A 50,243-nucleotide genomic window follows, 5' to 3' on the forward strand; every position below is an offset into this window, starting at 1 on the left:
GGCCGGTGCCCGAGGCGGCACCGCCCCGGCCGTCTACAACGCGGCCAACGAGGTTGCCGTGGCCGCCTTCATCGCCGGCAGGATCAGGTTCGGGGCGATTGCCCGGCTGGTCGAGACCACGATGAATGACTGGGTGCGGTCTGGAAATCTGATGCCGCTGACCTGTGCCGACGATGCGATCGCCGTTGACCATAATGCGAGAAATAAAGCCGCCACCCTCTTGCCTCAAATTGCCGCAAAGGCATCCTAGAGGGTTGGGGACGGAGCCATCGGCTCCGGTTGAGGGGAATTGGATGTCCGAGTTTTTTCTGCACAGTTTCAACACGTTGAGCCATGGCCTCATCGGCTACATCATTCCTTTCCTGTTCGTGCTGACGATCGTCGTTTTCTTTCATGAGCTTGGACATTTCCTGGTTGCACGCTGGGCCGGCGTGAAGGTGTTAACATTCTCGCTCGGGTTCGGGCCGGAACTTGCGGGTTTCAACGACAGGCGCGGCACGCGATGGAAAATTTCCGCCATTCCGCTCGGCGGCTATGTCAAGTTCTTCGGCGACGAGAGCGAAGCCTCCACGCCGTCAAGCGCGGCCCTCGCCGGCATGACCGAGGAAGAACGCAAAGGCAGCTTCCATCACAAGAACGTCGGACCGCGCGCGGCGATCGTCGCTGCCGGTCCGATCGCGAATTTCCTTCTTGCGATCGTGATCTTCACCGGCCTGTTCACGTTTTTCGGCAAGCCCAGTACGACCGCGCGGGTCGACACCGTACAGGCCGGCAGCGCGGCCGCGGCAGCGGGTTTTCAGAGCGGCGACGTGGTGACGGCGATCGACGGCAATGCGATCGGAAGTTTTTCCGAGATGCAGCGGATCGTGAGTATTCGCGCCGGTGAGAAGCTGACCTTCGCGGTGAAGCGGGGAGAGGCCACGCTGGAACTGCGCGGCACGCCGGAACTCAAGGAAATCAAAGACAATTTCGGGAACGTGCACCGCCTCGGCGTGCTCGGCATTACGCGGGCCACCAATCCCGGCGACGTTCTGACCGAGCGGGTCAATCCCGCAACCGCGCTCTGGCTCGGAGTCAAGGAAACCTGGTTCGTGGTCGACCGGACGCTGGCCTATATCGGCGGCATCTTTACCGGCCGCGAGGCGGCGGACCAAGTCGGCGGTCCGCTGCGGATCGCCCAGATCTCCGGGCAGGTCGCCACCATCGGCCTGTCGGCCCTGGTCCATCTTGCGGCGGTGCTTTCGATTTCGATCGGACTGCTTAACCTGTTTCCGGTACCGTTGCTCGATGGTGGTCACCTTTTGTTCTATGCCGTCGAAGCGGTGCGGGGCCGGCCGCTGTCAGAACGGGCGCAGGAAATGGGATTTCGGATCGGACTGGGCCTCGTGCTGATGCTGATGGTGTTTGCGACCTACAACGACATCCTGCATCTGGCCGCGTCATGACCGGCTTTTTGAGTCGCGTGGCCGATGGGCAACGTCTTGGAATGAAAATGAAATTGCACTGCGAAAGGCCGTTTGCCGTCCCTGCGAAATTGGCTACAAGCGGGACGGCTGATGGGAATCTGCCGGTTCGTAGGGGTGCGGGCCGGCTCAAGACGAACAAGGGCGCGTTGCGCATGAATGTTGGAATGCGAGTGCGGGGAGGCCTGTTCGCCGCCCTGATGTTGGTCGCCCTGCCGGTCGCGTCGACGGTGACTGCAGCCTTGATCTCTTCGCCGGCCGCCGCCCAGACCGCATCCTCGATTGCCGTCGAAGGCAACCGGCGCGTGGAGGTCGAAACCATCCGTTCGTACTTCAAGCCGGGTCCCGGCGGGCGCCTCGACCAGGGCCGCATCGACGACGGCCTGAAAGCGTTGATCGAAACCGGACTGTTCCAGGACGTCAGGATCAACCAGGCCGGCGGCCGGCTGGTTGTGACCGTGATCGAGAATCCGGTGATCGGGCGCGTGGCCTTCGAGGGCAACAAGAAGGTCAAGGACGAGCAGCTTTTGGCGGAGATCCAGTCCAAGCCGCGGGGCACGCTGTCGCGCCCGATGGTGCAGTCCGACGCCCAGCGTATCGCCGAAATCTATCGCCGTTCCGGCCGCTACGACGTGCGCGTCAATCCGGAAATCATCGAACAGCCGAACAATCGCGTCGATCTCGTCTTCACCATTACCGAGGGTTCGAAGACCGGCGTCAAATCGATCGAATTTATCGGCAACAACTCTTTTTCGTCCTACCGGCTGAGGGACGTCATCAAGACCCGTGAAGCGAACCTGCTGAGCTTCCTCGGCGGCGGCGACGTCTACGATCCCGACCGGGTCGAGGCCGACCGCGATCTCATCCGCCGCTATTACCTGAAGCGCGGCTTCGCCGACGTCCAGGTGGTGGCTGCGCTCACCGAATACGACCCCCAGAAGGGCGGATTCCTCGTCACCTTCAAGATCGAGGAAGGCCAGCAATACCGCGTGGCATCGGTTGAATTCCAGTCCGCCATTGCGACCCTCGACGGCAATTCGTTGCGCGGCTTCTCGCGCGTCAATGTCGGCTCGCTGTACAACGCCGAAGCCCTGGAAAAATCCGTCGAGGAGATGCAGATCGAGGCCTCGCGGCGCGGCTACGCCTTTGCCTCGGTACGTCCGCGCGGCGATCGTAATTTCGAGACCCATACGGTGTCGATCGTGTTTGGGATCGAGGAGGGCGCGCGGACCTACATCGAACGCATCAATATCCGCGGCAACACCCGTACCCGCGATTATGTGATCCGCCGCGAATTCGACGTCTCGGAAGGCGATGCCTACAATCGCGCGCTGGTGGACCGCTCCGAACGCCGCCTGAAGAACCTCGATTTCTTCAAGAGCGTGAAAATCACCACCGAGCCCGGCTCGTCCAGCGATCGCGTGATTCTCGTGGTCGAGCTGGAAGAAAAATCCACCGGTGACTTCTCGGTGTCGGGCGGATATTCGACGTCGGACGGCGCGCTGGCCGAAGTCAGCATCTCCGAGCGCAATTTCCTCGGCCGCGGCCTGTTCGCGAAAGCGGCGGTGCAGTACGGACAATATGCGCGAGGCGGTTCGCTGTCGTTTGTCGAGCCGTATCTGTTCGATTATCGTGTCGCCGGCGGTCTTGACCTGTTCTACCGCGAGCAGCTCGCCAACAATTACGTGTCTTACAACACCAAGACGCTTGGCTTCAGTCCGCGGCTCGGCTTCGGCCTGCGCGAAGACCTGTCGCTGCAGCTTCGCTATTCGCTGTATCAGACGTCGGTATCGCTGCCGTCCACGCTCAACAATTGCAACAACATTCTCGGCCCGAACTTCTACCCGACGCCGGCCTATATCAGTCAGGTGCTGGGCGGCGTCGATCCGACAGGAAACGTTCTGCTCAACGGCATCCCCGGCTGTCTCGGCGACGGCGAATCGTCGCTTCCGGTTCGCAAGGAATTGGCGAGCGGATCGACCGTGACGTCGCTGGTCGGCTACACGCTGAACTACAACACGCTGGACAACAACAGGAGTCCGACCGACGGCCTCCTGGTCGACTTCCGGCAGGATTTCGCCGGCGTCGGCGGCGACGTGACCTACCTCAAGTCCGCGGTGGACGGCAAATACTACACGCCGCTGGTTGCCGATATCGTCGGGTTGATTCATGTTCAGGCCGGCGCGCTGACCAAGATCGGCAACAACGACATCCGGATGCTCGATCATTTCCAGATGGGGCCGAATCTCGTCCGCGGTTTTGCGCCCAATGGCATCGGTCCGCGTGATCTCACCTTCTTCCCCTTCACCGGAAGCGGGGATGCGCTTGGCGGCACCAAATATTGGGGTGCGTCGGCCGAATTGCAGATGCCGTTCTGGTTCCTGCCCAAGGAAGTGGGCTTGAAGGGGGCGGTCTATGCCGACGCCGGCTCGGTGTTCGACTATCAGGGCCCGACCTCGAACATCCTGACCGGCGAAATCAACGGCCTGGTCAATGGCAATCCCTGCAAATGCGCGATGGTGTACGACAACAGCAACCTCGTCCGCACCTCGGTAGGCGTCGGCCTGATCTGGGCGTCGCCGTTCGGACCGCTGCGCTTCGATTACGCGGTGCCGATCACAAAGGGCGCGTATGATCGCGTACAGCAATTCAAGTTTGGCGGCGGAACTTCGTTCTGAGTTCGACGGCGCGCCGGACCGCAGCGGATGGAATGGCCCAGCCCACGTTTTTCAAGCAACCGGCTTCGTCGACGCTGGCCGAAATTGCAGCGTTGACGAAGTCGCATCTGGTCGACCCCTCGCGGGCCGACCAGCGGATCAAGGGGCTGGCTGCGCTCGATGAGGCAGGGCCGTCGCACCTGACGTTTTTCGACAACCTGAAATATACCGACCAGCTTGCGCAGACCCGCGCCGGCGCCTGCCTGGTGAACGAGCGATTCGCCGCGACCGTACCGCCCCGGGTGGCGGTCTTGCGCGCCGCGGATCCGCTTCGCGCGTTCGTGGCATGCGCGCGCGCGTTTCAAGCCGATTCGCTGCGACCGCCGTCCTGGTTCGGCATCAGCGGCATCGCGGCGTCCGCGGTCATTCACCCAACGGCGCGCTTGGAGGACGACGTGATCGTCGATCCGCTGGCCGTGATCGGGCCTGGGGTCGAAATCGGCGCCGGCTCGGTGGTCGGCTCCGGCGCCGTGATCGGCGCGCAGGTCCGGATCGGCAGGGACTGCAATGTCGGCCCCGGCAGCACCATTCAGTTTGCGCTGATCGGCAACCATGTGCTGGTTCACCCCGGCTGCCACATCGGACAGGATGGTTATGGATTCATCCCTGAATCCGGCCGTCACGTGAAGGTACCGCAGACCAGCCGCGTCATCATTCAGAACGACGTCGAAATCGGCGCCGGAACCACCATTGACCGCGGCAGCTTGCGCGATACGGTTGTCGGGGAGGGCACTAAAATCGACAATCAGGTTCAGATCGGCCACAATGTAACGATCGGCCGGCATTGTCTGCTTGCGGCAAAGGTCGCACTCGGGGGCAGCCTGACGATCGGCGACTACGTGGCGCTGGGCGCCGGGGTGGGGATCAACAACCACGTGAATATCGGGGATGGCGCGCAGGTTACGGCAATGAGCGGCGTCAAGGATGACGTCCCCGCCAACGGGCGCTGGGGCGGATTCTTTGCAAAGCCGACCAAGCAGTGGTTTCGAGAGATCGTCACGATCGAGCGTCTGGTACGCGACGGCGCGCCACATCCGGGATCGGCTTCACCGAGGCCGAAAGGTGGGGGACAGGGGTGATGGAATCGCCGGTCAGAATCGAGATAGTGGACATCAACACCATTCTCAAAACGCTTCCGCATCGCTATCCGATGCTGCTGATCGACCGGGTCGTCAATATCCGGGCCGATTACAGCGGCATCGGCATCAAGAACGTCACTTTCAACGAAATGCCGTTCCTGGGCCATTTTCCGGAGCGTCCGGTATATCCCGGCGTGATGATGATCGAAGCCATGGCGCAGACCGCCGGCGTGATCGGCATCCTGTCGGTGGAAGGCACCCAGAAGCCGCGCGCGGTGTATTTCCTGACCATCGACAAGTGCAAGTTTCGCAAGCCGGTGATGCCCGGCGACACCATCGAATACCACATGCGCAGCATTGGCCGCCGCAAGACCATGTGGTGGTTTCATGGCGATGCCAAGGTGAATGGCGTCACCGCTGCGGAGGCCGACGTCGGCGCGATGCTGACGGACTGAGGAGATCGCCGGCGGGAGAAGATCGTTGCTGGAGGGTTTTTACAAGGTCAGGTTCCAGGTCAACGACGCTGTTGGCCGAAGCGTGATGTACGCGCATGCCGGCGAGATGCTCGGTGGTAATTCTGCCTTCGCGCATTACGGCACCTATCGCGAAACCGACGGCGTCGTCGTTTCCGAGATCACCAGCCATCGCCACAATAACGATCCAAATTACAAATCGCTGCTCGGCGCCGATATTGCCACGATCGACGTTCGAGGCAGCGCCGACGGCGATATTTATCGTTTCGAGGGCGGTTCGCCGCAGATGCCCGGCGCCGTCTTTCAATCGGTGATGACGCCGATCGATGACGAGATTGCCGCCCCTGTCGGTGCGGTCGGCGAAGGCGGCGTCATCAACGGCCTTTATTCCATTCACATCCGGATGCTCGACGGCATCGACGGCGGCCTTACCGGGGTGATGCTGCTCCATGACGGCCGCATTCTCGGCGGCGACGCGTTCTTCTATTATCTCGGTACCTACACCTCGGCCAGCGGCCGCTGGAAAGGCCAGATTCTCAATCAGGAACATACGCCGGCAAAAGGCGAGCATCCGATCTTCGGCGGCCATGAGGTGGGTATCGGTTTTTCCGGCACGTGCGACGGCCAAGGCGCCGAACTGGAAGCGACCGCGCTCGCGGGCAAGCGCAGCCTCCGGTTGACGGCGGTGCTGAAACTGATGCGCCCGGCGTAATCGAAAAAGCACGAAATGCGGCGGGCCCGACCGTCACTGGACAGGGTTGGCATCACCGGCTACGCAACGGAAAACCCGGACACATTCGCATATCGACAGGCTGATGCTGGACCATTCGATGATCAGGATCGATCCCACCGCGCGGATCGAAGAGGGCGCGGTGATCGGCGAGGGCACCTCGATCGGTCCATATTGCATGATCGGCCCCGATGTCGTGATCGGCCCTGATTGCCGGCTGGTCGGGCATGTGCACGTCACCGCGCGCACCACCATCGGCGCGGGCTGCACCGTCTATCCCTTCGCCTCGCTCGGCACCCCGCCGCAGTCGCTGAGCTATCGCGGCGAACTGACCGAACTTCAGATCGGTGATGGCTGCATCATCCGCGAATCGGTGACCATGAATGCGGGCACCGTCGCCGGCGGCGGCATCACCCGCGTCGGCGATCGCGGCTACTTCATGAATTGCAGCCATGTCGGCCACGACTGCCAGGTCGGCAATGACGTGATTTTCGCGACCTCCGCTACTCTCGGCGGCCACTGCGAGATCGGCGATTTTGTTTTTATCGGCGGGCTGTCCGCGGTGCACCAGCATACGCGGGTCGGACCGCAGGTAATGGTCGGCGGCGTATGCGGCGTGCGCGGCGACGTGATTCCGTTCGGCCTGGTGAACGGCCAGTATGCCACCCTCGAAGGCCTCAACATCATCGGCATGAAGCGCCGCAAGTTCACGCGGGAGCGCCTCGCCCTGCTGCGCGCTTTCTACCGGAAACTGTTCCACGGAACGGGCATGTTCGCCGACCGTCTGAACGACGTGCAGCACCTGGCGGCCGCGGACCCGGCGATTGCGGAGATCCTGGCGTTCATCCGCAACGGCAAGCACCGTGCGCTCTGCCTGCCGGCGAATGACGGCAATACCTCTTGATCGCGGGTCCGCCAGTGATGGTTCAGGCTCCGCAGATTTCATCGCCCATCGGCCTGATCGCGGCAGGCGGCGTGCTGCCGTTCGCCGTGGCGGATTCGTTGACCGCCCGCGGCATCCGTCCGGTTTTCTTCGCATTGCGGGGCGTCTGCGATCCGGTGCTGGTCGCGCGTTTCCGTCATCACTGGATTTCAATCGGTCAGCTAGGCAGGCTCGCGAAATTATTGCGGACCGAGAACTGTCGCGATCTGGTTTTCATCGGGGCGCTGGTGCGGCCTGCGTTGTCTGAAATCCGGCTCGACTGGAAAACGCTTCGTGCCATGCCGAGCGTGTTGAAAGCGTTCCGCGGCGGCGACGATCATCTGCTGTCCAGCGTCGGCCGCATTCTCGAAAAAGACGGGGTTCGGATGGTCGGCATCAAGGATGTCGCGCCGGATTTGCTGATGCCCGCGGGTTGCCTGACGCGCGCCGTCCCCAGTGATGACGCCGATGCCGACATCGCCAGGGGACGGGATGTGCTGCAAGCGCTCAGTCCGTTCGATATCGGGCAGGCTGCCATTGTGATCGACGGTCATGTCGTCGGCATTGAAGATATCGAGGGCACCGACGGGTTGCTGGCGCGCGTTTCGCGCCTTCGCGGGGACGGTCGTATTCGCGCCAAGGCGGGACGCGGCGTACTGGTGAAGGCGCCGAAAAGCGGACAGGATCTCCGCTTCGATCTGCCCACCTTGGGGGCGACGACCATTGACGGCGCGGCGGCGGCACAATTGGCTGGTATCGCGGTCATCGCGGGCAACACCCTCGTCGCCGAACCTCAATCCATGGTCGAAGCCGCGAATAAAGCGAACCTGTTCGTGGTGGGTCTACCGGCGTGACGGCAACCTCGCCAGTCCAGCGCAAAATATTCCTGGTCGCAACCGAGGAATCCGGCGACCGGCTTGGCGCCAGCCTGATGAAGGTATTGCGGCAGCGACTCGGCGATGCCGTGCGGTTCGAGGGCGTCGGCGGCCTGAGCATGGCGCGCGAGGGCCTGGTGTCGCTGTTTCCGATCGAGGAACTGTCGATCATGGGATTTACCGCGGTGGCGCGAAAGCTGCCGATGATTCTGGCGCGCGTCCGGCAGACCGCCGACGCCGCCGTCGCGGCGGCACCCGATATTCTGGTGATTATCGACAGTCCCGACTTTACCCACCGCGTCGCGCGGCAGGTCCGCTCCCGCGCGCCGGCGATTCCCATTGTCGACTATGTCGCGCCGACGGTGTGGGCCTGGCGATCCGGCCGCGCCCGCGCGATGCGCCGCTACGTCGATCACGTGCTGGCGCTGCTGCCGTTCGAGCCGGAAGCGTATCGCAGGCTGGGCGGGCCGCCTTGCACCTATATCGGCCATACCCTGATCGAGCAGATCGGCGCGCTGCGGCCGAACCCCGATGAGCAGCGGCGCCGCGACGCAAAGCCGCCGGTGCTGCTGGTGCTGCCGGGCAGCCGGCGCAGCGAGATCAGGCATCACATGGCGGTGTTCGGCGAGACGCTGCGGCTCGTGCGCGAGCAGGGTGCGGACTTCGAGCTGGTGCTGCCGACCATGCCGCATCTGCTCGATGAGGTGCGCGAAGGCGCTGCGGCCTGGCGGGTGCAGCCGCGCATCGCGCTCGGCGAGCAGGAAAAGAAAGCGGCATTCCGGATCGCGCATGCCGCCTTCGCCAAATCCGGCACCGTGACCCTCGAACTTGCGCTTGCCGGCGTGCCGATGATCGGCGCCTATCGGGCCGGTCCCGTCGAGATGTGGATCGCGCTCACGCTTGCCAAAACATCGTCGGTGATTCTCGCCAATCTGGTCCTCGGCGAGAACGTGGTCCCCGAATTCATGCAGCGGGATGCAACGCCGGACAAGCTTGCTGCGGCGTTGCGCGACGTTATCGGGGATACTGCGCAGCGGCGGCGCCAGCTCGAAGCGTTTTCGCGGCTCGATGCCGTCATGGCGACCGGCAGCCAGCCGCCCAGCCTACGCGCCGCCGCCATCGTGCTCGAGACGCTGCGGGGGGCGCCGGTCTAGCGTTGCGCCGGCCCTGACGACCCCATGCGCGTTCACGTACTTGTGAATGTATACCTATCCCCACGCTCGTAACCCGGCTTATGCTGCTGGTGTCCTGCCCCACTACAGGGGCGCTCGCGAACGTCACGGACGCGGGGCAGGATGCGGTGGACGCGGCAGCGTCAGGCGCGAGGTGAGGTGACAGGGCCGATCCCCGCAAGGGGTCCGTGAGTTGCCGAACCGAACGCTGACGTACGGCGCTGCAGGCGGACGGTGAAGACGTGAGGTCCCGGTGTCCCGCGTGACACCAAGGGCCGATGAGAGCGCCCAAAGCCGGGCCAAGGCCATCCTCATCGGTTCCGACGGCAACGAAAAGCGAAGTCGGCTGCCGGGGAGCAACGAGATAAGCCGTTAAAACCATCGCGTGCGGGACGCCGGGAAGGCCGGTGTATCTGCGGTGACTGAAATACTCGTGTGCAGCCTACCCTTTTTCGCACGCGAGGCTGTGGGTGCACAGGGCACCCGGCGTTCCGCACGCCCTCTTCTCGAAGAGGGCGGGACGTTCACGGGCAAACCTCGGGCGCATGGCGCCGCGAGATCGTAAAGCCGTGTCTGACTTTCGCTGTTTGAATTCGTGGATCAGCTTTCTTCAACACGCCGCGCCGCGTCAAAGACGTGGATGGCCGGGACAAGCCCGGCCATGACGACCTCGGGTTTCCCCGGCGCGATGCGGCATTCCAAGCGATGCATGGCCGCGGGTGAACGTGCTTGTGGCGACGAGCTGCGCGGCTCGTGCTGCGTCCGGGAACGCAAGTCTGCAACCACCCTGCAGCGTTCAGCCGCGCTGGGCGATGTCGACGTAGTCGCGGTGCGGCCTGCCGGTATAGAGCTGGCGCGGGCGGCCGATCTTCTGATGCGGGTCTTCGATCATCTCGCTCCACTGGCTGATCCAGCCGACGGTGCGGGCGACCGCGAACAGCACGGTGAACATCGAGGTCGGAAAGCCCATCGCCTTCAGGGTGATGCCCGAATAGAAATCGACGTTCGGATACAGCTTGCGGTCGATGAAATATTCATCGCTGAGCGCGATCTTTTCCAGCTCCAGCGCGACTTTCAGCATCGGATCATCGCCGTGGCCGGTTTCCGCCAGCACGGCATGACACATCTTCTGCATGATCTTGGCGCGCGGGTCGTAGTTCTTGTAGACGCGATGGCCGAAGCCCATCAGCCGGACTTCGCTGTTCTTGTCCTTCACCCGCTTGATGAAATCCGGGATCTTGTCGACCGACCCGATGTCGGACAACATCGCCAGCGCCGCTTCGTTGGCGCCGCCATGAGCCGGTCCCCACAGGCAGGCGATGCCGGCGGCGATACAGGCAAACGGGTTGGCTCCCGAGGAGCCGGCGATCCGCACCGTCGAGGTCGAGGCGTTCTGCTCGTGGTCGGCGTGCAGGATGAAGATCTTGTCCAGTGCATCGGCGAGCACCGGGTTCATCTGGTATTCTTCGCACGGCACCGCGAAGCACATGTTGAGAAAATTCTCGGCAAAGCTCAGCGAATTCTTCGGATAAACGAACGGCTGTCCGATCGTGTATTTGAACGCCATCGCCGCCAGCGTCGGAATCTTTGCGATCATGCGCATCGAGGCGATCATGCGCTGCGTCGGATCGTTGATATCGGTGGAATCGTGATAGAACGCGGCCAGGGCGCCGACCGAGGCCACCATCACCGCCATCGGATGGGCGTCGCGGCGGAAGCCCTGGAAGAACCGGGCCATCTGCTCGTGCACCATGGTGTGATGGATCACGCGATTATCGAAATCCAGCTTCTGCGCTTTAGTCGGCAGCTCGCCGTACAGCAGCAGGTAGCAGGTTTCGAGAAAATCGCCTTTTTCCGCCAGTTGCTCGATCGGGTATCCGCGGTATTCCAGAATGCCGGCGTCGCCATCGATATAGGTGATCTTGGACTGGCAACTGCCGGTCGAAGTGAAGCCGGGATCGTAGGTAAACATCCCGGACTGGGCGTAGAGCTTGCTGATATCGACGACGTCAGGGCCGACGGATCCGCTCAGAATTGGGAAATCGTAGTTCTTGTTGCCGACCGTAAGCGTAGCGGTCTTGGCCTGGGTGTCGGTTTTTGCGTCCATCGTGAAGTCCCCGATGAGATCGTTGCGGAGGCCGGGCGGGCCTGACCATGAAATGGTGGGACCGGTCGGATGTTCCAGAAGCACCGCAGAAATGGGTATCGTATTGCCGTGTGCACTGCAAGATGGAGCGCCGGCTCGGCTGCGCTGCCTTTAGGCCGAGGCCTGATCGGCCAGCCGGGCAAGGCATTCCTCCCGGCCAAGGACCGCCAGCACGTCGAAAATACCCGGCGAGGTGGTTCGGCCCGTCAGCGCCACGCGCAGCGGCTGCGCAACGGCCCCGAGCTTGAGGTTATTGTGTTCGGCGAAGGCGCGGGTGGCGGCTTCCGTGGTTTCCGCCGTCCATGCCGATAAGGGTTCGAGCGCAGCACCAAGTCGGCCGATCAATTGCCGGGTTTCCGGGGTCAGCAGAACCGCCGCTTTTGGGTCGATCGCCAGCGGCCGGTCAGCGAAGATGAAATTTGCGCTGTCGATCAGCTCAATCAGCGTCTTGGCGCGCTGTTTGAGGTCCGGCATCGCCTTCAGCAGTTGAGCCCGCGTGGCGTCGTTGAGCTTGGCCTTCACCTTCGCACCATCGGGGACGTAGCTCAGCACGTCCTCGAACAGGGTCACGAGAGATTGATCGCCGGCGTGGCGGATATAGTGGCCGTTGAGGTTTTCGAGCTTGGCGAAATCGAACCGCGCCGCCGAGCGCCCGATCGCCGGCAGATCGAAGGCGTCGATCATCTCCTGGGTCGAGAATATCTCCTGGTCGCCATGGCTCCAGCCGAGCCGCACCAGATAATTGCGCAGCGCCGCCGGCACATATCCCATGGCGCGATAGGCCTCCACGCCCAGCGCGCCGTGACGCTTCGACAGTTTCGATCCATCCGGGCCGTGGATCAGCGGAATGTGCGACATGCTCGGCAGCTCCCAGCCCAGCGCGTCGTAAATCTGCTTCTGCCGCGCGGCATTGATCAGGTGATCGTCGCCGCGAATAACATGGGTTACCCCCATGTCGTGATCGTCGACCACGACGGCCAGCATGTAGGTCGGATTGCCGTCGCCGCGCAGCAGCACCAGATCGTCGAGGCTTTCGTTCTGCCAGACCACGCGGCCCTGCACCTGGTCGTCGATCACGGTCTCTCCGGTTTGCGGCGCCTTGAGACGGATCGTCGGTCGGATCGCAGACGGCGCTTCGGCCGGATCGCGGTCGCGCCACATGCCGTCGTAGAGGCGGGTCCTGCCTTCTGCGCGCGCCGTCTCGCGCATGGCCTTGAGTTGCTCCGCCGTCGCATAGCAGCGATAGGCCCGGCCCGAGGCCAGCATTTGCTCTGCGACTTCGCGATGGCGGGCGGCTCGCTGAAACTGGTAGATGACGTCGCCGTCCCAATCGAGTCCGAGCCATTTCAACCCGTCCAGAATGGCGTCGATGGCTTCCGGGGTCGAGCGCTCCCGGTCGGTGTCCTCGATCCGCAGCAGCATCCTGCCGCCGCGTCTGCGCGCATAGAGCCAGTTGAACAGCGCCGTGCGGGCGCCTCCGATGTGAAGAAAGCCGGTGGGCGAGGGGGCAAAGCGGGTGACGACGGAATCGGTCATTGCGGGAGTGGGCCGGAGGTGGAGAGGGCATGCGCGAAGCGCGGTGCTGTATAGCAGGAAAGTTGCCTAACTAAAGCCCTGTGCGGGCTTGGCGTGGATCGACGGATTTGGCAGAAGGTCCGTTGATCCGGATAGGAAATCATCAATGACGGCAGAACTGGCGGCGGCAGAGGCGGGGCGCGATTTCATTCGCGACATCGTTCAGGCCGATCTCGATGCGCATAAGCACACACAGGTCGTGACGCGCTTCCCGCCAGAGCCGAACGGCTACCTGCATATCGGCCATGCCAAGTCGATCGCGCTGAATTTCGGCATCGCGCAGGAATTTGCCGGGCGCTGCCACCTCCGCTTCGACGACACCAATCCGACCAAGGAGGAGCAGGAATATATCGATTCCATCCAAGCCGACGTCCGCTGGCTCGGCTACGACTGGGGAACCAATCTTTTTTATGCATCGGACTATTTCGAGCGGCTCTACGGTTGGGCCGAAGAGCTAATCCGCGCCGGCCATGCCTATGTCGACGATCAGTCGCAGGACGAAATCCGACTTTCGCGGGGAACGCTGACCGAGCCCGGGCGGAACAGCCCGTTTCGGGAGCGGGGGGTCGATGAAAATCTCGATCTGTTCCGCCGCATGAAGGCCGGCGAGTTTCCCAACGGCGCACGTGTGCTGCGTGCAAAAATCGACATGTCGTCGGGCAATATCAATCTGCGCGATCCCGTGCTCTACCGCATCCTGCACGCGGCCCATCCGCGCACCGGCGATAAATGGTCGATTTATCCGAGCTACGACTACGCCCATGGGCAGTCCGACGCCATCGAGGGCATCACCCACTCGATCTGCACCCTGGAATTCGAGGATCACCGCCCGCTCTACGAGTGGCTGCTGGACAAGCTGCCGGTGCCGTCCAAGCCCCATCAATACGAATTCGCCCGGCTCAACCTGAGCTACACGTTGCTGTCGAAGCGGGTGCTGACCGAACTGGTGCGCGGGGGGCATGTCGGTGGATGGGACGATCCGCGCATGCCGACCATTGCCGGGTTGAAACGGCGCGGGGTGCCGCCGGCCGCGATCCGCGAATTCGTCAAGCGCATCGGGGTGGCGAAAGCCAACAGCGTCGTCGATGTCGGCATGCTCGAATTCTCGATCCGCGAAGTACTGAACAGGTCAGCGCCGCGGCGGATGGCGGTGCTGCGGCCGCTGAAAGTCGTGATCGAGAATTATCCGGAAGGGCAGGTCGAGGAGATCGAGGCTGTCAATCATCCCGACGATCCGGCGGCTGGTAGGCGCAGGATCAAGTTCGGGCGCGAGCTTTACATTGAGCGCGATGACTTCATGGAGAACCCGCCAAAGAAATTCTTCCGGCTTTCGCCGGGCAACGAGGTGCGGCTGCGCTATGCTTATTTCATCACCTGCCGGGAAGTCGTGAAAGACGCCGCGGGCGAGATCGTCGAACTGCGCTGCAGCTATGATCCGGCGACCAAAGGCGGCAATGCGCCCGACGGGCGGAAAGTGAAGGCGACGCTGCACTGGCTGTCGGCGGCGCATTCGGTGCCGGCCGAAATCCGACTTTACAACCAGCTGTTTGTAAAGCCCACGCCGGACGCCGCCAATTTCACCGCCGACCTCAATCCGCAATCGCTCGAGCTTTTGGCCGATGCGCGGGTTGAGCCTGGGATCGTCGAGGGTAATTCGTCCGAGGTGATGCAGTTCGAGCGGCAGGGATATTTCGTCCGCGATCCGGATTCGGCGCCTGGTCACCCCGTGTTCAACCGAACCATCGGCCTGCGCGATACGTTCGCGAAGGAAGTTGGCAAAGGCTAAACTGCCGGTTGCTGGCGGCGATCCTTCAATTCATTTCTGATGGGCGCACTGTCTTGAGGATCATGCGCCGTGGCGGAGTGGGGAGGCAGCCGAAGCAAGGCGGGGACTTGGCCGCCGCGCGGGGCGGTGCGGGCCGGCGGCTTCGCCCCCTCGGGGTATCGCGCATGGTCTTCGCTCGGGACCGAGTTGCGAAACTGGGTGCGCGCCGAGGCCGGCGCCGGGCGGTTGCTGCCATGGATACCGGTCGCCTTCGGGGCCGGGATTGCGTTTTACTTCGCCGCCGATCGCGAGCCGGTTGCCTGGGCGGTTGCCGCCACCGCAGCGGTGCTTTGCGCGGCGGCATGGCTGTTGCGGCGGCAAAAGGCGTTTCCTGCAATCGTCATGATGGCAGCATTGGCGGCAGGCTTCGCCACCGCAACGCTGAAAACGGCGCGGGTCGCCCATGGCGTGCTGGCGCGGCCGATCTATGCGGTGTCGCTGAAAGGTTTTGTCGAGACGCGGGAGGAGCGTGAACGTACTGACCGCTTCGTGTTGCGGGTGGTGCAGATGGACAGCCCGCGCGAACAGACCAAACTGGCGCGCGTCCGCCTCTCCGTGAAAAAGGCCACCGCGCCCGCGGTCGGCAGCTTTGTCGAACTGAAGGCGCGGCTGCTGCCGCCGTTGGCGCCGCTGCGGCCCGGCGGTTATGATTTCGCCCGCGACATGTATTTTCAGGGCATCGGTGCGTCCGGCTTCGTGATGGGCGCCATCAAGACCCTGGATCCGCCGTTCAGCCGCGGCGTGTCGCTGCGCTATGCGGCCTTCATGCAAGGGCTGCGCGACGCCATTGACGCGCGGATCCGCACGGTTCTCAGCGGCGATAGCCGCGCCATCGCGACCGCCCTGCTGACGGGGCGGCGGGACGCCATCTCGGCGCCGGTGAACGACGCGATGTTCATCTCCGGCCTCGGTCATGTGCTGTCGATTTCGGGATATCACATGGCGGTGGTCGCCGGCGTGGTGTTCTTCGCGGTCCGTGCAGCGCTGGCTCTGGTTCCGACCTTGACGGTAACGTTCCCGATCAAGAAGTGGTCTGCCGCCGCGGCGCTGGCGGCGGCTCTGTTTTATCTTCTGCTGTCCGGCGCCGAGGTTGCGACTCAGCGATCGTTCTTCATGACCGCCGTGGTTCTGATTGCGGTCATGGTCGACCGCCGCGCGGTGACGTTCCGCACCCTGGCGGTGGCAGCGATGATCGTGCTGTCGATTGCGCCGGAAGCGCTGGTGCATCCGAGCTTCCAGATGTCGTTCGCAGCGACGCTGGGACTGGTAGCGCTGGTACAGACGGGCATGCCAGCGCTGTTCGCTGCGACGGACCATTCGGCCACCGCGCGGGCTGCCTTATGGGGTGGGCGCGAGATTGCGATGCTGGCGCTGGCATCGCTGGTCGCGGGCCTTGCGACCATGCCTTACGCCGCGTTTCATTTTCATCGCGTGACACCGTACGGGGTAGTCGCCAATCTTGCGGCGATGCCGGTGGTGTCGGTGATGGTGATGCCGGCCGGGATGATGGGCCTTGTCGCGATGCCGTTCGGCTTCGACGGCGTGTTCTGGCGCATCATGGAATTCGGCATCGACTGGATGATCACGGTCGCGCAATGGGTCGCGGCACTGCCCGGGGCCATCGGCCGCATGGTGGCATTCGGCACCGGGCCGCTGATTGCGGCGACCGCGGGGATCATCCTGTTCGGCCTGCTGAGGACGCCGTTGCGCTGGAGCGGCGCGGGCGCCCTTGGGATCGCGATTGTATGGGCGCTCTGCGCGCCCCGGCCGGACATTCTGATCTCGGGCGATGCGCGCAATGTCGGCGTGCGAGGCAAAGACGGGCGCCTGCATCTGATGCGGACTGCAAAGGATACGTTCCTGGTCAAGGAATGGCTCGCAGCGGACGCGGACGCGCGGATCCCGGAGGCTGTTTCGCTTAGCGGCGGCGTCTCTTGCGACGCAGCGGGTTGCGTGACGCCGTTGGCGGATGGGACGTTCGCAGCACTGGTGCTGCGGCCCGAGGCGCTGTCGGATGATTGCGGACGCGCCGCGGTCATCATCACAGCGCGACAGGCTCCGTTTGGATGCAAGGCGCTGGTGATCGGCCGGGAATTGCTGCAAAAACGTCTTGCGACCAGCTTGCGGCGAACCCCGGGCGGTTTTGTGATCGATGCGGCCAAGCCGGACGGGACGGATCGCCCCTGGTCGCCGGCGGCTGGCGAGCCAACCGAACCGGAAAACAGCTATCCCGGTCCCGCGGCGGCGCGTCCCCTCGACGCGACCCCGGCCGAAGCCGATCTGCAGATGGAAGATTAGCCGCCAGCCCGCTCAATACTTCCGATAGAGCCCGATCAGCTTGCCCTGAATCCGCACCCGGTTCGGCGGCAGGATGCGGACTTCATACGAGGTGTTGGCGGGTTCAAGCGCGATCGAGGCGCCACGGCGGCGAAAGCGTTTTAGCGTCGCTTCCTCCTCGTCGATCAGCGCGACCACGATGTCGCCGGTTTCGGCGGTCTCGTTGCGCTGGATCAGCGCCATGTCGCCATCGAGGATTCCGGCGTCGACCATGGAATCGCCGCGGACCTCAAGCGCGTAGTGTTCGCCGGAGCCGAGCATGTCCGGCGGCACGCTGATGGTATGGCTGCGGGTCTGCAGCGCCTCGATCGGAGTGCCGGCCGCGATGCGGCCCATCACGGGCACCGACACCGGACGGCTGGAATCGTCCTCCGAACTGCCGCCGGTGCTGGGGCGGACCTTGCCAAGGTTGCCTTCAATCACGCTAGGGGTAAAGCCGCGCCGGCCGTTGCTGCCGCCATTGCCCGACAGTTCCGGCAGCTTGATGACTTCGATGGCGCGGGCGCGATTGGGGAGGCGGCGAATGAAGCCGCGCTCTTCGAGCGCCGTGATCAGCCGGTGGATGCCGGACTTGGAACGCAGATCCAGCGCGTCCTTCATCTCATCGAAAGACGGGGGAACGCCGGCCTCCTTCAACCGCTCATTGATGAATCGCAGGAGTTCATATTGTTTGCGCGTGAGCATCTCGGCCAATCCTCAATTTGATAGTGCCGTTCGATTTCGAGAAGTCGGGGAGACTCCGTTGCGGGCGAATTACTCGAAACAAATCATGAACGGACCCTATATGTTCCATATGTGTTCCGCAACCACTTAATTTCACGTCAACAAAACGAAGTTTTCGAGCAAGGCAGGTGCGTGGAGCATCACGTCGGCAGCCTGAGAATGACGCAGGGCGATCCAGCGGACGCCGCGGGAGCAAACGGTGAACGGATCACAAGCGCCCGCGCCGCAGCGAGATTTCCCAACAATGAACTGTCCTGGTGGTTGACGGGAGTGGCGACCAAACCACCGTCGGAGCGTTCTTCGAGCTGCGCGCGCAGATAGTCCTCGCGGGCATCGTTGGCGGCGAGATTGCGTCCCAGCACGGCCGTTTCCGTTGCATGATGAACGTCCGAACGGCCCGACAGCGCCCGAATCAACGGCACCATGAACAGGAAGGCGCAGACATAGGATGACACCGGATTGCCGGGCAGGCCGATCACCCGCATGGAGCCGAGCCGGCCGTGCATCATCGGCTTGCCGGGCCGCATCGCAATCCGCCAGAACGCCATCGAAACGCCCTCGGCCTGCAGCGCTCGCTTGACCAGATCATGGTCGCCGACCGATGCGCCGCCGATGGTGATGAGAATGTCGGCGCCCCCATCTCGCGCGCGGCGGATGCCGTCGGTAGTGGCCGCGACCGTATCGGCGGCGATGCCGAGGTCGGCAGTGTCGGCATCCTCGGCGCGGGCCAGCGCCCGCAGCGCATAGCCGTTCGAATATACGATCTGGCCGGGGCCGGGCGTCGAACCCGGCATCACCAATTCATCGCCGGTGGCGAGCACGGCGACCTTGGGCCGGCGTCGCACGCCGAGTTGCGGATAATTCATGCTTGCCGCCAGCGACAGGTCGCGGTCGGTGAGGCGGCGGCCGGCACGCAGCAACACGTCTCCTTCGCAGAAATCGACGCCGGCCGGGCGGATATGCCGCCCCATGACCGCCGGTTCGGTGAGGGAGATGATGGGGCCGTCGCGTACCGTATCTTCCTGGATCACCACGGCGTCGGCGCCTTGCGGGATCACCCCGCCAGTGAAAATCCGTACCGCTTCTCCTGCGTGCAACGCCGCTTCGAACGGTCGGCCCGCGGCGACCTCGCCTATCACCCGCAGCCGTGCGGCGACCGTTGAGGCGTCGGCTGAACGCACCGCATAGCCGTCCATCGCGGACATCGCCTGCGGCGGCTGGGTCCTTCGTGCGGCGATGTCGCGTGCGAGCACGCGGTGATGCGCCGCATCGAGCGCGACCATCTCCTGGGATAGAGCCTCGGCACCCGCGAGAACCGCTGACAGCGCGTCGGCCACCGGCATCAGTGCCACCAAAATCTCCTAAATTCCCAGCGCGGCCAGCGCGTCCGCCACGTCGCGGGTTGATCCGACATGAACGACGGCCAACCCGCGCGCCCGCGCGCCCTCGATGTTTTCTGCGAGATCATCGAAAAACACAATGCGTGACGCAGGCACGCCAATCTCCTTCACCACACGATCATAGGCATCGGGGTCCGGTTTCCGGACCCCGATGGTCGAGGACAAGAACAACTTTCGGAAATGGCCGAGGACTTCCGCGTATCGGCGTGTAAAATGCGCCTCATGGGCGCGATTGGTGTTGGAAAAGGCGTAGAGCGGCAGGTGCCGCGCCGCCCGCGCCAGCAGCGGCGCGATGTCGGGCATTTCGCCGGCGAAGATCGCGTTCCAGCCTTCGAGAAACTGCGCGTCGGTGATGTCGATACCGAGCGAGGCGCGCAAGGCGGCGAAGAATTCGGTGTCCGAACTCTCGCCGCGCTCGTGACACTTGTAGGCCTCGTCAGGCGAAAAGCGCTCGATCAGGCGCGCGGACGCGCAGCCGGCATGGCCGGCCCAGCAGGCAAGGGCGCGGCCGAAATCGATGTCGATCACGACGCGGCCGAGATCGAACAGCAGCGCATCGGCAGAGCCGGGAGAAAGCAAGGGCGCGGGCATTGCCTCGGTATGCGCGAGAACCGGCGGTCGGACAAGAACCCTCGCTGCGCCAGACAACGTTAACGGCGTCCGCCGAACCAGATCCGATCAGTGCTTGGCACCGAAAATGATTTGATGGCCGCTCGCTACTGCGTTGCCGGAGATCGTGCCGAAGACGATGGCGTGATCCTCGACAACGGCGTTGCCATACGCCTCGCCGTAGATGGTGCCGAAATCCTTCACGGTTGCATTCTCATAGACTTGTCCGCGGATGACTGCGTTGTCCATGACCTTGCCCTGGCCAAAAACCCGTCCGGTGACCACCGCGTTACCGGAGACAGCGGCGCTGTCGTACACCGTACCAGAGACCTGCGCATTGTCCTTGATGGTGGCCGTGCCGTAGGCCCGGGACTGGTCGAGCAGCCAGCATGACCCCGCCTGGTCCAGATTGGCTTCGCTCTGGACGTAACCGCCGAGCGCCCCGTCCGCTATGCGTCTGATCCGGTGCAATACCACGCCGTTCTGGTCGACGGTGTCGTCAGGTAGGATTTCGTATTTCATTTGAAAAATCCATTGTTGGTAAGAGCAGCGCCGTTCCGCTGCGGCAACTGTAGGCCGCGCTTCGGCCGGCGCATCCGTTGCAGAAGGCACCATGCTACATCGTGCAACCGGGGCGATCAATATTTCCGCATGTGCCTTTCAACCGATGCAATGAAAAACCTGCGAACTATTCTAACAGCTACCGTCAAATCCAGTGACCGCAATAACCGCAAGCCGTTGATCTGCTATGGGAATGCTGCGACATTCGCGGTATCAATCGCGCCCCGTTCGGCTCGGAATGCCGCGATCACCAGGTCTGCCAGAGATGGACATGAGCGACGTGTTGCTGTTTTCGCCATTTACGATACGCGGCGTCGAGCTGCGCAACCGCATCGTGGTGCCGCCGATGCATCAGTATTCTGCAGTAAAGGGTTTTCCGACCGACTGGCACCTGATGAATGCCGGCAAATTCGCGGCCGGCGGCGCGGGGCTTGTCGTTGTCGAGTCCACGAAGGTGGAGCGGCGCGGCTGCGGTACCGTCGGCGATCTCGGCATCTGGGACGATGCATTTATCGAGCCGCTGAGCCGCCTCGCCGGATTCATCAAGCAGCAAAAGGCGGTGGCGGGAATTCAGCTCGGTCACTCCGGCCGTAAGGCGCGCGCCACCCGGCCGTGGGAGGGCGACCGGCCGTTGCAGCGAACGCCTGACATCGACGACTGGGACGCCTGGACGCCGGTTGCGCCGAGCGCGATCGCTCACAGCGAAAAGTGGCCGGTCCCCCGCGCGATGGAGCGCGGCGAGGTGAAAGATCTGGTGCAAGCCTGGGGCAACGCCGCCAGGCGCGCCCACGAAGCCGGCTTCGAGGTGCTGGAGCTGCACGGCGCCCACGGTTATCTCGTGCATGAATTTTTGTCGGAGCGCTCCAATCAGCGCACCGACGGATATGGCGGCTCCGAAATCAACCGGATGCGCTTTCTCATTGAAATAACGGAAGCCGTGCGCGCCTGGTGGCCCGGTGACAAGCCGTTGTTTGTGCGGCTGTCGGTGGAGGACAATGCGGGGTGGGGTCCTGAGCAGAGCGCGCGGCTCGCCGCAATCCTGAAAACCAAAGGCGTCGATGTCATCGACTGCTCGTCCGGCGGCATCACCGACGTCGCGCCGATCCTGGGCAAGGAAATCAAATACAGCTATCAGGTGCCGCTGTCGGAATACGTCCGGCGCCATGCCGGCATCATGACCATGGCGGTCGGCCTGATCATCCATGGCGACCAGGCCGAGCAGATCCTGCGCGACGGGCAGGCCGACTTGATCGCGGTGGGGCGCGAGATTCTCAATAATCCGAACTGGCCGATGGACGCGGCGCTGAAGCTGGGCGTCGAAGGTCCGTTCCGCAACGTACCGCCGCAGTTCGGATACTGGCTCGGCACCCGCGCCAAGCGCGGTTTTGGGACACAACCTTCGACGTGGCAGAATGGGCTCGACGGCTCCGCCGTCATTGCCGGAGCGAAGCAGTCCAACTGATGGCAGAGCGGTTGCCCGCTCCCCGCGATGAGGAAATGGCGATCTGCAGACCGCCTTTTCCTTCGATCAGGTCATGCCGTCACTGGCACCCATGGCGCCGGCCATCGCGGCCAAGATAAGTGCCCGACGCCGGGTCGTACAAACGATAACGTTGCGCGCAGTACGACGCTTTGTCATCCATATACGCATAAGAATTGCGAACTGGCGTGATGTCGACGCCCGCGATCATTTCGCGGCATCGGTCTTCGGCGCCTTGGCGCCAGCCGCAATAGCATCGGAACGGTGCGCTTGTTTGCGGGGTTTGGCAGGCTTCACCGGCGGGGCGGCTGATGCCGCCTCGCTCGCATCATTCTCGATGGGATCACCCTGCGTCTTGTTGCTTTCAGGCGTTGCGGGGCCGACGCTGTTGCAATCGGAGTTCGGATAGAACTGGGCGCAATAACCGGGTTCGGTGTTTGCCGCCTGTGCCGATGCCGGCGGCGTTGCGGCGGCGAGCAGCACGATCACGGTCACCGCAGCGAGAGGTGTGGACTTCGACATGGCTTTTCCAACCTTCTTTATTTTCATGGATCAATCCCTAACGCGATAATGCCCGGACTTGCCGCCCTTCTTCTCGACCAGATGAATACCTTCGATGCGCGCCCCGCGCTCCACGGCCTTGATCATGTCGTAGATGGTGAGACACGCGATCGATACCGCGGTCAGTGCTTCCATTTCAACGCCGGTCGCCCCGTTCACCTTTACCGTGGCGCGGACGATGCAGCCGGGCAGCTTGCCGTCGGGCGCGATGTCGAGGGTCACTTTCGACAGCGCCAAAGGATGGCATAGCGGAATAAGATCGGGGGTCCGCTTTGCCGCCATGATGCCGGCAATCCGGGCGGTGCCGAGCACGTCGCCTTTTTTGGCGTTGCCTGAAACGATCAGGTCGAGGGTCGTCCTGCTCATGACGACGCGGCCCTCGGCGATGGCCGCGCGTTCGGTAGCGGGCTTGGACGATACGTCGACCATCCGCGCTTCGCCCGCGGCATCGATATGGGTGAGGGCGGGCCGGTCTTTCGCGGTGCGTCTTGATCCCTTGCCGGCCATGATTACCGCGTCCCGGTGGCGCGGTGAACGTCGTCGCGGGTCAGCAAAGCGCGGGTCGCCGCCGCGACGTCCGCCTGCCGCATCAGGCTTTCGCCGACCAGGAAGGTCGACATGCCCGCGCGGGCCAGGCGCGCCAGGTCCGCCGGCGCGAAGATGCCGCTTTCGCCGACCATCAGGCGGTCGTTCGGAATCAGCGGCGCCAGTGCCTCGCTGGTGGCAAGCGTGGTTTCAAATGTGCGCAGGTTGCGATTGTTGACGCCGATCATCGTCGAGCGGAGTTTTAGCGCGCGATCCAATTCCTCACGGTTATGAACCTCGAGCAAAACATCCATCCCGTGCGCCAGCGCGGCATCCTCGATGTCTCGGGCCGCGGCATCATCGAGCGCCGCCATGATGATCAGGATGCAATCCGCCCCATAAGCGCGGGCCTCGACCACCTGGTAGGTGTCGTACATGAAATCCTTGCGCAGCACCGGCAACGACGTAGCGGCGCGCGCGGCGACCATGAAGTCGAGGTGACCCCGGAACGACGGCGTGTCGGTGAGCACGGACAGGCAGGCCGCGCCGCCGGTTTCGTAGGCCAGCGCCAACGCGGGCGGATCGAAATCGGCGCGGATCAGGCCTTTCGATGGCGAGGCCTTTTTGATTTCGGCGATCAGCGCGTAATCGCCATGCGCGAGTTTTTCCCGGATCGCCCGCACAAAACCGCGCGGCGCCGGTGCCGTCTTCGCCCGCGCTTCGACGCTGGCGATCGGATGCGCGCCCTTGGCGGCGGCGATCTCCTCGCGCTTATACGCTTCGATCTTGGTCAGGATATCGGACATTCGGATCCCGCGTTCAACCGTTGGAAACCGCGACGAGATGCTTCAGCTTGGCCGCGGCGGCGCCGCTATCGAGCGATGTCAAGCCAAGCGCGACGCCTTCCCTCAAATCCCTGGCTTTGCCGGCGACGATCAATGCGGCCGCCGCATTAAGCAGCGCGACCTCCCGAAATGCGCCCGCTTTGCCGTCGAGCACGGCCCGCAGTGCGACGGCATTCGCCGCCGCGTCGCCCCCCTTCAACGCATCGCCGCCAACGCGGTTGAGCCCGGCGTCTTCCGGCGTCACTTCGAAGGTGCGGATATTGCCGTTCTCCAGCGCGGCGACGAAGGTCGGGCCGGTCAGGGTGATCTCGTCCAGTCCGTCGGAGCCATGCACCACCCAGATCGATTCGGCGCCGAGATTCTTCAGCACCTGTGCCAGCGGCTGCACCCACTGCCGCGAGAACACCCCGATCATCTGCCGCCTGACGCCGGCCGGATTGGACAGCGGACCCAGCAGATTGAAGATGGTTCGCGTGGCAAGCTCCACACGCGTCGGGCCGACGTTCTTCATCGCCGGATGATGCGACGGCGCGAACATGAATCCGATCCCGGCCTCAGTGACGCAGCGGCCGACATGGTCGGGCGCGATGTCGATCTTGACGCCGAGCGCGGACAGCACGTCGGCCGCACCGGAGCGCGACGACAGCGCGCGGTTGCCGTGTTTGGCCACCGGCACGCCGCAGCCTGCCACGATGAACGAGGCGCAGGTCGAGACATTGACCGAGCCGGAGCCGTCGCCGCCGGTGCCGACCACGTCGACGGCGCCCTCGGGGGCCCTGACGCGCAGCATCTTGGCGCGCATCGCGGCCACGGCGCCGGTGATTTCATCGACGGTTTCGCCGCGCACCCGCAGCGCCATCAGCAGGCCGCCCATCTGCGATGGCGTGGCTTCGCCCGACATCATGCTGTCGAATGCCGATGCCGCCTCGTCGCGCGACAGCGTCGCGCCGGTGGCGACTTTTCCGATCAGGGCCTTGAGGTCGTCCATCGATTGCTTTCGAACTCATAGGATGGGTTGATCGAAGCGATACCCATCACGTTCCGCGCCTTCGCTCAAGATGGGTTTCGCGGAGTTTATCATCGGGCACGCGTTCGCGTGGCCCGTTGGCTCAACCCGTCCTACAGGACCGGACCTCAATTATTCGCGCCGGTGACCTGGGCGAGGGCGCTCTGATTGATGGTAGTGCCGATCTGTGATTCCAGCTTGGTAACGTATTCGGCGACCTGTTCGTCGCTCAAGCCCCGCAGCAGGGTTTCCTTCAGTTTCTTGATTTCGTCGGAAGCCTGATCGACCGCCGGCACGGCCACATCGGTGACGCGGAACACGATCCAGTCGCCGCCGCCGGCACCGGCGGACTGCGCCGCCGAATCCTTCGGCGTGCGGAAGGCCGCCTCGATCACGCTGGCCGGCAGGCCTGGCACGGTGGCATCGCGCCTGAATCCGGCCGCGGTGTCGACTTTCAATCCGAGGCCTGCGGCTTCATCGGCGAGCTTGCCGCCCTGCTCGAGCTTCTGAATCATCTCGGTCGCTTTGGCGCGCAACCGACTGGTGATCTGGTCATTGCGCCAGCGCGCCTCGACCTGGTCCCTGACCTCGTCGATGCCGCGCTCGCGCGACGGCGTGATGCCGAGGACGTCGAACCAGACATATCCGCCATTGAACTGGATCGGGTCGTTGTCGACGCCGACGTCGCTGGAAAAGGCTTGCGTAACGACGGCGAGGCCCTGCGGGATGCCGGGGACCGGCTGGCCGTTCGGGGCGCGGCCGGACCGGTCGGAGGCTTCGACCGTGACGGCAGTAAGCCCAAGTTTCTGGGCGGCTTCGATCACGCTGGCGCCGCCGCCGCGCTCGTCTTCCATCTTGTCATGAAGGCTTGCGACCTGGGTGCGGGCGCGTTCGCCCGCGATCTCGCGCTTCAGGTTGGGGGCGACGCTTTCGTAAGCGGGCTGCAGACCCGGTTCGATCTTGCCGATCTTGACGAGGGCGACCCCGAACCGGCCCTGAATGGGTTGGCTGACGTCGTCGGGAGCAAGTGAAAATGCCGCGTCGGCGATCGCGGAATCGATCATGGAAGATTTCGCGACCAGTCCGAGATCGATGTCGGATGGATTGAGGCCGCGTTCCTTGGCCAGATCGTCGTACGACAGCCCAGACGCGATGCGGTTGCGGGCGGCAGCCGCTTCCTCGATGTTCGGAAACACCATCTGCGAAACCTGACGGCGTTCCGGCGTCGATAATTTGTCGCGGCGCTCCTCGAAGATCTTCCTGGCATCCTCATCGGACACCGTCGCCCACTTGCCGATCTCCTCGGGCGTGATCATGACAAAGGATAGTTTGCGGAATTCGGGCGCGCGGAACTGGGTCTTGTGATCTTCAAAATAGCCGGCCAGTGCCTCGGGCGAGGGCGGATCGATGGTTCCGGCCTGGGCGGTGTCGAGCTTGACGTAATCGATGGTGCGCTGTTCGTTCTGGAACCTGACCAGCGCATCGATCAGGGTTTTCGGCGGCTCCAGTCCCGCAGTGATGGTGTTGGCGATCTGCCGGCGCAGCGAAACCCGCCGCTGATCGGCGATATAGCGCTGTTCGGTATAGCCGGCCTGCCGGATCGTCGCCTGGAAGCGGGCCGGATCGAAGGCACCGGAGACGCCCTTGAAGTTCGGATCGCTGGTGATCATCCGCATGGTTTCGGCGTCGGACTGGCCGAGGCCGAGCTGGCGGGCGTTGTCGTCAAGCGCGGCTTCGGCGACGATCTGTTGCAGCACCTGACGGTCGAGGCCGAAAGCGCGCGCCTGATCCATGGTCAGCGGACGGCCGAACTGGCGGCCGATCTGCTGCAGCTTCTCTGTGTAGAGCTGGCGGAACTGCTCGGTTGAAATTTCGGTGCGCCCGATCTTGGCCAGCGTCGACTGGCCGAACCCCTTGAAAATGTCGGCGATGCCCCAGACGCCGAAGCTGATGATCAGCACGCCCATGACGGTCGCCATAATGATCTTGCCGAGCCAGTTTGATGAGGCTTTGCGCATTCCTCGAAGCATGGGTCCAACTTATCTGGCAGGAGGGAACCGGGTTCGCGACGGGCCGCGGGGTCCGCGGCAGGGCGTCACCGAGTTGAGTCTCATCATAAAGTGGCTACCCTCCCGTCGCAACCTCAGCGGGGCGGCGAATTGAAGCGGTTAACGATGGTAAAGCGCCGACCCGGCGTCTAGTCCCGGCCGCTGCGTTCTGCTAGCGCTGGCCAACTCAGCCTCGCGGGACCTTGACCATGACCGACGCCATTCGTCCGTTGATTGCCGGCAACTGGAAAATGAACGGGCTCAAGGAATCGGCCGGCGAATTCGGACAGATGATGGCTGGCCGAGGCGATCTCTGGCGCAAGGCCGATCTGCTGATCTGCCCGCCGGCGACGCTGATCATGACATTCGCAGTCGTGGCCGTGGGGTCCAGAATTCAGATCGGGGCACAGGATTGCCATCCCAAGGCGTCGGGTGCCCATACCGGCGATCTCTCGGCCGAAATGCTCGCAGATCTCGGCGCCACCGCCGTTATCGTCGGCCACTCCGAGCGCCGCGCCGATCACGGGGAAAGCGACGCGCTGGTGCGGCAAAAGGTGGAGGCGGCGTGGCGGGCGGGATTGGTGGCGATCGTCTGCATCGGGGAAACTCGTGCGCATCGCGACGCCGGACAGACGCTCGACATCTGCAGCGGCCAGCTCAACGGCTCGCTGCCGGATGGCGCCACCGCGGCCAACCTCGTGGTTGCGTATGAGCCGGTCTGGGCGATCGGTACGGGTCTTACTCCGACCATAGGGGACATTGAACAAGTTCATAAGCTTATACGCGATAATCTCACTATCCGGTTTAAGGACGAAGGCGGCAGGATACGCATTCTGTATGGTGGCTCGGTAAAACCTTCGAACGCAGCCGAACTGATGGCGGTGCCCAATGTCAATGGCGCGCTGGTCGGCGGCGCCAGCCTGAAAGCCGCCGATTTCCTTGCGATTGCGGCTGGTTGCCCCTAACTAACGACGGTGCGGTGCGGGGGTGACAATACCCCGTTCTATCGTGTAGACACCGCGCGACTTCAAACCCCGCAAGCCTGACCCGCCGCCGTTACATCGGCCACTGCGGGCTTGCGATGGAAGGTTCAGATGCAGACTGTCGTTATCGTGGTTCACCTGATGCTCGTCGCAACCCTGATCGCGACGGTGCTGCTGCAGAAATCCGAAGGCGGCGGCCTCGGGATGGGCGGCGGCGGCGGTTTCATGTCTAGTCGCGGCACCGCCAACCTGCTGTCGCGCACAACGGCAGTTCTTGCGGTGGGCTTCTTCCTGACCAGCCTGTTGTTGTCGTGGCTCGCAAGCTATGACCGCAAGCCGAGCTCGATCATCCCCGGCGATCCGGCATCGCAGTCGCAGCCAGCCGGCCCGGCGACGCCGATTTCGCCGCCGTCGGGTGGCGGTATCCTGGATTCGCTGAAGAAATCGGACGAGCGCCAGCAGAACCAGCAGGCGCCGGCCGGGCCGCAGGCGCCCCGGTCGCAATAAAGCAGTGCGGCCATGCAGGGCGGGGCCTGCCGTACTGCATCAGCAGTCTCCATCAAGAGACTGACACCACTTTGTTTTTCACGTCACCCACAGCGAAACGGTTTGCTGCACCGCAGGTCGCGATTCGTTTTGGCGAATCGGGTTGGTGGCCTTAAAGGTTAAGCCCCATGGCGCGGTACATATTCATCACCGGCGGCGTGGTTTCCTCGCTCGGCAAAGGTCTGGCTTCGGCGGCGCTCGGCGCCCTGCTGCAGGCGCGGGGCTACAAGGTCCGGCTGCGCAAGCTCGACCCCTATCTCAACCTCGATCCGGGAACCATGTCGCCGTACCAGCACGGCGAGGTCTTCGTGACCGACGACGGTGCGGAAACCGACCTCGATCTTGGCCATTATGAGCGCTTCACCGGGCGCCCTGCGACCAAGGCCGACAACATCACCACGGGGCGGATCTATCAGGACATCCTGACCAAGGAGCGACGCGGCGACTATCTCGGCGCCACCATCCAGGTGATCCCGCACGTCACCAACGCCATCAAGGATTTCATCCTCGACAGCAATGACGGCTATGACTTCGTGCTATGCGAAATCGGCGGCACCGTCGGCGATATCGAGGGTCTGCCGTTCTTCGAGGCGATCCGCCAGATCAAGAACGACCTGCCGCGCGGCCACGCCATTTACGTTCATCTGACCCTGCTGCCCTACATACCCAGCGCCGGCGAGTTGAAGACAAAACCGACCCAGCATTCGGTCAAGGAACTGCGCTCGATCGGCATCCAGCCCGACATCCTGCTGTGCCGCACCGACCGGTCGATTCCGAAGGAAGAACGCCGCAAGCTCGGCCTGTTCTGCAATGTGCGTGAGAGTGCGGTGATCGAGGCCCGCGACGTCGACAACATCTACGCCGTGCCGGAGGCCTATCACGCCGCAGGCCTCGACGACGAGGTATTGGCGGCGTTCGGCGTTCCCTCGGGCCGCCCTCCTGCGCTGGAAACCTGGCACACGGTGAACGAGAGGGTGCGGAACCCGGAAGGCGCCGTCACTATCGCCATCGTCGGCAAATACACCGGCATGAAGGATGCCTACAAATCGCTGATCGAGGCGCTGAGCCATGGCGGCATCGCCAACAAGGTGAAGGTCAATCTCGACTGGATCGAGAGCGAGGTGTTCGAAAACGAGGATCCGGCGCCGTTCCTCGAGCACGTCAACGGCATCCTGGTGCCCGGCGGGTTCGGCCAGCGCGGCGCCGAAGGCAAGATCCGGGCGGCGCAGTTCGCGCGGGAGCGCGACGTGCCGTATTTCGGGATCTGTTTCGGGATGCAGATGGCGGTGATCGAGGCGGCGCGCAACCTGGCCGGCATCGAGGACGCCAATTCGACCGAGTTCGGGCCGACGCCGGAGCCGCTGGTCGGTCTGATGACCGAATGGCTGCGCGGCAATGAACTGGAGAAGCGGTCGAAAGCCGGCAATCTCGGCGGCACCATGCGCCTCGGCGCCTATCCCGCGGCGTTGCGGCGCGGCAGCCGGGTGTCCGAAGTGTATGGCGGTGCCATCGAAATCTCGGAGCGCCACCGCCACCGCTACGAGGTCAATACCGCCTACAAGGACCGCCTCGAACAGCACGGGCTGCGGTTCTCCGGCTCTTCGCCGGACGGCGTGCTGCCGGAAATCGTCGAATACGAGGATCACCCCTGGTTCATCGGCGTCCAGTTCCATCCCGAGCTGAAGTCGCGCCCGTTCGAGCCGCATCCGCTGTTCGCCTCCTTCGTGCAGGCGGCTATGGTGCAGTCGCGGCTGGTGTGACGCCCGCCGCAGCTATTTCTTCAGCACGGCGTCGATTTCATCGATCGCCAGCGACGGCAGGAACGGATCGTCCTGGTCATTGTAGAAGCCGCTCAGGATATCGGGATCGATCGCCGCGATCTTGCTTTTCGGGATGGTATTGCCGTGGCCGGTCTCCCAGGCCGACTGCCAGATCATGGACAGATACCGGACGCCAAGGGCGATGACGTCCGCGGTCGCGTCGCCGAATTCTTCCCACATCGCGTCCAGGGTCGCGACGTTGTTGTTGGCACCGTGGCTTTGGAAGAATTCGCACAGGTCGATCGGCGGAATCTTCGTCGCAGTCGCATCCATCAGCCTGATGATCGCCTTTGCCGCCTCGAAGCCGCTGGTAACGAGCGGCAATCCGTGTGCGCCGTCGGGCAGGGCCTTCCTGACGGCCTTGAGCAGGTCACGCTTGTGCCGATCCAGCATCTTGGTCTCATAGGCGGAATGTACGCCCTTGCCGAAAATGACCGTCTCGACCTTGCCGGTCTGCGGATGGTGCTTCTGCACCGTGCGGGTGGGGTCGCCGTCGGCGAACATCGATCCGTGCAGCGGCTGGCAGGCATCGCCGACATAATGCGCCACGATGCCGGCGGCGGCCACGAAACGCGCAGTATCCTTGTCGCGCGCAAATTGCGCCATCGCATCGAAGAACTGCCAGACCCGGAACGGCAGAATGCCTTCGTTGAACTTGCTGCGCTTCTTGCCGGTGTCATCCTGCTCGGCGATGTCGGCGTAGTAGGTATCCCACGCCTCGATCGACAAAAACGCGTCGTTCGCCAGGCAGAGGTCGCGCAACGTCTGTCCTTTTGGACCGGGATGGCTTGCGGGCTGATAGGGAATGTCGATATCGGCGTAGTGCTGGGGATGCTCCGGTCCGGTGCTCCGGCCGGGGCCGGAGAAGGCGATATCGCGCCCGCCGGTGTGGCTTTTGAACTGCTTCCAGACTTCGTCCGGGACGTCGGCGAGCGGGATGAAACCTTCGTCCGCATGCGCCTGTTTGATGAGATCGTCGAGGTTCTCGTCGCGGATCGTGTCGAGTTCGAAACTGAGATTCGTCAGATTCTTCTTCATCAAATCGGCAACCGGGCCGGTTCCGAGAAGGCCCGCGGCAAAGGCTGCGATACTGTAGTGCCCGACGCGGCCCCAATAACCCTGCACGCCGCGGTCAAGATCCGTCACCAGTTCGACATCGAGCAGCTTGCAGACATTGCTGAGGCTGGTGGCGACGGCGAAATTCGACCGCTCTTTGCCGTCGCCGAAAACCTGGCCGCCCCACTCGATCGCCAGCGGACGCAGATCGCGTTGCGCGAGCGGCTTCTTCGGCTCTTTGGGCTCGTCCTTTGTGACGTCGAGATGCCATATCGCGCCGGAATCGCCGTGGCGCGTATTCGCCGTGGTGCCGTTGGGCGCGATCAGGAAATCCCCTACATAGTCATACCCTCCCACCGAGCGATAACGATAGAACAATGCCTTGATGGTGCCCCCGAGTAGACCGCTCGCGGCTCCGAACGCCCAGACCGGCTGATCGATCAGTTTCATCGTCAGGTTCTGTTCGTAGATGTCGGCGAGATGCCCGACCGCCGGCAGTCCGTAAACGTTGCTGGACCATTGCTCGACGTCATCGACGCGCACGAGGCCTACATCGAGGTTGAGGTAGGATTGCCGTTGCGGGAAGGCGGGATAAACGGTCGAGAACGGCAGCCTCGTGAGCTGTTTCGGAGAACTCTCGCCGATGCGAAGTTCGCCGCCGCGAAGACGGCTGAAGATCGGTGTTCCCGGTTCGCCGCAGGCGTGCCGCGCCGTCAGCACGTAGGTGAGGTGACCGTCCGAGACCAGGCAGCCCGCCGTCGCCTGACGTGCGGCGCCCTGCACGGTGGTCAGAATGGGAAGACCGCCGCCGAGCCAGCTCATCGGCCAACGGCCGACCAGTGAGCGATCGGCGGGATTGTCCGCGACCTCTTCGACCTTTACCACGCAAACCGGAACGGCGCGGCCATCGGGCATATAGAGCCGCTTTGGCACCATGTCCGTCGGGTGGCGGCCATCGCCGCCCGCAAAAGCCGTTTCGGGAAGCCATTGGCGAACGAACGCGATCACGCACGGCCACGAGTAGTCACGGACTTCGGAGTTGCCCAGTGTACGTTCGGTCGTGATCTTCTTTTTTAAAGGTTTGCCCCCTTCACCCTTTGCCCTCGGCCAGTCTTCATCATGCCGGATCAGATAAAGCCCGATGGCCGTCCCGACCACATTGGCCTTGTTGAGGAGGTGGAAATGGTAGAGATCGCGCGCCTCAAGCAGGTCCTTGATCGAGAGACTGGCGAAATTGGGTTCGGCGTCCAGCACGCTATCCATGGCTGCGTCTCCTATCGATATTACGACGAAGCGTCCGTTCCGCCGCTGAAATTGCGTAAAGTAAGATACAGTCGAAAGGTGCAGTATGTACGATATCGATGTCCGCGCCAAGGCAGCCGGGGTCGGGACCGGTCAAATTCCGCGACTCGGTCGAAGGATGGCGGCGGGGGCTATCGTGGTCGGACGGGCTTTCCCGGCTTTGAACGAAATATGCCGAAGCGATAGTTCGGAATATCGACCTCGACGTCGATTTCAGTAAAGGCGCTGTCGGCGCGCAGCGTATCGACGATGGTGTTCATCGCGATCACGGTCATTGCCCGGTTGCGCGGCTTCCTGAGCCTGTCGATGAATTGTGCGGCGGCATCCGGGAAAAACGGGCTGTTCAGCAGCAGATACGACACGTCATCGTAGTTTTGCGTCAGCGCGTCGCCCTGGATGACATCGACATTGGTCAGGCCGAGGCGCCGCGTGGTTCGCAGCATCGCGGCGCATCGGACCGGTAGAATTTCGATGGCGCGCAGGCGGCAGGACAGGATGCAGGCGCCGTAAAACACCACATGGCCGTATCCCGCGCCGGCATCGCAGAACAGTTGATCCGGCCGCGGGTCGATGGCGCGGAAAATCTCGCGGGCCTCATGAAATGACGTGGCCTCGAATGTAAAATTCTGGTTGCCGAAACGATGCAGCAGCGCAGGCAATTCACCGGCCTGCTTTTCGTTGCCAGGTACGACGCGCAACGCGCGTTCAAGACTCGACTCCGTGACATCCGCCGTTCCCTCGTGGAAATTTCGGACGATTGCTGCGGCCGGGCGGCGTGCGCTGGACATGCATCGGAACTTATGAGAACGTATTGAACCGGTGCAACCTAAAAATTATTTGGAGTTGATCATGACTCTCGTTGCCTACGGCACGGCCATTATTACCGCCCTGGAAAATGCACGAACCAAACTTGAAGATCTCAAGGTGCTGCGCGATCACGCGTACTCCGTTCTCAAAGCGCAAGGCGACCTTAAAGGGGCACTTGGCAAATTGGAAAAAGAAATCAAGGCGCGCGAGCGCGCTGCGACCAAGAAGACGGCGAAGTCGAAAAAGAAATGACGCGCGGTTGCGGGTGACGCGCCGATGTCGATCGCGCAGGTGAACGGCGAGCGGCAGGCAACGCCGCAACGTTTGCGGACTGTACAGGATCGGCGCCTGCACGTGCCTGTCCACGTCGTCTGGGAAATCACGCTCGCCTGCAACCTGAAATGCGGTCACTGCGGATCGCGGGCCGGAAAGCGGCGCGCGAACGAGTTGTCGACGGCAGAATGCATCGACGTCGTTCGTCAGCTTGCGGCGGCGGGGACCCGGGAAATCACGCTGATCGGCGGCGAGGCCTACCTGCGCCGGGACTGGCTGGAGATCGCTGCGGAAATCGCCCGGCTTGGCATTTTGTGCAGCGTGCAGACCGGCGCCCGCGGCCTGACCAAAGAGCGGATTGCGGCGGCTTATGCCGCAGGGGTGCGCGCCATCGGCGTGTCGGTCGACGGCCTCCGTGATCTCCACGATTCTCTGAGAGGGGTGTCGGGCAGCCACGATCAGGCGATCCGCGCCATCGAGAACATTCGCGCCGTCGGCATCGAGCCTGGCGTCAACACGCAGATCAATGCGCTGTCGATGCCCCAGCTGCCGCAGATATTCGACGAAATCGTCGCGGCCGGCGCCCGTTCCTGGCAGGTGCAATTGACTGTCGCAATGGGTAACGCGGTCGACAACGCCGCATTGCTCTTGCAGCCCCACCAGATCATCGAAGTCGTCGATTGCCTCGCGCGTCTCTATCACAAAGGCCGCGACATCGGCTTTCGCCTGCTGCCGGGCAACAGCATCGGATATTTCGGACGCCATGAACCCCATTGGCGTTCGCTGACCAGCAACATCGAACACTGGACCGGCTGCAACGCCGGGGAGACAACGCTCGGCCTCGAGGCCGACGGGACCATCAAGAGCTGCCCGTCGTTGCCCAAATCGCATTATTCCGCGGGTGGAACCCGGTCGACGCCAATCGAGGACGCGCTGCGCAATCTCGAAAGCCGGACGGTTCGGCGTGACGGCAATCGCGGCCGCAGCTTCTGCGGCTCCTGTTACTACTGGAACACCTGCCAGGGCGGCTGCACCTGGGTCTCGCATGTCCTAGAGAGCAAGCGCGGCGACAATCCTTATTGCTATTACCGTGCAACTACGCTCGCCAAACGTGGGTTGCGGGAGCGAATCGTAAAAGTCGCGGAAGCGCCGGACCAGCCGTTCGCCGTCGGCCGTTTCGAAGTCCGGCTTGAACGTGCCGACGGATCGCGTGCGCCGCGTTCCCTGGGGCTTGACGACAAGCGGCGCAAGCGCGGGCGCCTCGTTCTGTGCCGGTCCTGCGACGAATACATCTATGCGGCGGAGCGCGCTTGCCCGCATTGCGGCGCCGCGCACGGCCCGGAGACTGCCGCCGACGAAACGTTCAGGCGGGAAATCCAGACGTCGATCGACGAAGTCGAGCGCCATGGCCGCCGGATACTGGAGATAGCCGGCATGGCGGGCGGGGATATTCCGGCACGTGAGTAATTCACCGCAGCTTGTATAATGCGGATTATCTCGCCGAGATTGTGCGTAGACCGCGCTCCGACCGATTTGTATCGCGAAACCCGCGAGATACAATCAAGACATCCCTTCGTTCACCCGCTATAACCGCGGCGCAAGAAACGGAGGAAATCGATGATCTACGAGATGCGCGTCTATCGCTGCGTGCCGGGGCGGCTGCCAGCACTGCTGAAGCGCTTCGAGAACACGACGCTGAAACTTTGGGAGAAGCACGGCATTAAGCAAGCCGGGTTCTTCACGACGCTGATCGGGGAATCCAATCAGGAACTGACCTACATGCTGGCATGGGAATCGCTCGCCGATCGCGAGACGAAATGGAACGCGTTCCAGAGCGACCCCGACTGGATCGCCGCGCGCGCCAAGACCGAAGAGGACGGTCAGATCGTCGGCAATATCGTCAGTCAGTTGCTGGTTCCGACCGCGTTCTCATCGGTAAAGTGATGCGCAAGTCAGGAAACCCGCATTGAACAATGCTCACCAGGCCGCGCCGGTCGTCGCCTTAGGTCCGGTAAAATTCGGCAATGGCCTGCCGATCTCGGTCATTGCCGGTCCGTGCCAACTGGAAAGCCGGGCGCACGCGCTTGAGACGGCATCGGCGCTGAAGGAAATCGCGGGGCGGTTGAAGATCGGCATCGTTTACAAGACGTCATTCGACAAGGCCAACCGCACCAGCGCCTCCGCGGCGCGCGGCATCGGCCTTGCTGAGGCGCTGCCGATCTTTGCGGAAATTCGTTCCTCGCTGGGAATGCCGGTGCTCACCGACGTGCACGAGGCCGCGCAATGCGGCGAGGTCGCGCAGGCCGTCGATGTGCTGCAGATCCCGGCCTTTCTGTGCCGTCAGACCGATCTGCTGCTGGCGGCGGCGGCGACCGGCAAGGCCGTCAACGTCAAAAAGGGGCAGTTCCTGGCACCTTGGGACATGGCGAACGTCGTAGCCAAGATTACCGGCGCCGGTAATCGCAACGTGCTGGTGACCGAACGCGGGGCCTCGTTCGGCTACAACACCCTGGTATCGGACATGCGCGCGCTGCCGATCCTCGCCCGCAGCACCGGCGCGCCGGTCATTTTCGACGCCACCCATTCGGTGCAGCAACCTGGTGGTAAAGGTGCGTCATCCGGCGGCGAACGCGAATTCGTCCCCGTGCTGGCGCGTGCCGCGGTCGCGGTCGGCGTCGCCGGCGTGTTCATCGAAACCCATCCCGATCCGGATTCCGCGCCATGCGACGGCCCCAACATGGTGCCGCTGCGCGAGTTCGAAGCTCTGCTGCGCATCCTGATGGGGTTCGACGCGCTTGCAAAGCAGGCGGCGCCTTGATGCCGGCGGGCAGGACCGCCGCATGAAGCCGTTTTTTAGTTGAGCATGATCATGTCCAAAAACCGGTATCCACTTTTTGGGATCATGCTCTAATGCCGCCGCTTCTGAATATCATCGCGCTGGCTACCTTCGCCGCGAGCCTGTCGGCGCGGGCGCTGGATCCGGTACTGCCGCATGTCGCCGAAGACTTTGCGGTAAGCATCGCCGCCGCGGCGAGTTTCGCGGCGGTGTTCGCGTTCACCTTCGCCATCGTGCAGCCGGTGCTGGGAGCGGCGGCCGATCTGTTCGGCAAAGCGCGGTTGATGATTATTTGCCTCGTGCTGCTCGGCCTTGCCAGCATCCTCGGCGCGCTATCGGCCTCGTTTCCGATGCTGTTCGCCACCCGCATCCTCGCCGGCATCGGCTCCGGCGGGGTGTTTCCGATTGCGCTGGGGCTTACCAGCGATCTGGTCGCACCCGACAAGCGTCAGGTCGCGATCGGACGCACGCTCGCCGGCGCCATGACCGGCAACCTGCTGGGCGCTTCCGCCTCCGGTCTGATCGGCGATTTTCTGGGCTGGCGGGGGGTGCTTGCTGTACTCGGCGTGTTGGTGATCGCAGCATCGGTCGCAGTGGCCATCGGCTTCAAAGGCGCGGCTCTGACGCAGGCGCCACGGACGAATTTCTCCGCGCTCAAACATGGCTACCGGACCATCTTCGCGAATCCAAACGCCCCGGTTTCCTATTCGGCGGTTTTCATCGAGGGCTGCTGCGTGCTCGGATTGTTTCCATTCATTGCGGCATTTCTGTTTGAGCTTGGTGTAACCAGCCTGTCGATCGCGGGCGTCGTCATTGCCGGGTTCGCCGTCGGCGGCCTGTTCTACACCATGAGCGTGTCACGCTTCCTGCCGCGGCTCGGCGTCAAGGGCATGATGATATCGGGAGCAACCCTTGTCGGGTTGCAGCTTGCCGTCATTGCATTCGGTCCGGGTTGGACCATCCAGGCCCTGAGCCTTTTGTTCATGGGCTGGGGGTTCTACATGATCCATGGATGCCTGCAGGTGTTTGCCAGCGAACTGTCCGTCGAAGCCCGCGCCACGGCGCTGTCGCTGCATTCCTTCTTTTTCTTCATGGGCCAGACCATCGGACCGATCGCTTATGGCTTTGGCCTCGCATACCTCGGCAAAATTCCGACGCTTCTGACCAGCGCCGCCATCATGATCGCGCTGGGTTTGGTGTGCGCAAAGCTGCTGCGTCAGACCAGGCCTGCGGATGCCGCATAAGACTTTCCCGGACGCAGCGCAGCGGGCGTCTTCGGCGTGTGGCTGCGAGGCTCCGCGGCGCGCGCGAAGAACGCTGCACGAGGCTCGGATCACTGCGCGGCTTGTTCATCCGCGTCCGCGATAGGGCGGCACGCCCTGGTCCGGAGCCCACACATCCTTCGGCAGCTTGCCGGTCTGCCAGAACACGTCGATGGGAATGCCGCCGCGCGGATACCAGTAGCCGCCGATGCGCAACCATTTCGGTTTGATCTCGGCGGCAAGACGCCTGCCGATCGATACCGTGCAATCCTCGTGGAACGCGCCATGATTGCGAAAGCTTGCAACGTAGAGCTTCAGGGATTTCGACTCCAGTAGCCGCTGCCCCGGCACATAGTCGATCACCAGATGGGCAAAATCCGGCTGCCCGGTGACCGGGCAGATCGAGGTGAATTCCGGCACGGCAAAGCGCACCAGATAATCGGTGCTGGTTTGCGGATTGGGGACGCTGTCGATCTGCGCTTCGTCGGGGAAGCGCGGCCACTCCACGGCCCGGCCGAGTTGGAGTTCGGGCGATTTCGGCGTGGATTTTGATTTGCGGGGCTTTTTAGACATAGTGATCTCCGTTGCCGGTTTCTTAGCCAATCGGGCCATTGAGGTCACGCGCCCTTTTCCCGCTGAAGCCCTTGCTATAGAAGCACCGTCAAACTTCCCCCATTGCATTCCAAGAGGCTCCTAATGACAGCCATCGTCGACATCATCGGCCGCGAAATTCTCGACAGCCGCGGCAATCCTACGGTCGAAGTCGATGTCGTGCTGGAGGATGGGTCGCTCGGCCGCGCCGCGGTGCCGTCGGGGGCATCGACGGGCGCCCATGAAGCGGTGGAGCTGCGCGACGGGGACAAGGCGCGCTACCTCGGCAAGGGTGTGCGCAAGGCGGTCGACGCCGTCAACGATGAACTGTTCGACGCGCTGGGCGGCATGGATGCCGAACACCAGGTCCTGATCGACCAGACCATGGTTGGACTCGACGGCACACCGAACAAGAGCCGGCTCGGCGCCAACGCCATCCTCGGCGTCTCGCTGGCGGTGGCGAGGGCGGCGGCGGAATCCTTCGACATGCCGCTTTACCGCTATGTCGGCGGCACCTCGGCGCGGACGCTGCCGGTACCGATGATGAACATCATCAATGGCGGCATGCATGCTGACAATCCGATCGATTTCCAGGAATTCATGATCATGCCGGTCGGCGCCGCGACTTTCGCAGAAGCGTTGCGTTGCGGATCGGAAATCTTTCACACCCTGCGAGGCGAATTGAAGAAAGCCGGGCACAACACCAATGTCGGCGACGAAGGCGGCTTCGCGCCGAATCTGCCGTCGGCCGACGCCGCACTTGAATTCGTCATGGGCGCGATCGGCAAGGCGGGCTATAAGGCGGGCCACGACGTGATGCTGGCGCTGGACTGCGCCGCGACCGAATTCTTCAAGGACGGCAATTACGTCTATGGCGGCGAGAACAAGACCCGCAGCGGTTCGGAACAAGCAAGGTATCTCGCCGATCTCGCATCGCACTATCCGATCGTTTCCATTGAAGATGGCATGTCCGAGGATGACATGGACGGCTGGAAGGAACTGACCGGGTTGATCGGCGGCAAGTGCCAGCTGGTCGGAGACGACCTGTTCGTCACCAACGTGACGCGGCTCGCCGACGGCATCAAGCACGGCCGCGCCAACTCCATCCTCGTCAAGGTCAACCAGATCGGCACGCTGACGGAGACGCTCGCGGCGGTCGAGATGGCGTTCAAGGCCGGCTATACCGCGGTGATGTCGCACCGCTCCGGCGAGACAGAGGATTCCACCATCGCCGATCTCGCGGTCGCCACCAATTGCGGACAGATCAAAACCGGCTCGCTGGCGCGCTCCGACCGGACCGCGAAATACAATCAATTGCTCCGCATCGAGCAGGAACTCGGAAGCGAAGGGAAATACGCGGGCAGGGCGGTGCTGAAGGCGCTGGCGTAGGATCGCGAAACGTTCTGAATTCAAGAAAGATAACAGGGAGCTGGAGATGAGTGCCGACAGCAAGACCGGACTGGAGCTTCGTTCGCTCATCAAGAAGAGCGGCGAACTGGAAATATCGCTGGCGCAGGTTTCGATCCCCGAGCCTAAAGAGAATGAAGTCGTCGTCCGTGTCGAGGCCTCACCGATCAATCCTTCCGATCTTGGTCTCCTGACCGGCGCCGCCGATCTCAGCACAGCCAGGCTGTCCGGAACCAAGGACGCGCCGGTCGTCACGGCGAAGGTGCCGGAGGCGGCAATGCGGGCAATGGCGGGACGGCTCGATGAATCGATGCCGGTCGGTAACGAAGGCGCCGGCGTGGTGATCAAAACCGGCTCGTCGGAGCCCGCCAAGGCGTTGATGGGCAAGACGGTGTCGATGATCGGGGGCGCGATGTATGCGCAGTATCGCTGTATCAATGTTTCCGATTGTCAGGAGCTTCCCGCGGGTACGACCGCGGCCGATGGCGCGTCGTGGTTCGTCAATCCGCTGACCGCGCTCGGAATGACCGAGACCATGCGGCGCGAAGGTCATAAGGCCCTGGTGCACACCGCGGCGGCATCAAACCTCGGCCAGATGCTCAACAAGATATGCATCAAGGACGGCATCGATCTCGTCAATATCGTTCGCAGCGCCGGGCAGGGGGACCTGCTGCGCAAGATCGGCGCGAAATACGTGGCGGATTCGACAGCGCCCAGCTTCATGGACGATCTGACCAATGCCTTGGTCGAAACCGGCGCCACCATCGCGTTCGACGCCATCGGCGGCGGCAGGCTGGCGGGACAGATCCTGACCGGCATGGAAGCGGCCGCCAACAAGACCGCCAAGGTCTACAGCCGCTACGGATCGTCCACGCACAAGCAGGTCTATATCTACGGCGCGCTTGACACGCGGCCGACTGAACTGGTCCGAAATTTCGGCATGGCCTGGAGCGTCGGCGGCTGGCTGCTTTTCCCGTTCCTGATGAAGATCGGGCGGGCCGAAGGGCAGAAGCTGCGTCAGCGCGTCGCCTCGGAATTGAAGACGACCTTTGCCAGCCATTACACGAAAGTGGTGTCGCTGCAGGAGGCACTGCAACTGGAAAATATCGCCGCCTACAGCAAACGCGCGACCGGTGAAAAATTCCTCATCGATCCGGGCAGGGGTGCCTGACATCGTCGCATGGCATCGAGGTTGGCATTGCACGAGGTGCGCACACGCGCGGCCGAAGCGTCTTAAGGAGACAACGCCATGAACGGGCCGCTCGCGGGCATTAGGGTGATCGAAATCGGGCAGGCGGTCGCCGGGCCGATGGCCGGCATGATCCTCGGCGACATGGGCGCCGAGGTGATCAAGATCGAAAAGCACGACGGCGGCGACGACGCGCGGGGGTGGGGACCGCCGTTCATCGACGGCGACTCCATGTTGTTCCATTCGATGAATCGCAACAAGAAATCGGTCACGCTCGATATCAAGAATCCCGAGGACGTGGCCAAGCTCAAAACCCTGGTGTCGTCGGCCGACATCCTGATCCAGAACCTGCGCGCCGGCATCGTCGCCGAACTCGGCATCGGTCCGGATGTCATGTGCGCGCTGAACCCGCGGCTGATCTATTGCTCGGTGTGGGCGTTCGGCAAGAACGGCCCGTTACGCAACGCGCCGGGCTTCGATCCGCTGCTGCAGGCCTACGGCGGCGTGATGTCGCTGACCGGACGGCCGGACGATCCGCCGACCTTCTGCGCGCCCGCGATCAACGACCGCGCCACCGCGCAGTGGTGCGTGATCGGCGCGCTCGGCGCGTTGCAGGCGCGCCATGCAAGCGGCAAGGGCTGCGTGATCGACACCGCGCTGTTCGACAGCGCCGTGGCGTGGGTGGAGGGACCGCTCAACGGTTACAACCATACCGGAAAACCGCCGCAACGTTTCGGCGGCGCCAGTTTTACGCTGGTGCCGTATCAGGTGTTCGAGACGTCGGATCGTCCGATCTGCATCGCGGCGGGCAACGACCGGCTGTTCGTGAAATGTGCGGCCGTGCTCGGCCACCCCGAATGGGCCGGCGATCGGCGCTTTCTGCAGGTCCGCGACCGCGCGGCGAACCGCCATGCGCTGATCGAGCTGATGAAGCCGGTGCTGAAGACGCGCAGCCGCGCCGAATGGATGGCGGGACTGGAGAAGGCCGGCGTGCCCTGCAGTCCGGTCAACGATATTCCGGAATTGTCGCAGACCGAACAGCTCCAGGCGGCGGACCTGCTGCGCAACCTGCCGGGCACCGAGCTCAACGTCGTCGGCCTTCCCATCGTGTTCGATGGCGTACGCCCGTATCCCCGTTCCGATGCGCCGAAACTGGGTGAGCACAACGCAGAAGTTCTGTCGGAACGGCGCGCGAGCGCCGCGGAATAAACGATTCCTGCCGGGTGAACGGCAAATAGATGCACTTGCATCTTTGTTGCGCAGAGGCTAGATCAATGCAGCCGCTTTCGCCCCCGTTCCAGCAAAGGACATCCCATGGCCGCCCTGTACAACATTGTCGTCATTGTCGGCAGCCTTCGCAAGGAAGCCTATACGCTCAAGATAGCCAACGCGCTTTCCAGACTTGCTCCGGAGACGCTGAAGCTGGACGTCACGACCCTTCACGACATCTCGTTTTTCAACCAGGACCTTGAAGCGGCACCCCCGAAGGATTGGCTGGCGTTCCGCGAAAAGCTGCAGAAGTCCGATGGCGTGCTGTTCGTCACGCCCGAATACAATCGCTCAATTCCGGGCGTGCTGAAGAACGCGATCGATGTCGGATCGCGCCCTTACGGCAAGAGCTCGTTTCTCGGCAAGCCGATCGGCATCGTCAGCAATTCCCCGGGCGTGCTCGGTGGCGTCAACGCCGCGATGAACTTGAAGCAGCTTCTTCCCGGCATTACCGGCCCGATCATGGGGCAGCCGGAAATCTATCTGGTCGGTGTTGGCGATGCGTTCGACGATCAAGGCAACCTGGTCAAGGAACCGATGCAGAAGGTGATGAAGCAATATATCGACGCCTACGCGGCCTTTGTCGACCAATACAACAAATAGCCTTGCAGGACGCGTTGCCCCCCGGCTGTTAGGATTCCCTTAACCGGACCGTCGCATCGTCGCGGCATGGTTTCACGCACCCGACTCAAATCCCTGCTCACCGGGCTCGCTCTTTACGCGGTCGCTGCGATGATGGTCGGCTATTTCGGCGTCAACGCCTATACCGGCAAATACGGTTTGAACGCGCGGCAGGAGCTCGATCAGGAAATCATCGCGCTGACCTCCGAACTGGCGCGGTTGAAGCGGGAACGCACTGAGGGCGAGCAACGGGTGTCGTTGTTGCGGTCCGACCGGGTGGATCCGGACATGCTCGACGAGCGCGTCCGCTACCAGCTCGATTATGCGGACCCCCGTGAACTGGTCCGGTCGGTCGATCCGAAAAACTGACATCGATTTGGATTGCAACCTTGAATAATAGTCTACGTTGCACCGCGGCATGATGAATTCGTCCCGGCGTCACGCAATCCTTTCAAGGCGATTTGAGTTGGGGTAGAGAGGGCTATCCGCTCTCTCATCCGGAACTGCCATGGCCGCACCGAAAAAAACCGTCGCTAGGGAAGAAAAAGGAAACGGCTCGGGCGATTCCGTTGCCGAATTCAGCAAGGAACAGGATCTGCAGGCGTTGCGTGACATGCTGCTGATCCGGCGGTTCGAGGAAAAGGCCGGCCAGCTCTACGGCATGGGCGCGATCGGCGGCTTCTGCCATCTTTATATCGGGCAGGAAGCCATCGTCGTCGGCATGCAGATGGCGTTGAAGAAGGGCGATCAGGTTATAACCGGATATCGCGATCACGGACATATGCTGGCCTGCGGCATGGAAGCCAAGGGGGTCATGGCGGAGCTGACCGGGCGCTACGGCGGCTATTCCAAGGGCAAAGGCGGCTCCATGCACATGTTCAGCAAGGAGAAGCATTTTTACGGCGGCCACGGCATCGTCGGCGCGCAGGTTTCGCTCGGCACCGGCCTGGCCTTCGCCAACCGCTACCGCGGCAACGATCATGTCAGTCTTGCCTATTTCGGCGATGGCGCGTCCAACCAGGGCCAAGTCTACGAAAGCTTCAACATGGCAGAACTGTGGAAGCTGCCGGTGATCTACGTCATCGAGAACAACCGCTACGCCATGGGCACTTCCGTGACCCGCTCATCGGCGCAAACCGATTTCTCCAAGCGCGGCATCTCCTTCAACATTCCCGGCGAGCAGGTCGACGGCATGGACGTCCGCGCCGTGAAGGCGGCGGCCGACAAGGCGGTCGCATGGTGCCGCGCCGGCAAGGGGCCGTTCATCCTGGAGATGCAGACCTACCGCTACCGCGGACATTCGATGTCGGATCCTGCGAAGTACCGCACCCGGGAAGAAGTCGACAAGGTCCGCCACGATCAAGACCCGATCGAGCAGGTGCGCAATCGCCTGCTGGAAGCCGCCATGACCGAGCAGGAACTGAAGCAGATCGACGCCGAGGTGCGCGAAATCGTCAACGCGTCGGCGGATTTCGCGCAAGCCGATGCCGAACCCGATGCGTCCGAATTGTGGACCGATGTCTATCGCTGAACGCGGGCGCGTATCCCGCAAAAGCGGATGCCGGTTTTGCGATCAGGATACGCGTAGGTTAACGATCAAGTTTCGGAGTTGATATGCCAATTCAAATATTGATGCCTGCGCTGTCGCCGACCATGGAGAAGGGCAATCTCTCCAAATGGCTGAAGAAGGAAGGCGAGACCATCAAGTCCGGCGACGTCATCGCCGAGATCGAGACCGACAAGGCGACGATGGAAGTCGAAGCCACCGATGAGGGCACCCTCGGCAAAATCCTGATCCCGGAAGGCACCGCCGACGTTGCCGTCAACACCCCGATTGCGACCATTCTGGCGGACGGCGAAAGCGCCGCCGATCTCGGCAAGGCCGGTGCTCCGGCCAAGCAGGAGAAAGCCGCGGAATCCGCACCGCCTGCCGAAGCAAAGCAGGAAACTCCGGCCGAAGCCAAATCCGGCGGCGGTGAACAGAAGAAAGCGCCGGCCGCTCCGAAAGCCGCCGCCGAACCCGATCCCGAGGTGCCGGAAGGCACCGAGATGGTGACCATGACCATTCGCGAAGCGCTGCGCGACGCCATGGCCGAGGAAATGCGCCGGGATCCGGACGTCTTCGTCATGGGTGAGGAAGTCGCGGAATATCAGGGCGCCTACAAGGTCACCCAGGGCCTGCTGCAGGAATTCGGCGATAAACGGGTGATCGATACGCCGATTACCGAGCACGGCTTTGCCGGCGTCGGCGTCGGTGCCGCGATGGCAGGGCTGAAACCGATCGTTGAATTCATGACGTTCAACTTCGCGATGCAGGCGATCGACCAGATCATCAATTCCGCGGCCAAAACGCTCTATATGTCCGGCGGCCAGATGGGCTGCTCGATCGTTTTCCGCGGCCCGAACGGCGCCGCCGCCCGCGTCGCCGCCCAGCACAGCCAGGATTACTCGGCGTGGTATTCGCAGATTCCCGGCCTCAAGGTGATCGCGCCATTCTCCGCCGCCGACTACAAGGGCCTGCTCAAATCCGCGATCCGCGACCCCAATCCGGTGATCTTCCTCGAAAACGAAATGCTGTACGGGCAATCCGGTCCAGTACCGAAGCTGGACGATTACGTGATTCCGATCGGCAAGGCGCGCATCGTGCGGTCGGGCGGCCACGTCACCGTGGTGTCGTGGTCGAACGGCATGAGTTACGCGCTGAAAGCCGCCGATGAACTCGCCAAGGAAGGCATCGAGGCCGAGGTCATCGACCTGCGTACCCTGCGCCCTCTCGACACCGATACGATCATCGCGTCGGTGAAGAAAACCGGTCGCGCGGTAACGGTCGAGGAAGGCTGGCAGCAGTCCGGCGTCGGCGCGGAAATCGCGGCGCGCATCATGGAACACGCTTTCGACTATCTCGACGCGCCGGTGGCGCGGGTCTCGGGCAAGGACGTGCCGATGCCCTACGCCGCCAATCTCGAAAAGCTGGCACTGCCCTCGGCGGCCGAGGTGGTCGAAGCCGCCAAAGCCGTTTGCTACCGGTGAGCCATGGCCGGCCCGAAAGAGCAGCCATTGCCTCCGGACGTCATCGGCCGCGACGACGCCACGGAGGTGCTGCGCGCGTTCGTGGTCGATGAGGGCCTTTCAATCGCGTTCATGCGCGCGTTCGAGGAACCGGATATGTGGGGGCTGCTTCTCGTCGATATCGCACGCCATGCCGCGCGCGCTTACGCCCGGGAAAGCGATTATTCCGAAGCCGAAGCGCTGAGGCGCATCGTTACAATGTTCGACGCAGAAATCGCGCGGCCGACCGACATCGGCAAAACCACGCCGCGGTCGCAACAAGGTCACTGACAATGCCAATCAACATCCTGATGCCTGCGCTGTCGCCGACGATGGAAAAAGGCAACCTTGCCAAATGGCTCAAGAAGGAAGGTGACAAGGTCAAGTCCGGCGACGTCATCGCCGAGATCGAGACCGACAAGGCGACCATGGAGGTCGAGGCGGTCGACGAGGGCACCATTGCCAAAATTTTGGTGCCCGAAGGCACCCAGGACGTGCCGGTCAATGACGTGATCGCGGTGCTGACCGGCGACGGCGAGGATATGAAGGCGGCGGGCGCAGCGCCTCAGCAGGCCAAACCTGAAGCAAAGCCCGAAGCCAAAGCCGAGGCAAAGCCCGAAGCAAGCTCCGGGACCAAGGCTGACGCACCGAAAGAGAAAGCCGCGCCTGCGCCTGCCGGGAAGGCGCCGGCCGCACCTGCGCCTGCAGCCGCGCCGGCAAAAGGATCCGCGTCGCAAGCCGACGGCCACGATCGCATTTTCTCGTCTCCGCTCGCCCGCCGTCTCGCCAAAGAAGCCAATATCGAACTCGCGCGCATCAGCGGCTCCGGCCCACATGGCCGCGTCATCGCGCGCGATGTCGAGGAAGCCAAATCCGGCAAGGGGTTGAAAGCTCCGGCTGCCGCACCCGCCGCCGCGCCGGCGATGGCGCCCTCGATGTCGGACAAGCAGATCCTCGGGCTCTACGAGGAAGGCTCCTACGATCTCATCCCGCATGACGGCATGCGCAAAACCATCGCGCAGCGGCTTACCGCCGCAACGCAATCGATGCCGACGTTCTACCTCACCATCGACTGCGACATCGGCAAGCTCACGGCCGCGCGCGAGGAGATCAATGCCGCGGCGCCAAAGGACAAGGACAAGAAGCCGCTGTACAAGCTTTCGGTCAACGATTTCGTCATCAAGGCGATGGCGCTGGCGCTGCAGCGCATCCCCGAGGCCAATGTCAGCTGGTCCGAAGGTGCGATGCTCAGGCACAAGCATTCCGACATCGGCGTCGCCGTCGCTCTGCCGTTCGGCCTGATCACGCCGATCATCCGCCAGGCCGAGACCAAGTCGATATCGGCGATCTCGAACGAAATGAAGGACCTTGCCGCGCGCGCCAGGGCCAGGAAACTGAAGCCGAATGAATACCAGGGCGGCACGTCGTCGGTGTCCAATCTCGGCATGTACGGCATCAAGGATTTCACCGCGGTGATCAATCCGCCGCAGTCGTCGATTCTCGCGGTCGGCACGGGAGAGCAGCGCGCCGTGGTGCGCAACGGCCAGATCGTGCCGGCGACCATCATGAGCGTGACGCTGAGTTGCGACCATCGCGCCATCGACGGCGCGCTCGGCGCCGAATTGATCGGCGCATTCAAGACGCTGATCGAAAACCCGGTGATGATGGCGGTGTGAGGAGTGAACAGTGTTGTTTCCGCTCCATTCGTCAGCCGGTCGCCGCCAATGGTACCGGGTGAAACGTTGATCCGTTTTGGAGAGGCGCTGCAAAAGGTGTTTGTACCTTCGGGCTTTCTCGGCACGCTTGGCACTTACCTCCTCTGGTTTTTCCTGTTTTTTGCCTTGTGGAATCCCTGCTGGCGCGAATTGCGCGACTGGGGAATGTATACGCACGATATCGAAGGCGGCTATCTGATCATCTTTGGGCCACCGATCGTCGGTATCGTTTTCCTGCTAGCATCGTTCGTCGCTCTGAGCTGTGCTTGGGTCGTATCTGGCGTGGCGCAGCGACTGCGGATCGTCCGTTTGCTGCTGCTCCTCCCGAGCGTTGCAGTGTTTGTCCTGTTAAATCGCGAGTCGTTTGGGCGGCTACCGTTTGTCTGGCGTTTTCCGCTTGCTGAGTTGTCGGTACTGCTCGTTGGGGTCTGGATCGGTCGATTACCCGCGTGGTCGGCAACTGCTCTCGATCGCGAAGTTACGAAAGGCGTATAAGATATGGCCGACACCTCCTTCGACGTCATCATCATCGGCTCCGGACCCGGCGGCTACGTCACCGCGATCCGCGCGGCGCAGCTTGGCTTCAAGACCGCGATCGTCGAGAAGTCGTATCTCGGCGGCATCTGTCTCAACTGGGGCTGCATCCCGACCAAGGCGCTGCTGCGCTCGGCCGAGATTTACCACTACATGCAGCACGCCAAGGACTACGGCCTGTCAGCCGAGAAGGTGTCGTACGACCCCAAAGCGGTGGTGCAGCGCTCGCGCGGCGTCTCCAAGCGCCTCAATGACGGGGTTGGCTTTCTGATGAAGAAGAACAAGGTGCCGATCATCTGGGGCGAGGCATCGATCGATGCACCGGGCAAGGTTACGGTGAAAAAATCCGGCGTCGAGGCGCCTAAGGGTGCGCTGGAGGAGGGGACGTATCAGGCCAAGCACATCATCGTCGCGACCGGGGCGCGGCCGCGCGTGCTGCCGGGGCTCGAGCCCGACAAGAAGCTGGTGTGGACCTATTTCGAGGCGATGGTGCCTGACAAGATGCCGAAGTCGCTGCTGGTCGTGGGATCCGGCGCCATCGGCATCGAATTCGCGTCGTTCTTCCGCACCATGGGCGCCGACGTTACCGTGGTCGAGGTGCTGCCCCAGATCCTTCCCGTTGAGGACGCGGAGATTGCGACGCTGGCGCGCAAGCAACTGGAGAAGCAGGGCATCAAGATTCTCACCGGCACCAAGGTGACAAAACTCGAGAAGAAAAGCGACAGCGTGATCGCGACCCTCGATGACGGAAAAGGCAAACCCCAGACGATCGAAGTCGACCGGGTGATTTCCGCGGTCGGCGTGGTCGGCAATATCCAAAACCTCGGGCTGGAAAAACTCGGCGTCAAGACCGATCGCGGCGTCATTGTGGTCGATGGTTTCTGCAAGACCAACGTGCCCGGCATCTATGCGATCGGCGATGTCGCCGGGCCGCCGATGCTGGCGCACAAGGCCGAGCATGAGGGCGTGATCTGCATCGAGGCCATCAAGGGCCTGCATCCGCACGCCATGGACAAGAACCTCATCCCCGGCTGCACCTATTGCCACCCGCAGGTGGCGTCGGTCGGCCTCACCGAAGCGAAAGCGAAAGAGGGCGGCCGCGACATCCGCGTCGGCCGCTTCCCGTTTGTCGGCAACGGCAAGGCGATCGCGCTCGGCCAGGACCAGGGGCTGGTTAAAGTGATCTTCGACAAAAAGACCGGCCAGTTGCTGGGCGCGCATATGGTCGGCGCCGAAGTGACCGAGCTTATTCAGGGATATGTCGTCGCGATGAACCTCGAGACCACCGAGGAAGAGCTGATGCACACCATCTTCCCGCACCCGACATTGTCGGAGATGATGAAGGAAGCGGTGCTGGATGCATATGGCCGCGTGCTGAACATGTAGGATCTCATGTCCCGGGCGCGAAGCGCTGCTTCGCAGGACCGGGATCGTAACGAACACCAAACTTTGTTACGGCCCCGGCTCTGCACCACACCGCCCATGGCGCGTCGAAGATGCGCGTAAACGCGCTTATACGCTGTGTCATGCAAGGAACCGGGGTCCCGGTTCTGCGAAGCGGCATGAAGAATGCCGCATCGCGCCCGGGACACGGGGAGGTCGTCATGGCCGGGTTGACCCTGCTGGATGCACACATCTCGTCATACGCGGGCTTGACCCGCGTATCCATCCATCTTCGGAAAGAGTCGTTTCGAAGGGGATGGATTGCCGGGTCAAAGCCCGGCAATGACGATGAGATGTGTGCATCCAGTAGGGCTTGACCCGGCAATCCATCCTGCTTCGCAAAAGTCTTTTGCCAAGAGCGACGGATACGCGGGTCAAGCCCGCGGTTGACGCGGCGTTTGTTGCGGCGTGTTCCGCGCTCCACGGGGCGCGTTCCCCGGACGCAGCGCAGCGCGCAGCCCTTGCGGAG

General features: G+C 62.9%; 45 protein-coding genes and 1 pseudogene. 31 read left to right on the forward strand and 15 right to left on the reverse strand.

Features of this window, described 5'->3' with window-relative positions; translation table 11 throughout:
* The 9 genes and pseudogenes from ACFE72_RS16615 to lpxB form a co-directional block, all read left to right on the forward strand.
* Positions 1-250 (forward strand): annotated as a pseudogene (locus tag ACFE72_RS16615) (1-deoxy-D-xylulose-5-phosphate reductoisomerase); the annotation flags it as partial.
* A 43-nt stretch (positions 251-293) separates the two neighbouring features.
* Positions 294-1,445: an RIP metalloprotease RseP gene (gene rseP, locus ACFE72_RS16620; protein ID WP_375414214.1), complete on the forward strand. Its 1,152-nt coding sequence runs from the start codon at positions 294-296 to the stop codon at positions 1,443-1,445.
* 173 nt (positions 1,446-1,618) lie between these two features.
* Complete coding sequence (gene bamA, locus ACFE72_RS16625) at positions 1,619-4,141, forward strand: outer membrane protein assembly factor BamA (RefSeq protein ID WP_375414215.1); 2,523 nt, start codon at positions 1,619-1,621, stop codon at positions 4,139-4,141.
* Positions 4,142-4,173: 32 nt separating this feature from the next.
* A complete protein-coding gene (gene lpxD, locus ACFE72_RS16630; RefSeq protein WP_375414216.1) occupies positions 4,174-5,259 on the forward strand; it encodes a UDP-3-O-(3-hydroxymyristoyl)glucosamine N-acyltransferase in 1,086 nt (361 codons plus the stop codon).
* Entirely contained in the window at positions 5,259-5,714 is a 456-nt protein-coding gene (fabZ, locus tag ACFE72_RS16635; RefSeq protein ID WP_375414217.1) for a 3-hydroxyacyl-ACP dehydratase FabZ, read from the forward strand. The genes lpxD and fabZ overlap by 1 nt, the downstream gene beginning before the upstream one ends.
* Before the next feature lie 25 nt (positions 5,715-5,739).
* The gene (locus ACFE72_RS16640) at positions 5,740-6,444 is read left to right on the forward strand and encodes a GrlR family regulatory protein (RefSeq protein ID WP_375414218.1); all 705 of its coding nucleotides are present in this window, start codon (positions 5,740-5,742) and stop codon (positions 6,442-6,444) included.
* A 118-nt stretch (positions 6,445-6,562) separates the two neighbouring features.
* A complete protein-coding gene (gene lpxA, locus ACFE72_RS16645) occupies positions 6,563-7,366 on the forward strand; it encodes an acyl-ACP--UDP-N-acetylglucosamine O-acyltransferase (RefSeq protein WP_375414257.1) in 804 nt (267 codons plus the stop codon).
* A 17-nt stretch (positions 7,367-7,383) separates the two neighbouring features.
* Positions 7,384-8,238, forward strand: a complete 855-nt coding sequence (locus tag ACFE72_RS16650) for an LpxI family protein (protein WP_375414258.1) — start codon at positions 7,384-7,386, stop codon at positions 8,236-8,238.
* A complete protein-coding gene (gene lpxB / locus ACFE72_RS16655; protein ID WP_375414219.1) occupies positions 8,235-9,413 on the forward strand; it encodes a lipid-A-disaccharide synthase in 1,179 nt (392 codons plus the stop codon). The genes ACFE72_RS16650 and lpxB overlap by 4 nt, the downstream gene beginning before the upstream one ends.
* A gap of 814 nt (positions 9,414-10,227) precedes the next feature.
* Here lpxB and gltA read toward each other — a convergent pair.
* Positions 10,228-11,538, reverse strand: coding sequence for a citrate synthase (gltA, locus tag ACFE72_RS16660; RefSeq protein ID WP_375414220.1), 1,311 nt, complete (start codon positions 11,536-11,538; stop codon positions 10,228-10,230).
* Between the two features lie 150 nt (positions 11,539-11,688).
* The gene (gene gltX, locus ACFE72_RS16665; protein ID WP_375414221.1) at positions 11,689-13,113 is read right to left on the reverse strand and encodes a glutamate--tRNA ligase; all 1,425 of its coding nucleotides are present in this window, start codon (positions 13,111-13,113) and stop codon (positions 11,689-11,691) included.
* A gap of 145 nt (positions 13,114-13,258) precedes the next feature.
* Here gltX and ACFE72_RS16670 point away from each other — a divergent pair, with 145 nt between their 5' ends.
* Complete coding sequence (locus ACFE72_RS16670) at positions 13,259-14,938, forward strand: glutamine--tRNA ligase/YqeY domain fusion protein (RefSeq protein WP_375414222.1); 1,680 nt, start codon at positions 13,259-13,261, stop codon at positions 14,936-14,938.
* A 69-nt stretch (positions 14,939-15,007) separates the two neighbouring features.
* Positions 15,008-17,275 (forward strand): ComEC/Rec2 family competence protein, encoded by a 2,268-nt coding sequence (locus tag ACFE72_RS16675; protein ID WP_375414223.1) that lies wholly within the window; start codon positions 15,008-15,010, stop codon positions 17,273-17,275.
* 12 nt (positions 17,276-17,287) lie between these two features.
* On the opposite strand, the gene lexA is transcribed toward ACFE72_RS16675, so the two are convergent.
* The 4 genes from lexA to ACFE72_RS16695 all read right to left on the reverse strand — a co-directional run bounded on the left by lexA (position 17,288) and on the right by ACFE72_RS16695 (position 20,568).
* Positions 17,288-17,998, reverse strand: coding sequence for a transcriptional repressor LexA (lexA, locus tag ACFE72_RS16680; protein WP_375414224.1), 711 nt, complete (start codon positions 17,996-17,998; stop codon positions 17,288-17,290).
* 179 nt (positions 17,999-18,177) lie between these two features.
* A complete protein-coding gene (gene glp, locus ACFE72_RS16685) occupies positions 18,178-19,389 on the reverse strand; it encodes a gephyrin-like molybdotransferase Glp (protein WP_375414225.1) in 1,212 nt (403 codons plus the stop codon).
* Between the two features lie 9 nt (positions 19,390-19,398).
* A complete protein-coding gene (locus ACFE72_RS16690; protein WP_375414226.1) occupies positions 19,399-20,028 on the reverse strand; it encodes an HAD-IA family hydrolase in 630 nt (209 codons plus the stop codon).
* Between the two features lie 87 nt (positions 20,029-20,115).
* Positions 20,116-20,568, reverse strand: a complete 453-nt coding sequence (locus ACFE72_RS16695; protein WP_375414227.1) for a hypothetical protein — start codon at positions 20,566-20,568, stop codon at positions 20,116-20,118.
* Positions 20,569-20,878: 310 nt separating this feature from the next.
* Between ACFE72_RS16695 and ACFE72_RS16700 the strand changes: the two genes are divergently transcribed.
* Positions 20,879-22,069: an NADH:flavin oxidoreductase/NADH oxidase gene (locus tag ACFE72_RS16700; RefSeq protein ID WP_375414228.1), complete on the forward strand. Its 1,191-nt coding sequence runs from the start codon at positions 20,879-20,881 to the stop codon at positions 22,067-22,069.
* Between the two features lie 79 nt (positions 22,070-22,148).
* Here ACFE72_RS16700 and ACFE72_RS16705 read toward each other — a convergent pair whose 3' ends face one another.
* The 6 genes from ACFE72_RS16705 to ACFE72_RS16730 form a co-directional block, all read right to left on the reverse strand.
* Positions 22,149-22,298: a BA14K family protein gene (locus ACFE72_RS16705; protein ID WP_375414229.1), complete on the reverse strand. Its 150-nt coding sequence runs from the start codon at positions 22,296-22,298 to the stop codon at positions 22,149-22,151.
* The gene (locus ACFE72_RS16710; protein WP_375414230.1) at positions 22,295-22,609 is read right to left on the reverse strand and encodes a hypothetical protein; all 315 of its coding nucleotides are present in this window, start codon (positions 22,607-22,609) and stop codon (positions 22,295-22,297) included. Before ACFE72_RS16710 ends, ACFE72_RS16705 begins: the two co-directional genes overlap by 4 nt.
* Before the next feature lie 30 nt (positions 22,610-22,639).
* Positions 22,640-23,155, reverse strand: coding sequence for a cyclic pyranopterin monophosphate synthase MoaC (gene moaC, locus ACFE72_RS16715; RefSeq protein ID WP_375414231.1), 516 nt, complete (start codon positions 23,153-23,155; stop codon positions 22,640-22,642).
* Positions 23,156-23,157: 2 nt separating this feature from the next.
* A complete protein-coding gene (trpC, locus tag ACFE72_RS16720) occupies positions 23,158-23,979 on the reverse strand; it encodes an indole-3-glycerol phosphate synthase TrpC (protein ID WP_375414232.1) in 822 nt (273 codons plus the stop codon).
* A gap of 13 nt (positions 23,980-23,992) precedes the next feature.
* Positions 23,993-25,006 carry an anthranilate phosphoribosyltransferase gene (gene trpD, locus ACFE72_RS16725; protein WP_375414233.1) on the reverse strand — a complete coding sequence of 338 codons (1,014 nt, stop codon included), beginning with the start codon at positions 25,004-25,006 and terminating at the stop codon, positions 23,993-23,995.
* A gap of 146 nt (positions 25,007-25,152) precedes the next feature.
* On the reverse strand, positions 25,153-27,054 hold the full coding sequence (locus ACFE72_RS16730; RefSeq protein ID WP_375414234.1) for a SurA N-terminal domain-containing protein: 1,902 nt from the start codon (positions 27,052-27,054) through the stop codon (positions 25,153-25,155).
* Between the two features lie 227 nt (positions 27,055-27,281).
* Between ACFE72_RS16730 and tpiA the strand changes: the two genes are divergently transcribed.
* From tpiA to ACFE72_RS16745, 3 genes are all read left to right on the forward strand, one after another.
* Positions 27,282-28,037 carry a triose-phosphate isomerase gene (gene tpiA, locus ACFE72_RS16735; RefSeq protein ID WP_375414235.1) on the forward strand — a complete coding sequence of 252 codons (756 nt, stop codon included), beginning with the start codon at positions 27,282-27,284 and terminating at the stop codon, positions 28,035-28,037.
* A gap of 129 nt (positions 28,038-28,166) precedes the next feature.
* Entirely contained in the window at positions 28,167-28,562 is a 396-nt protein-coding gene (gene secG / locus ACFE72_RS16740; protein ID WP_375414236.1) for a preprotein translocase subunit SecG, read from the forward strand.
* Between the two features lie 167 nt (positions 28,563-28,729).
* On the forward strand, positions 28,730-30,361 hold the full coding sequence (locus tag ACFE72_RS16745) for a CTP synthase (RefSeq protein WP_375414237.1): 1,632 nt from the start codon (positions 28,730-28,732) through the stop codon (positions 30,359-30,361).
* Positions 30,362-30,373: 12 nt separating this feature from the next.
* Here the strand turns inward: ACFE72_RS16745 and ACFE72_RS16750 are convergent, their stop codons facing one another.
* The gene (locus ACFE72_RS16750) at positions 30,374-32,740 is read right to left on the reverse strand and encodes a hypothetical protein (RefSeq protein WP_375414238.1); all 2,367 of its coding nucleotides are present in this window, start codon (positions 32,738-32,740) and stop codon (positions 30,374-30,376) included.
* A gap of 170 nt (positions 32,741-32,910) precedes the next feature.
* Positions 32,911-33,477, reverse strand: coding sequence for a hypothetical protein (locus ACFE72_RS16755; RefSeq protein ID WP_375414239.1), 567 nt, complete (start codon positions 33,475-33,477; stop codon positions 32,911-32,913).
* A 151-nt stretch (positions 33,478-33,628) separates the two neighbouring features.
* Between ACFE72_RS16755 and ACFE72_RS16760 the strand changes: the two genes are divergently transcribed.
* The 5 genes from ACFE72_RS16760 to ACFE72_RS16780 all read left to right on the forward strand — a co-directional run bounded on the left by ACFE72_RS16760 (position 33,629) and on the right by ACFE72_RS16780 (position 37,939).
* A complete protein-coding gene (locus ACFE72_RS16760; RefSeq protein ID WP_375414240.1) occupies positions 33,629-33,838 on the forward strand; it encodes a hypothetical protein in 210 nt (69 codons plus the stop codon).
* 24 nt (positions 33,839-33,862) lie between these two features.
* On the forward strand, positions 33,863-35,326 hold the full coding sequence (locus ACFE72_RS16765; RefSeq protein ID WP_375414241.1) for a radical SAM protein: 1,464 nt from the start codon (positions 33,863-33,865) through the stop codon (positions 35,324-35,326).
* Positions 35,327-35,476: 150 nt separating this feature from the next.
* The gene (locus ACFE72_RS16770; protein WP_375414242.1) at positions 35,477-35,803 is read left to right on the forward strand and encodes an NIPSNAP family protein; all 327 of its coding nucleotides are present in this window, start codon (positions 35,477-35,479) and stop codon (positions 35,801-35,803) included.
* A gap of 22 nt (positions 35,804-35,825) precedes the next feature.
* On the forward strand, positions 35,826-36,677 hold the full coding sequence (gene kdsA, locus ACFE72_RS16775; RefSeq protein WP_375414243.1) for a 3-deoxy-8-phosphooctulonate synthase: 852 nt from the start codon (positions 35,826-35,828) through the stop codon (positions 36,675-36,677).
* A gap of 92 nt (positions 36,678-36,769) precedes the next feature.
* Positions 36,770-37,939 (forward strand): MFS transporter, encoded by a 1,170-nt coding sequence (locus tag ACFE72_RS16780; protein ID WP_375414244.1) that lies wholly within the window; start codon positions 36,770-36,772, stop codon positions 37,937-37,939.
* Positions 37,940-38,044: 105 nt separating this feature from the next.
* On the opposite strand, the gene queF is transcribed toward ACFE72_RS16780, so the two are convergent.
* Positions 38,045-38,530, reverse strand: a complete 486-nt coding sequence (gene queF / locus ACFE72_RS16785; RefSeq protein WP_375414245.1) for a preQ(1) synthase — start codon at positions 38,528-38,530, stop codon at positions 38,045-38,047.
* 123 nt (positions 38,531-38,653) lie between these two features.
* Here queF and eno point away from each other — a divergent pair, with 123 nt between their 5' ends.
* The 11 genes from eno to lpdA all read left to right on the forward strand — a co-directional run bounded on the left by eno (position 38,654) and on the right by lpdA (position 49,717).
* Positions 38,654-39,937 (forward strand): phosphopyruvate hydratase, encoded by a 1,284-nt coding sequence (eno, locus tag ACFE72_RS16790; RefSeq protein WP_375414246.1) that lies wholly within the window; start codon positions 38,654-38,656, stop codon positions 39,935-39,937.
* A gap of 46 nt (positions 39,938-39,983) precedes the next feature.
* Positions 39,984-41,126 carry a zinc-binding dehydrogenase gene (locus tag ACFE72_RS16795; RefSeq protein WP_375414247.1) on the forward strand — a complete coding sequence of 381 codons (1,143 nt, stop codon included), beginning with the start codon at positions 39,984-39,986 and terminating at the stop codon, positions 41,124-41,126.
* A gap of 78 nt (positions 41,127-41,204) precedes the next feature.
* Positions 41,205-42,353, forward strand: coding sequence for a CaiB/BaiF CoA transferase family protein (locus tag ACFE72_RS16800; RefSeq protein WP_375414248.1), 1,149 nt, complete (start codon positions 41,205-41,207; stop codon positions 42,351-42,353).
* A gap of 105 nt (positions 42,354-42,458) precedes the next feature.
* The gene (locus tag ACFE72_RS16805; protein WP_375414249.1) at positions 42,459-43,016 is read left to right on the forward strand and encodes an NADPH-dependent FMN reductase; all 558 of its coding nucleotides are present in this window, start codon (positions 42,459-42,461) and stop codon (positions 43,014-43,016) included.
* Between the two features lie 66 nt (positions 43,017-43,082).
* A complete protein-coding gene (locus ACFE72_RS16810; protein WP_375414250.1) occupies positions 43,083-43,403 on the forward strand; it encodes a septum formation initiator family protein in 321 nt (106 codons plus the stop codon).
* A gap of 139 nt (positions 43,404-43,542) precedes the next feature.
* The gene (gene pdhA / locus ACFE72_RS16815; protein WP_375414251.1) at positions 43,543-44,565 is read left to right on the forward strand and encodes a pyruvate dehydrogenase (acetyl-transferring) E1 component subunit alpha; all 1,023 of its coding nucleotides are present in this window, start codon (positions 43,543-43,545) and stop codon (positions 44,563-44,565) included.
* 83 nt (positions 44,566-44,648) lie between these two features.
* Entirely contained in the window at positions 44,649-46,064 is a 1,416-nt protein-coding gene (locus ACFE72_RS16820; protein WP_375414252.1) for a pyruvate dehydrogenase complex E1 component subunit beta, read from the forward strand.
* Positions 46,065-46,067: 3 nt separating this feature from the next.
* Entirely contained in the window at positions 46,068-46,373 is a 306-nt protein-coding gene (locus ACFE72_RS16825) for a DUF5076 domain-containing protein (protein WP_375414253.1), read from the forward strand.
* Positions 46,374-46,375: 2 nt separating this feature from the next.
* The gene (locus tag ACFE72_RS16830) at positions 46,376-47,758 is read left to right on the forward strand and encodes a pyruvate dehydrogenase complex dihydrolipoamide acetyltransferase (protein WP_375414254.1); all 1,383 of its coding nucleotides are present in this window, start codon (positions 46,376-46,378) and stop codon (positions 47,756-47,758) included.
* Between the two features lie 3 nt (positions 47,759-47,761).
* A complete protein-coding gene (locus ACFE72_RS16835; protein ID WP_375414255.1) occupies positions 47,762-48,292 on the forward strand; it encodes a hypothetical protein in 531 nt (176 codons plus the stop codon).
* Positions 48,293-48,295: 3 nt separating this feature from the next.
* Positions 48,296-49,717: a dihydrolipoyl dehydrogenase gene (gene lpdA, locus ACFE72_RS16840; protein ID WP_375414256.1), complete on the forward strand. Its 1,422-nt coding sequence runs from the start codon at positions 48,296-48,298 to the stop codon at positions 49,715-49,717.
* Positions 49,718-50,243 lie beyond the last annotated feature (526 nt).

The sequence above is a fragment of the uncultured Bradyrhizobium sp. genome, from assembly GCF_964252615.1.
Taxonomy (GTDB): domain Bacteria; phylum Pseudomonadota; class Alphaproteobacteria; order Rhizobiales; family Xanthobacteraceae; genus Bradyrhizobium.

Coding starts and splice junctions, on each gene's coding strand:
- secG (WP_375414236.1), top strand. CDS start 28,167: ATGCAGACTGTCGTTATCGTGGTTCACCTGATGCTCGTCGCAACCCTG.
- ACFE72_RS16760 (WP_375414240.1), top strand. CDS start 33,629: ATGACTCTCGTTGCCTACGGCACGGCCATTATTACCGCCCTGGAAAAT.
- ACFE72_RS16780 (WP_375414244.1), top strand. CDS start 36,770: ATGCCGCCGCTTCTGAATATCATCGCGCTGGCTACCTTCGCCGCGAGC.
- queF (WP_375414245.1), bottom strand. CDS start 38,530: ATGTCTAAAAAGCCCCGCAAATCAAAATCCACGCCGAAATCGCCCGAA.
- trpC (WP_375414232.1), bottom strand. CDS start 23,979: ATGTCCGATATCCTGACCAAGATCGAAGCGTATAAGCGCGAGGAGATC.
- ACFE72_RS16765 (WP_375414241.1), top strand. CDS start 33,863: ATGTCGATCGCGCAGGTGAACGGCGAGCGGCAGGCAACGCCGCAACGT.
- ACFE72_RS16830 (WP_375414254.1), top strand. CDS start 46,376: ATGCCAATCAACATCCTGATGCCTGCGCTGTCGCCGACGATGGAAAAA.
- ACFE72_RS16825 (WP_375414253.1), top strand. CDS start 46,068: ATGGCCGGCCCGAAAGAGCAGCCATTGCCTCCGGACGTCATCGGCCGC.
- lpxD (WP_375414216.1), top strand. CDS start 4,174: ATGGCCCAGCCCACGTTTTTCAAGCAACCGGCTTCGTCGACGCTGGCC.
- ACFE72_RS16690 (WP_375414226.1), bottom strand. CDS start 20,028: ATGCCCGCGCCCTTGCTTTCTCCCGGCTCTGCCGATGCGCTGCTGTTC.
- ACFE72_RS16770 (WP_375414242.1), top strand. CDS start 35,477: ATGATCTACGAGATGCGCGTCTATCGCTGCGTGCCGGGGCGGCTGCCA.
- eno (WP_375414246.1), top strand. CDS start 38,654: ATGACAGCCATCGTCGACATCATCGGCCGCGAAATTCTCGACAGCCGC.
- lexA (WP_375414224.1), bottom strand. CDS start 17,998: ATGCTCACGCGCAAACAATATGAACTCCTGCGATTCATCAATGAGCGG.
- lpxA (WP_375414257.1), top strand. CDS start 6,563: ATGATCAGGATCGATCCCACCGCGCGGATCGAAGAGGGCGCGGTGATC.
- ACFE72_RS16805 (WP_375414249.1), top strand. CDS start 42,459: ATGGCCGCCCTGTACAACATTGTCGTCATTGTCGGCAGCCTTCGCAAG.
- ACFE72_RS16730 (WP_375414234.1), bottom strand. CDS start 27,054: ATGCTTCGAGGAATGCGCAAAGCCTCATCAAACTGGCTCGGCAAGATC.
- ACFE72_RS16800 (WP_375414248.1), top strand. CDS start 41,205: ATGAACGGGCCGCTCGCGGGCATTAGGGTGATCGAAATCGGGCAGGCG.
- ACFE72_RS16710 (WP_375414230.1), bottom strand. CDS start 22,609: ATGTCGAAGTCCACACCTCTCGCTGCGGTGACCGTGATCGTGCTGCTC.
- gltA (WP_375414220.1), bottom strand. CDS start 11,538: ATGGACGCAAAAACCGACACCCAGGCCAAGACCGCTACGCTTACGGTC.
- moaC (WP_375414231.1), bottom strand. CDS start 23,155: ATGGCCGGCAAGGGATCAAGACGCACCGCGAAAGACCGGCCCGCCCTC.
- bamA (WP_375414215.1), top strand. CDS start 1,619: ATGAATGTTGGAATGCGAGTGCGGGGAGGCCTGTTCGCCGCCCTGATG.
- ACFE72_RS16705 (WP_375414229.1), bottom strand. CDS start 22,298: ATGATCGCGGGCGTCGACATCACGCCAGTTCGCAATTCTTATGCGTAT.
- ACFE72_RS16810 (WP_375414250.1), top strand. CDS start 43,083: ATGGTTTCACGCACCCGACTCAAATCCCTGCTCACCGGGCTCGCTCTT.
- pdhA (WP_375414251.1), top strand. CDS start 43,543: ATGGCCGCACCGAAAAAAACCGTCGCTAGGGAAGAAAAAGGAAACGGC.
- ACFE72_RS16700 (WP_375414228.1), top strand. CDS start 20,879: ATGAGCGACGTGTTGCTGTTTTCGCCATTTACGATACGCGGCGTCGAG.
- fabZ (WP_375414217.1), top strand. CDS start 5,259: ATGGAATCGCCGGTCAGAATCGAGATAGTGGACATCAACACCATTCTC.
- lpdA (WP_375414256.1), top strand. CDS start 48,296: ATGGCCGACACCTCCTTCGACGTCATCATCATCGGCTCCGGACCCGGC.
- ACFE72_RS16820 (WP_375414252.1), top strand. CDS start 44,649: ATGCCAATTCAAATATTGATGCCTGCGCTGTCGCCGACCATGGAGAAG.
- gltX (WP_375414221.1), bottom strand. CDS start 13,113: ATGACCGATTCCGTCGTCACCCGCTTTGCCCCCTCGCCCACCGGCTTT.
- tpiA (WP_375414235.1), top strand. CDS start 27,282: ATGACCGACGCCATTCGTCCGTTGATTGCCGGCAACTGGAAAATGAAC.
- ACFE72_RS16670 (WP_375414222.1), top strand. CDS start 13,259: ATGACGGCAGAACTGGCGGCGGCAGAGGCGGGGCGCGATTTCATTCGC.
- trpD (WP_375414233.1), bottom strand. CDS start 25,006: ATGGACGACCTCAAGGCCCTGATCGGAAAAGTCGCCACCGGCGCGACG.
- ACFE72_RS16695 (WP_375414227.1), bottom strand. CDS start 20,568: ATGAAATACGAAATCCTACCTGACGACACCGTCGACCAGAACGGCGTG.
- rseP (WP_375414214.1), top strand. CDS start 294: ATGTCCGAGTTTTTTCTGCACAGTTTCAACACGTTGAGCCATGGCCTC.
- ACFE72_RS16750 (WP_375414238.1), bottom strand. CDS start 32,740: ATGGATAGCGTGCTGGACGCCGAACCCAATTTCGCCAGTCTCTCGATC.
- ACFE72_RS16650 (WP_375414258.1), top strand. CDS start 7,384: ATGGTTCAGGCTCCGCAGATTTCATCGCCCATCGGCCTGATCGCGGCA.
- ACFE72_RS16745 (WP_375414237.1), top strand. CDS start 28,730: ATGGCGCGGTACATATTCATCACCGGCGGCGTGGTTTCCTCGCTCGGC.
- ACFE72_RS16795 (WP_375414247.1), top strand. CDS start 39,984: ATGAGTGCCGACAGCAAGACCGGACTGGAGCTTCGTTCGCTCATCAAG.